The organism is Sphingobacterium sp. UBA865, assembly GCF_002295765.1.
Classification (GTDB): Bacteria; Bacteroidota; Bacteroidia; order Sphingobacteriales; family Sphingobacteriaceae; genus Sphingobacterium; species Sphingobacterium multivorum.
In genome coordinates, this window is record NZ_DBGB01000009.1 from 173,015 (window position 1) to 230,685 (window position 57,671).

The 57,671-nt window shown below is 41.2% G+C and carries 53 protein-coding genes, 1 other RNA gene and 1 pseudogene (2 of these 55 running past the window's edge); 23 read left to right on the forward strand and 32 right to left on the reverse strand.

Annotation, left to right across the window (positions count from 1 at the left end; all coding sequences use genetic code 11):
* Window positions 1-992, forward strand: the 3' portion of a protein-coding gene (locus B2O97_RS03570) for a UbiD family decarboxylase (protein WP_201638571.1). Its footprint begins 847 nt before the window's first position; only the last 992 of its 1,839 coding nucleotides appear in the window; the start codon falls outside the window, past its left edge; its stop codon occupies window positions 990-992.
* A gap of 78 nt (window positions 993-1,070) precedes the next feature.
* A complete protein-coding gene (locus B2O97_RS03575) occupies window positions 1,071-1,406 on the forward strand; it encodes a HopJ type III effector protein (protein ID WP_070562923.1) in 336 nt (111 codons plus the stop codon).
* 203 nt (window positions 1,407-1,609) lie between these two features.
* Here B2O97_RS03575 and B2O97_RS03580 read toward each other — a convergent pair whose 3' ends face one another.
* The gene (locus B2O97_RS03580) at window positions 1,610-2,071 is read right to left on the reverse strand and encodes a VOC family protein (RefSeq protein WP_070562920.1); all 462 of its coding nucleotides are present in this window, start codon (window positions 2,069-2,071) and stop codon (window positions 1,610-1,612) included.
* 178 nt (window positions 2,072-2,249) lie between these two features.
* Complete coding sequence (locus B2O97_RS03585; RefSeq protein WP_070562917.1) at window positions 2,250-2,825, reverse strand: Crp/Fnr family transcriptional regulator; 576 nt, start codon at window positions 2,823-2,825, stop codon at window positions 2,250-2,252.
* Between the two features lie 235 nt (window positions 2,826-3,060).
* Here B2O97_RS03585 and asnB point away from each other — a divergent pair, with 235 nt between their 5' ends.
* The 3 genes from asnB to B2O97_RS03600 all read left to right on the forward strand — a co-directional run bounded on the left by asnB (window position 3,061) and on the right by B2O97_RS03600 (window position 7,596).
* A complete protein-coding gene (gene asnB / locus B2O97_RS03590) occupies window positions 3,061-4,749 on the forward strand; it encodes an asparagine synthase B (protein WP_286766942.1) in 1,689 nt (562 codons plus the stop codon).
* A gap of 313 nt (window positions 4,750-5,062) precedes the next feature.
* Window positions 5,063-6,631: a M20/M25/M40 family metallo-hydrolase gene (locus tag B2O97_RS03595; RefSeq protein ID WP_112375533.1), complete on the forward strand. Its 1,569-nt coding sequence runs from the start codon at window positions 5,063-5,065 to the stop codon at window positions 6,629-6,631.
* Window positions 6,631-7,596: a polysaccharide deacetylase family protein gene (locus B2O97_RS03600; protein WP_286766943.1), complete on the forward strand. Its 966-nt coding sequence runs from the start codon at window positions 6,631-6,633 to the stop codon at window positions 7,594-7,596. The genes B2O97_RS03595 and B2O97_RS03600 overlap by 1 nt, the downstream gene beginning before the upstream one ends.
* Before the next feature lie 84 nt (window positions 7,597-7,680).
* Here the strand turns inward: B2O97_RS03600 and B2O97_RS03605 are convergent, their stop codons facing one another.
* Both B2O97_RS03605 and B2O97_RS03610 read right to left on the reverse strand, forming a co-directional pair.
* Window positions 7,681-9,864 (reverse strand): S9 family peptidase, encoded by a 2,184-nt coding sequence (locus tag B2O97_RS03605; protein ID WP_286766944.1) that lies wholly within the window; start codon window positions 9,862-9,864, stop codon window positions 7,681-7,683.
* Window positions 9,865-10,126: 262 nt separating this feature from the next.
* A complete protein-coding gene (locus tag B2O97_RS03610) occupies window positions 10,127-10,855 on the reverse strand; it encodes a 3-keto-disaccharide hydrolase (protein ID WP_286766945.1) in 729 nt (242 codons plus the stop codon).
* A gap of 72 nt (window positions 10,856-10,927) precedes the next feature.
* Here B2O97_RS03610 and B2O97_RS03615 point away from each other — a divergent pair, with 72 nt between their 5' ends.
* The 3 genes from B2O97_RS03615 to B2O97_RS03625 all read left to right on the forward strand — a co-directional run bounded on the left by B2O97_RS03615 (window position 10,928) and on the right by B2O97_RS03625 (window position 12,910).
* Window positions 10,928-11,296, forward strand: a complete 369-nt coding sequence (locus B2O97_RS03615) for a dihydroneopterin aldolase (protein ID WP_286766946.1) — start codon at window positions 10,928-10,930, stop codon at window positions 11,294-11,296.
* Between the two features lie 78 nt (window positions 11,297-11,374).
* Window positions 11,375-12,085, forward strand: coding sequence for an AAA family ATPase (locus B2O97_RS03620; RefSeq protein ID WP_286766947.1), 711 nt, complete (start codon window positions 11,375-11,377; stop codon window positions 12,083-12,085).
* 381 nt (window positions 12,086-12,466) lie between these two features.
* Window positions 12,467-12,910 carry an Hsp20/alpha crystallin family protein gene (locus tag B2O97_RS03625; protein ID WP_075994089.1) on the forward strand — a complete coding sequence of 148 codons (444 nt, stop codon included), beginning with the start codon at window positions 12,467-12,469 and terminating at the stop codon, window positions 12,908-12,910.
* Between the two features lie 158 nt (window positions 12,911-13,068).
* Here the strand turns inward: B2O97_RS03625 and B2O97_RS03630 are convergent, their stop codons facing one another.
* On the reverse strand, window positions 13,069-13,506 hold the full coding sequence (locus B2O97_RS03630) for an acyl-CoA thioesterase (RefSeq protein ID WP_145328322.1): 438 nt from the start codon (window positions 13,504-13,506) through the stop codon (window positions 13,069-13,071).
* A 117-nt stretch (window positions 13,507-13,623) separates the two neighbouring features.
* Between B2O97_RS03630 and B2O97_RS03635 the strand changes: the two genes are divergently transcribed.
* The 4 genes from B2O97_RS03635 (at window position 13,624) to B2O97_RS03650 (ending at window position 17,368) form a co-directional block, all read left to right on the forward strand.
* A complete protein-coding gene (locus tag B2O97_RS03635; RefSeq protein ID WP_075994087.1) occupies window positions 13,624-14,127 on the forward strand; it encodes an RNA polymerase sigma factor in 504 nt (167 codons plus the stop codon).
* Window positions 14,117-14,758 (forward strand): hypothetical protein, encoded by a 642-nt coding sequence (locus B2O97_RS03640; protein WP_088162869.1) that lies wholly within the window; start codon window positions 14,117-14,119, stop codon window positions 14,756-14,758. The genes B2O97_RS03635 and B2O97_RS03640 overlap by 11 nt, the downstream gene beginning before the upstream one ends.
* Window positions 14,759-14,852: 94 nt before the next feature.
* A complete protein-coding gene (locus B2O97_RS03645) occupies window positions 14,853-16,505 on the forward strand; it encodes an ABC1 kinase family protein (RefSeq protein ID WP_286766948.1) in 1,653 nt (550 codons plus the stop codon).
* A gap of 77 nt (window positions 16,506-16,582) precedes the next feature.
* Window positions 16,583-17,368 carry an SDR family oxidoreductase gene (locus tag B2O97_RS03650; RefSeq protein ID WP_286766949.1) on the forward strand — a complete coding sequence of 262 codons (786 nt, stop codon included), beginning with the start codon at window positions 16,583-16,585 and terminating at the stop codon, window positions 17,366-17,368.
* Between the two features lie 153 nt (window positions 17,369-17,521).
* Here the strand turns inward: B2O97_RS03650 and B2O97_RS03655 are convergent, their stop codons facing one another.
* Window positions 17,522-18,115, reverse strand: a complete 594-nt coding sequence (locus tag B2O97_RS03655; RefSeq protein WP_070562880.1) for a YceI family protein — start codon at window positions 18,113-18,115, stop codon at window positions 17,522-17,524.
* Window positions 18,116-18,220: 105 nt separating this feature from the next.
* Window positions 18,221-18,808 carry a Crp/Fnr family transcriptional regulator gene (locus B2O97_RS03660; RefSeq protein WP_070562877.1) on the reverse strand — a complete coding sequence of 196 codons (588 nt, stop codon included), beginning with the start codon at window positions 18,806-18,808 and terminating at the stop codon, window positions 18,221-18,223.
* Between the two features lie 246 nt (window positions 18,809-19,054).
* Between B2O97_RS03660 and B2O97_RS03665 the strand changes: the two genes are divergently transcribed.
* Complete coding sequence (locus tag B2O97_RS03665) at window positions 19,055-19,594, forward strand: GNAT family N-acetyltransferase (protein ID WP_286766950.1); 540 nt, start codon at window positions 19,055-19,057, stop codon at window positions 19,592-19,594.
* 7 nt (window positions 19,595-19,601) lie between these two features.
* Here the strand turns inward: B2O97_RS03665 and B2O97_RS03670 are convergent, their stop codons facing one another.
* The 7 genes from B2O97_RS03670 to B2O97_RS03700 all read right to left on the reverse strand — a co-directional run bounded on the left by B2O97_RS03670 (window position 19,602) and on the right by B2O97_RS03700 (window position 28,929).
* Complete coding sequence (locus B2O97_RS03670; RefSeq protein WP_070562870.1) at window positions 19,602-20,003, reverse strand: DUF1634 domain-containing protein; 402 nt, start codon at window positions 20,001-20,003, stop codon at window positions 19,602-19,604.
* A 78-nt stretch (window positions 20,004-20,081) separates the two neighbouring features.
* Window positions 20,082-20,915: a sulfite exporter TauE/SafE family protein gene (locus tag B2O97_RS03675; RefSeq protein ID WP_070562867.1), complete on the reverse strand. Its 834-nt coding sequence runs from the start codon at window positions 20,913-20,915 to the stop codon at window positions 20,082-20,084.
* 230 nt (window positions 20,916-21,145) lie between these two features.
* Window positions 21,146-24,253 (reverse strand): efflux RND transporter permease subunit, encoded by a 3,108-nt coding sequence (locus tag B2O97_RS03680; protein ID WP_286766951.1) that lies wholly within the window; start codon window positions 24,251-24,253, stop codon window positions 21,146-21,148.
* 21 nt (window positions 24,254-24,274) lie between these two features.
* Window positions 24,275-25,366 (reverse strand): efflux RND transporter periplasmic adaptor subunit, encoded by a 1,092-nt coding sequence (locus B2O97_RS03685; protein WP_286766952.1) that lies wholly within the window; start codon window positions 25,364-25,366, stop codon window positions 24,275-24,277.
* Complete coding sequence (locus B2O97_RS03690; protein ID WP_286766953.1) at window positions 25,356-26,690, reverse strand: TolC family protein; 1,335 nt, start codon at window positions 26,688-26,690, stop codon at window positions 25,356-25,358. The genes B2O97_RS03685 and B2O97_RS03690 overlap by 11 nt, the downstream gene beginning before the upstream one ends.
* Window positions 26,691-26,866: 176 nt before the next feature.
* Window positions 26,867-28,246, reverse strand: coding sequence for a HAMP domain-containing sensor histidine kinase (locus B2O97_RS03695; RefSeq protein ID WP_286766954.1), 1,380 nt, complete (start codon window positions 28,244-28,246; stop codon window positions 26,867-26,869).
* Window positions 28,243-28,929 carry a response regulator transcription factor gene (locus B2O97_RS03700; RefSeq protein WP_201667286.1) on the reverse strand — a complete coding sequence of 229 codons (687 nt, stop codon included), beginning with the start codon at window positions 28,927-28,929 and terminating at the stop codon, window positions 28,243-28,245. The genes B2O97_RS03695 and B2O97_RS03700 overlap by 4 nt, the downstream gene beginning before the upstream one ends.
* 160 nt (window positions 28,930-29,089) lie before the next feature.
* Between B2O97_RS03700 and B2O97_RS03705 the strand changes: the two genes are divergently transcribed.
* The gene (locus B2O97_RS03705) at window positions 29,090-31,603 is read left to right on the forward strand and encodes a phosphocholine-specific phospholipase C (protein ID WP_286766955.1); all 2,514 of its coding nucleotides are present in this window, start codon (window positions 29,090-29,092) and stop codon (window positions 31,601-31,603) included.
* A gap of 94 nt (window positions 31,604-31,697) precedes the next feature.
* On the opposite strand, the gene bioD is transcribed toward B2O97_RS03705, so the two are convergent.
* Genes bioD through bioB form a run of 6 tightly spaced genes read right to left on the reverse strand, consistent with a single transcriptional unit; the run spans window position 31,698 to window position 37,396 of the window.
* Window positions 31,698-32,330: a dethiobiotin synthase gene (gene bioD / locus B2O97_RS03710; protein ID WP_286766956.1), complete on the reverse strand. Its 633-nt coding sequence runs from the start codon at window positions 32,328-32,330 to the stop codon at window positions 31,698-31,700.
* 54 nt (window positions 32,331-32,384) lie between these two features.
* The gene (gene bioC, locus B2O97_RS03715; RefSeq protein ID WP_286766957.1) at window positions 32,385-33,134 is read right to left on the reverse strand and encodes a malonyl-ACP O-methyltransferase BioC; all 750 of its coding nucleotides are present in this window, start codon (window positions 33,132-33,134) and stop codon (window positions 32,385-32,387) included.
* 5 nt (window positions 33,135-33,139) lie between these two features.
* Window positions 33,140-33,838: a DUF452 family protein gene (locus B2O97_RS03720; protein ID WP_286766958.1), complete on the reverse strand. Its 699-nt coding sequence runs from the start codon at window positions 33,836-33,838 to the stop codon at window positions 33,140-33,142.
* The gene (locus B2O97_RS03725; RefSeq protein WP_286766959.1) at window positions 33,835-34,995 is read right to left on the reverse strand and encodes an 8-amino-7-oxononanoate synthase; all 1,161 of its coding nucleotides are present in this window, start codon (window positions 34,993-34,995) and stop codon (window positions 33,835-33,837) included. The genes B2O97_RS03720 and B2O97_RS03725 overlap by 4 nt, the downstream gene beginning before the upstream one ends.
* Window positions 34,992-36,308: an adenosylmethionine--8-amino-7-oxononanoate transaminase gene (gene bioA, locus B2O97_RS03730; RefSeq protein ID WP_286766960.1), complete on the reverse strand. Its 1,317-nt coding sequence runs from the start codon at window positions 36,306-36,308 to the stop codon at window positions 34,992-34,994. Before bioA ends, B2O97_RS03725 begins: the two co-directional genes overlap by 4 nt.
* Window positions 36,309-36,316: 8 nt before the next feature.
* Complete coding sequence (bioB, locus tag B2O97_RS03735; RefSeq protein ID WP_286766961.1) at window positions 36,317-37,396, reverse strand: biotin synthase BioB; 1,080 nt, start codon at window positions 37,394-37,396, stop codon at window positions 36,317-36,319.
* A 141-nt stretch (window positions 37,397-37,537) separates the two neighbouring features.
* Here bioB and B2O97_RS03740 point away from each other — a divergent pair, with 141 nt between their 5' ends.
* Complete coding sequence (locus tag B2O97_RS03740; RefSeq protein ID WP_286766962.1) at window positions 37,538-39,022, forward strand: PLP-dependent aminotransferase family protein; 1,485 nt, start codon at window positions 37,538-37,540, stop codon at window positions 39,020-39,022.
* Here B2O97_RS03740 and B2O97_RS25225 read toward each other — a convergent pair.
* The 5 genes and pseudogenes from B2O97_RS25225 to B2O97_RS03765 form a co-directional block, all read right to left on the reverse strand.
* Window positions 39,019-39,551 (reverse strand): annotated as a pseudogene (locus B2O97_RS25225) (MepB family protein). The gene B2O97_RS03740 and the pseudogene B2O97_RS25225 overlap by 4 nt on opposite strands.
* A complete protein-coding gene (locus B2O97_RS03750) occupies window positions 39,541-40,092 on the reverse strand; it encodes a dihydrofolate reductase family protein (RefSeq protein ID WP_112375548.1) in 552 nt (183 codons plus the stop codon). Before B2O97_RS03750 ends, B2O97_RS25225 begins: the two are co-directional and overlap by 11 nt.
* Window positions 40,093-40,483: 391 nt before the next feature.
* Window positions 40,484-42,454 (reverse strand): hypothetical protein, encoded by a 1,971-nt coding sequence (locus tag B2O97_RS03755; RefSeq protein ID WP_286766964.1) that lies wholly within the window; start codon window positions 42,452-42,454, stop codon window positions 40,484-40,486.
* 180 nt (window positions 42,455-42,634) lie between these two features.
* Window positions 42,635-43,906, reverse strand: a complete 1,272-nt coding sequence (locus B2O97_RS03760) for a TonB family protein (RefSeq protein ID WP_201638585.1) — start codon at window positions 43,904-43,906, stop codon at window positions 42,635-42,637.
* A complete protein-coding gene (locus B2O97_RS03765) occupies window positions 43,893-44,471 on the reverse strand; it encodes an RNA polymerase sigma factor (protein ID WP_070565798.1) in 579 nt (192 codons plus the stop codon). The genes B2O97_RS03760 and B2O97_RS03765 overlap by 14 nt, the downstream gene beginning before the upstream one ends.
* An 80-nt stretch (window positions 44,472-44,551) precedes the next feature.
* Between B2O97_RS03765 and B2O97_RS03770 the strand changes: the two genes are divergently transcribed.
* The 3 genes from B2O97_RS03770 to B2O97_RS03780 are packed head-to-tail and all read left to right on the forward strand — an operon-like array spanning window position 44,552 to window position 47,058.
* Window positions 44,552-46,414, forward strand: a complete 1,863-nt coding sequence (locus B2O97_RS03770) for a vWA domain-containing protein (RefSeq protein ID WP_286766965.1) — start codon at window positions 44,552-44,554, stop codon at window positions 46,412-46,414.
* Between the two features lie 16 nt (window positions 46,415-46,430).
* Window positions 46,431-46,592: a hypothetical protein gene (locus tag B2O97_RS03775; RefSeq protein ID WP_159333293.1), complete on the forward strand. Its 162-nt coding sequence runs from the start codon at window positions 46,431-46,433 to the stop codon at window positions 46,590-46,592.
* A 55-nt stretch (window positions 46,593-46,647) separates the two neighbouring features.
* The gene (locus B2O97_RS03780) at window positions 46,648-47,058 is read left to right on the forward strand and encodes a hypothetical protein (protein ID WP_070565800.1); all 411 of its coding nucleotides are present in this window, start codon (window positions 46,648-46,650) and stop codon (window positions 47,056-47,058) included.
* A 294-nt stretch (window positions 47,059-47,352) separates the two neighbouring features.
* Here B2O97_RS03780 and B2O97_RS03785 read toward each other — a convergent pair whose 3' ends face one another.
* Entirely contained in the window at window positions 47,353-48,060 is a 708-nt protein-coding gene (locus B2O97_RS03785) for a DUF6266 family protein (RefSeq protein ID WP_070565802.1), read from the reverse strand.
* Between the two features lie 279 nt (window positions 48,061-48,339).
* Between B2O97_RS03785 and B2O97_RS03790 the strand changes: the two genes are divergently transcribed.
* Complete coding sequence (locus tag B2O97_RS03790) at window positions 48,340-49,395, forward strand: fatty acid desaturase (RefSeq protein WP_083295925.1); 1,056 nt, start codon at window positions 48,340-48,342, stop codon at window positions 49,393-49,395.
* On the opposite strand, the gene B2O97_RS03795 is transcribed toward B2O97_RS03790, so the two are convergent.
* Complete coding sequence (locus B2O97_RS03795) at window positions 49,392-49,880, reverse strand: helix-turn-helix domain-containing protein (protein ID WP_070565806.1); 489 nt, start codon at window positions 49,878-49,880, stop codon at window positions 49,392-49,394. The genes B2O97_RS03790 and B2O97_RS03795 overlap by 4 nt on opposite strands.
* 439 nt (window positions 49,881-50,319) lie before the next feature.
* Complete coding sequence (locus B2O97_RS03800) at window positions 50,320-50,502, reverse strand: hypothetical protein (protein WP_070565808.1); 183 nt, start codon at window positions 50,500-50,502, stop codon at window positions 50,320-50,322.
* A gap of 263 nt (window positions 50,503-50,765) precedes the next feature.
* Here B2O97_RS03800 and B2O97_RS03805 point away from each other — a divergent pair, with 263 nt between their 5' ends.
* Window positions 50,766-51,653 (forward strand): sugar phosphate isomerase/epimerase family protein, encoded by an 888-nt coding sequence (locus B2O97_RS03805; protein WP_070565810.1) that lies wholly within the window; start codon window positions 50,766-50,768, stop codon window positions 51,651-51,653.
* Between the two features lie 117 nt (window positions 51,654-51,770).
* Window positions 51,771-52,589 carry a universal stress protein gene (locus tag B2O97_RS03810; RefSeq protein WP_070565812.1) on the forward strand — a complete coding sequence of 273 codons (819 nt, stop codon included), beginning with the start codon at window positions 51,771-51,773 and terminating at the stop codon, window positions 52,587-52,589.
* Window positions 52,590-52,649: 60 nt separating this feature from the next.
* Here B2O97_RS03810 and B2O97_RS03815 read toward each other — a convergent pair whose 3' ends face one another.
* Together B2O97_RS03815 and B2O97_RS03820 are read right to left on the reverse strand one after the other, a co-directional pair.
* A complete protein-coding gene (locus B2O97_RS03815; RefSeq protein ID WP_070565814.1) occupies window positions 52,650-53,093 on the reverse strand; it encodes a hypothetical protein in 444 nt (147 codons plus the stop codon).
* A gap of 84 nt (window positions 53,094-53,177) precedes the next feature.
* Window positions 53,178-53,681, reverse strand: coding sequence for a GNAT family N-acetyltransferase (locus B2O97_RS03820; protein ID WP_070565816.1), 504 nt, complete (start codon window positions 53,679-53,681; stop codon window positions 53,178-53,180).
* Window positions 53,682-54,246: 565 nt separating this feature from the next.
* Here B2O97_RS03820 and B2O97_RS03825 point away from each other — a divergent pair.
* Together B2O97_RS03825 and B2O97_RS03830 are read left to right on the forward strand one after the other, a co-directional pair.
* Entirely contained in the window at window positions 54,247-55,440 is a 1,194-nt protein-coding gene (locus B2O97_RS03825; RefSeq protein ID WP_070565818.1) for a DUF5009 domain-containing protein, read from the forward strand.
* 86 nt (window positions 55,441-55,526) lie between these two features.
* Window positions 55,527-56,558 carry a glycoside hydrolase family 18 protein gene (locus tag B2O97_RS03830; protein ID WP_070565820.1) on the forward strand — a complete coding sequence of 344 codons (1,032 nt, stop codon included), beginning with the start codon at window positions 55,527-55,529 and terminating at the stop codon, window positions 56,556-56,558.
* A 35-nt stretch (window positions 56,559-56,593) separates the two neighbouring features.
* On the opposite strand, the gene ssrA is transcribed toward B2O97_RS03830, so the two are convergent.
* Window positions 56,594-56,961, reverse strand: a transfer-messenger RNA (tmRNA) gene (ssrA, locus tag B2O97_RS03835).
* A 324-nt stretch (window positions 56,962-57,285) separates the two neighbouring features.
* A protein-coding gene (locus B2O97_RS03840) for a M3 family metallopeptidase (protein WP_046672395.1) crosses the window boundary here: on the reverse strand, window positions 57,286-57,671 show its end. 1,645 nt of this gene lie beyond the right edge of the window; 386 of the gene's 2,031 nt are visible here — the last part of the coding sequence; its start codon lies beyond the right edge, outside the window; the stop codon is at window positions 57,286-57,288.

Genomic DNA, 57,671 nt, shown 5'->3' on the forward strand with positions numbered 1-57,671 from the left:
ATATCGGATACTATAGTTTAACTCACCCGTTTCCCTTGATGAAGGTGCATAATGTGTACCACAAGAAAAATCCAATTTGGTCTTTTACGGTTGTGGGGCGACCCCCGCAGGAAGATACTAGCTTTGGTGCTTTAATCCATGAAATTACGGGTGCGGCTATTCCAAAGGAGATTTCGGGTCTCCATGCCGTTAATGCTGTTGATGCGGCTGGTGTACATCCCTTGCTTTTTGCAATAGGGTCTGAACGGTATACGCCTTATCAGCGTGTCGATCGACCGCAGGAAATTTTAACAATAGCCAATCAGATACTGGGTAAAAATCAGCTCAGCCTTGCTAAATATTTGTTTATTTCAGCACATGAAGATAATCCGCAATTGGATATTTATGATATTCCGGCTTTTTTGGGGCATATCCTTGAACGCATAGACCTTACTCGAGATGTTCATTTTCAGACCAATACGACTATTGATACCTTAGATTATTCCGGCGATGGATTAAATGCCGGTTCAAAGGTGGTTTTTGCTGCCGCTGGTACAAAGAAAAGAACATTGGGCCGTGAATTGCCAGCCAATTTTGAGCTGCCACGACCTTTTAATCAGGCAAAATTTGTCATACCTGGTGTTATTGCGATAGATGGACAGGCATTCTCCACATACGAGCATGAATCGAAAATTATGGCGGAATGGTGTCGCGCTGCCGCTGCAAGCTCCTGGGAAGGTTTTCCATTGATCGTTTTATGCGATGATGCTAACTTTACCGCTGCTACTGTCAATAACTTTGTTTGGACAACGTTTACCCGGAGTAATCCTGCGTATGATATTTATGGAATAAATAGTTTTACAGCATTTAAACATTGGGGTTGTGAAGGTCCTCTGATTATTGATGCGCGAACAAAACCCCACCATGCCCCGGCTTTGATTAAAGATGAAGCGGTGGAAAGACGTGTGGATCAGCTTGCTGCAAAGGGAGGCTCGCTGCATGGAGTTATTTAAGAGCGCTTAATGCCTGTTCATTCAGGTTTATGGTTGAGAAATTAAATTAGAATAGATTTTAAAAGGTATAACATCAAGATGAATACAGCAGAATTATTGATTAAATCAAAAGGAAGCGAATTACAGTTTCAGGAAGTATTGGCTCATATTGCCGATCATTACAGCTATAGTCCCAGTGCATTTCAGAATGGGACGTTGAAAAATTCGAAAGAAGAAAATCAAGGCAGCGCAAAAGTTTTCTATTTTGCACAGTTGAATGGTCTTTCGCAGGAGGATACCTTGCGCCTTTTTGCCGAGCATTATCAGAATGTACTCGATAATCCTGAGGGAGAGGGACATCAGAACATTCGTCAATTTAGGACAAATGGCTGGGATGGGATCCTGTTTGAGGAAGAAGTACTGGTGAAAAAATAATAAATTTAACCTAGTAGCGGTAAAAACCTGAGATGCACAGGAAAACATCTTGTTGTGGCAGTTTTGAAAAGACAAAATTGAAATGGCCATTCCACAGGGTAGCATAGGTGCTACACGATAACGAAACCACGGGAATAGAGAGGGCAGTAACAATAGATTACTGCCCTCTCTTTTTCAACTATTTTGTCAGCTAAGCGGTTGGCTTAAGCATTACTTTCGCAATCCTGGTCTTTGTTCCCACCAAAATAAACCATCCAGCAGATACCGAATTGATCCTGAAAAGCGCTGTATAGTTCGGCAAAAAATGTTTCGCCAAGTGGCATTTCAACGACCTTTGCATTGGTGCTCAGTGCATCGTACAAAGCTTTCGCTTCGGTGGTGCTTTCGCACATCAGCATGACATAGCTGTTGTTTCCTTGGATATATTGTTGTCCAAAAGCAGGAACAACATCAGCTCCCATCAGCATACTATCGCCGTTGATCGAAATTGCTGTATGACAGATTTTGTTTTTTGCTTCGTCTGGAACAGGTGGCATCTGTGGGTCGGCAGGGATATCTCCATAACGCATGAAGCCAGGATTTTTTGTATTGAAGACTTTTTCATAAAAGTTGAATGCTTCTTCACAGTTTCCGTCGAAATTTAGATAAGCGTGTAATTTTGCCATGATTTCTAATTTTTGAATATAATGATTACTTCTTTTAACTCTTTTCTCAATTTTTCCTTCCTATAAGACTATAAATAAATAGCTTGGAAGCACATTGGTAAAATTAAGCTGAAGTTTTCTTAAAAATCTTGCCTTAAGGCAAGATTTAAAAAAGTAGTCCTTTGGGCGTTACCACGGTTTAATTTCCGTGGACAATTTCTTTCCGGATGCGGCTTAGGGAAGTGTCGGTGATGCCCAGGTAGGAAGCAATATGCTTGAGTGGTGCCTGCTGTATCAATATTGGTTTTTCTTTTATCAAGCGCAAATAGCGGGTAGTAGCAGGCTCGGTAATCATGGCAATAGCCCTATTTTTACTGTGAACAAGTTCCTTGGCCATCCAAGAACGCCCCCATTCCCTAAATTCAGGAATCTGATGAAAAAGTTCCTGAAAATCTTCAAACTTTATTTTCCAGAGACGGGTTTCCATGAGTGCCTGGATATTTTCCACCGTTGGATGGCGTTGAAAAAAAGAGGCGACTTCAATGACAACATCATTGTCCGTACAGAAGCTTATGGTAACTTCATTGCCTTCATAATCGTGTAAAAAGGAGCGTGTAAGTCCATACTCAATCAAGTAATAAGCATTTGAAACCTGTCCTTTGGTCAATATAAAATCGCCCTTTTTGACGGTTATGGCTTCATGTTTTTCTGTAATTGCAGTTAATTCCTGAGGAGTTAGTGCAAGCTCACTATAGAAGGTTCTAATTAGATCCATGTCCTGGTTATTTGATTACGAAGTTAATTTAACGATTAATCTGCAGATCAATTGTTAATAGATTGTGTGATTATTGTAAACAAATAAGTGTTTCGTTGATAATTTTGTTTGTTTTGAAAAGTATTTTTGATAAAAATATAATAAATATTAAAAATTATTATGAATTTAGTTTTTAATTGTTTTACTTTGTATCAATAACATAATGTAAAAACGAAATATTTAAAATTTTCATAATATGTGTGGAATTATTGGCGCTTTTGAATTAAAGCAACCTGCAAGCTCATTGAGATCTCAAGTATTAGAAATGTCAAAACGTATTCGCCACCGTGGTCCGGATTGGTCGGGTATATTCACCGGTGAGAAAGCTTTATTGGCACACGAGCGGTTAGCTATTGTTGACCCTAAATCTGGAAGTCAACCATTGTACAGTCCGGACGGTAAAGTTGTACTAGCAGTTAATGGCGAGATCTATAACCACCATGAATTAAGAAATAGCCTTCCTGATTATGAGTTCTCGACACAAAGTGACTCTGAAGTTGTGTTGGCATTATATTTAGCGAAAGGTCCCTCATTTGTGGATGAATTAAATGGTATTTTTGGTTTTGCACTCTATGATTCACGTGATGATTCCTTTTTTGTCGCACGTGACCATATGGGAATTATCCCTCTATATTATGGTGAAGATGAGCAGGGGCAATTGTTCGTTGCATCCGAATTAAAATCACTGGAAGGTTTCTGTACGACGATTGAACAATTTCCTCCGGGGCATTACTTGTATAGCAAAACGGGGAAAGCTCCGCAGCGCTGGTATCAACGTGATTGGGAAAGTTACGATGTTGTAAAAGACAACGAGACCGATATCGCTGTTTTGCGCAAAGGTTTGGAAGATGCGGTGCATCGTCAATTGATGTCAGATGTACCTTACGGTGTACTGCTGTCTGGTGGATTGGATTCATCGGTTATTGCTGCGGTAACGAAGAAGTTTGCATCCAAACGTATCGAAAGTGACGACAAAGAAGATGCCTGGTATCCTCAACTGCATTCATTTGCGGTGGGATTGAAGGGAGCACCGGATTTAATTGCGGCACAGAAAGCAGCAGATCATATCGGAACAATACACCACGAGATCAACTTTACCATCCAAGAAGGATTGGATGCGATCCGTGACGTGATCTACCACTTGGAGACTTATGACGTCACGACGGTACGCGCTTCTACACCGATGTATTTATTAGCTCGTGTAATCAAATCAATGGGCATTAAAATGGTATTGTCGGGTGAAGGGTCAGACGAACTCTTTGGTGGGTATCTTTATTTTCATAAAGCGCCAAATGCACAGGAATTTCACGAGGAAACTGTACGCAAGCTGAAAAAGCTTTACCTGTACGACTGTCTGCGGGCAAATAAATCACTTGCAGCATGGGGTGTTGAAGGGCGTGTACCTTTCCTAGATAAAGAATTTATGGACATTGCGATGCGTATCAATCCTTCCGATAAAATGATTCGCGAAGGAAGGATGGAGAAATGGGTTGTACGTAAGGCATTTGAAGACTATCTGCCAGAAAGCATCGCATGGCGCCAGAAAGAGCAATTTTCTGACGGTGTAGGCTATAGCTGGATCGATACCTTGAAAGAGCAGGCTGAAAGTAAAGTTTCTGATCAGGAGTTTGCCGAGGCTTCAACGCGCTTCCCGATAAACACACCGAAAAATAAGGAAGAGTTTTTATATCGGACAATTTTCGAGTCCCATTTTCCTTCAACAGCGGCGGCACAAACTGTTCCTTCGGTAAAATCTGTCGCATGCAGTACACCAGAGGCCTTGGCTTGGGATGCTTCTTTCCAGCATCTGAATGATCCATCGGGTCGGGCTGTGGCCTCGGTTCACCAAGAGAGCTACGAAAAATCCAAAGTGGAAGCCGTGTAACTAATCAACCCTCATATCTATATTTGGTAAAGCCTGGAAAGTTTCTTTTCAGGCTTTTTATGTTTTTTTTTCAACTAAATAAGGGTATATTATTTAATTGATTAAAAATGAATGTGTGTTTTTAAATATTGTTTAGTAATTTTCGGAAAAGCCAATCACAGGAAACTTTGGGTTTCTAAATTAACTAAGGTTGACCGGAGCACTGTCTTTTTCTGGAGCTTCTTTGAGAGCTAGTGGAATATAGTAACATGTAGTTTGCGCTCGTAGCGTTAGCGTATTAACGGAGAATTATACAATAAATAAAGATATATACATGAAGGTAGATTTAATGAAACAGCGTGGAATGAAATCTTTAGGGCTGGCACTTCTATTGCTGAGCACTCCAGCTATTTTTGCTCAAAATAAAGAAGCGATGGTTTCGTCAATTGTGCAGGAGGCAAATGCAAATTCACAATTGGAGAAGTATGCGTTTGAGCTTGTCGATATGATTGGCCCCCGTCTTGTCGGGAGTCCACAAATGCAACAGGCGCATGATTGGGTTGTCAAAAATTATAATGCGCTTGGCGCACAGGCCCGCAATGAGCCCTATGGTGAATGGCGTTCGTGGGAACGAGGAACTTCTCAGGTGACGATGACCTATCCCCGCATAAAATCTTTGGAAGGTACACAGTTGGCGTTCAGTCCCGTGACCAAGGAGAAAGGGGTTGAAGCCGAGGTTGTGGTAATGCCTTTATTTAGTTCCCCGTCTGATTTTCAGTCTTGGCTTAAGACAGTCAAAGGCAAGATCGTATTGATTGGAATGAATCCGCTTTCAGGACGGTCAGATGCCAACTGGAAGGAGTCAGCTTCCCCGAAAGGTTATGAAAAATATCAAGCCTTAAAAAATGATCAGTTGAAAAAATGGGAGAGTAGTATGTCCTATACGGGAAGCACGCGTCGGACATTGCCCTTGGCTTTGGAGAATGCTGGCGCCGTTGGTGCCATTGATTCCTATTGGACAGAGTTGCCTGGTATTACACGGATTTTTGATGCGAAGTCCAAACAGATTCCGGTATTTAACGTAGGGCTGGAAGATTACGGTCTGTTATACCGCATGGCAGAACATGGGGTCAAACCTCGGGTTTCGCTGCAGGGAAATTCAAAAGAGCTTGGAATATCAAAGACCTATAATAGTATCGCAGAGATCAAGGGAAAGGAAAAACCGGGCGAGTATGTTGTGCTTTCGGCGCATCTAGATTCGTGGGACGGCGCTTCGGGAGCGACAGACAATGCGACAGGAGTAATTACCATGATGGAGGCTGTCCGCATTTTAAGGAAGGTTTACCCGGATAATAAAAGAACGATTTTGGTCGGTAACTGGGGAAGTGAGGAGCAGGGGCTGAATGGCTCTTCAGCTTTTGTCGAAGATCATCCCGAGATCGCTAAAAATATACAGGTGGTATGGAATCAGGATAACGGCACAGGGCGAATTGTCCGGATAGGGGGCAGTGGTTTTGAAAAATCTTACGAATATATAAGCCGCTGGGTGCAATATTTGCCTGAAGAGTTCCGTAATGAAATCCAAACCAGTTTTCCAGGTATGCCGGGGACGGGGGGAAGCGACCATTCTTCTTTCGTTCAAAAAGGAATTCCGGCCTTTGGGCTCTCTTCCACATCCTGGGACTATGGTAAGGTGACCTGGCACACCAATCGGGATACCTATGATAAGATTGTGTTTGATGAAGTAAAACAAAACGCCATTATCGTTGCGATTTTGACTTACCTTGCCTGTGAAGAGCCTGCTTTGGTCTCCCGCGATAAGATCACATTGCCAATTGATAAAGATGGCAAGCCGACGGTATGGCCAACTAATCTACAGTCTAAAAGAACGAGTGGCAACTGATGATGAAACAGCTCATTTTTGTTGGTCTATTTTTGGTGTGCGCCCTACTCTCTAATGGACAGGTTTCATTTGCCAATTTAGAAAACTACAGAACCGAGTGGTTGATCCTCCGTGAAAATAATAATTCTCTGGTGGGGATCCGTAGTTTCGCGACAAATACTGTAAAATATTATTTAACGGTAGATCCTACTACACTGCAAACGCGTGTAGTAGGAGATCGATCGGTCAGCGTTCTGTACAACGATGCGGCTCAGGTTACAAAAAGTCTAAGTGGTTCGGTATACGAAAGCTGCTTCTCTTTAGTCAGAAAAACTGAAAACAACTTACAGGATGCGGGGCTGAATTTTAGGCTTCCCAAAGAGGCTGGTATTAATTTGACGATTGATCTATGTCCTTCACATAAACCTTTGGACAGGGCTATTTTTGAAGATCTTCTCGCTGCATTTAAGGGGATAGATCGCAGCCTGCCACTGGCCGTTTCTGTTTCGGGTAAATGGATGCTAAATCACGCCGCAGATCTAGCATGGCTAAAGTCATTGGATGCAAAGGGAGTAAAGATTACCTGGGTAAATCATACGTATGACCATGTTTTTACTAGTAATCCTTTAACATCCAATTTTTTGCTTTCCAAAAATACGAATCTAGGTTATGAAGTGTTGGAGAATGAAAAATTGATGCTGAAAAACGGTCTTCTGCCTTCGGTATTTTTTCGTTGTCCGGGCTTAGTTTCCGATCGGCGCATCATTGAGCAGCTATTGTCCTATGGTCTTATTGCGGTAGGCTCGGATGCCTGGTTGGCTAAAGGACAGCAGGCCAAAAACGGAAGTATTGTCCTGATTCATGGTAATGGGAATGAGGAAGTTGGGGTGCAGGATTTTATCCGATTGCTTCGGACAGAATCTCAGGCCATAAAAACAAAACACTGGACATTGTATAGTTTATCCGAAGGCCTGGATCAGGAGTAACATTAACCTGTACTAAATTGCATAAAAAAGGGCAGTCCAAATCTTTTTGGATAGCCCTTTTTGTGTTGTCTTGTTTTCCTGAGTTTATGACGGATTTTTGAGGTGCTGATTGAAGTAGTCCGCAATTTTTTCGTACATATGAATACGGTCTTTTCCCATTACATTGTGTTCATGAGTCGGGTATAGAAAATAATCTACTTGCTTTCCGGCTTTAATACAGGCTTCTAAAAACTCCATGCTGTTTTGTTGTACAACGACAGGGTCTTGTGCGCCGTGAATAATCAATAGTCTTCCTTTCAGTTGATCGGCTTTATTGAGGAGCGATGTCAATTTATAACCTTCCGGATTTTCTTGCGGCGTGTCCATGTAGCGTTCGCCGTACATCACCTCATAAAATTTCCAGTCGATTACAGGACCTCCAGCTACTGCAGCCTTGAAGATATCGTTATGATGGAGCATGAAGGAAGTTGTCATAAAACCACCGAAACTCCACCCGAAAATACCCATGCGTTGTTGGTCAACAAAAGATTTTGATTTTAGGAACTCAATTCCTTTCATCTGGTCGGCCATTTCATTTTGACCGAGGTTGCGATGCGTAGCAGTATAGAAATCACGGCCTCTGTAATTTGTGCCACGATTGTCCATGGTAAACACAATATATCCTTGTTGGGCCATATACATGTCAAAATAACCAGCGCCTCCTAGCCATTTGTTGGAAACCAGCTGCGAATGTGATCCGCCGTACAAATAGTACATGACGGGGTATTTTTTCGCAGGATCAAAATCGTTGGGATAAATGATGCGTCCTGTCAATGGGTATTTTCCATCTGCAGATGTCAACTGTACAAATTCTATTTTAGGATTATTTATTTTTCCGGCAAAAGGATTTTCTGCATTGACTAAGGTTGTTTCTTTAGCAGATTTTACTTCTTTGATCTGAACTTTATTTGGTGTTTTTAAATTGCTATATTGATCGTAGATGTACTTGCCATCGCCACTTAGCGCAGCATGGTGTATGCCGGATTCATTCGTTAATTGAACCGTTTTCCCTGATTTTAGATCGACTTCAAATAATTGGCGATCTAAACCGTTGTTGGTGACTCCGGTGTAACTTACTTTGTTGCCATCAGCCGAAAAGTCAAGCAATGACTCCATAACAATGTCTTTATAGCCTAATTTTTTGATCAAATTACCTTCCGTGTTATAGAGGTAAAGTTGATTATAGCCATCTTTATCGGATTGATAAAGGAATTGATCCGGTTTGTTTGGTAAAAATGTCAATGGGTTTTCTGGCTCAACCCAAGTTGTCGCAGTTTCTTCGAACAGGGTTTTGACGAAGGAACCGTTTTCTGCATTGTATTTGTTGACTTTAAGATCATTTTGCCCACGGTTAAGTACTCCGACGTAGATGTATTTACCAGAAGGATCCCAAGTAACCATGGTTAAATATTGCTCTGAATGCTCGCCGGTTTGAAGGGTTACCTTTTGACCAGTGGTGGTATTGTAAACGATCAAAGAAACTTCTTCTGATTTTTGGCCTGTCATGGGGTATTTGATCCATTTGATATCCGCAATTTTCGGACTCCATTGCGGTAACGGATAATTGGCAACCATCGTCTCGTCTTTGTGGTAGTACAGCAGTTTGTCATTTTGATTGTTCCACCACATTCCTTTCTTGATGCCAAATTCTTGACGGTGTGTATAATCGCTTCCATTGACAATTCCTTTGTCTGTATCGTTGGTTACAGCGGTAATTTTGCCGTTTTTGTCAACAATTGCGATGTTGTTGTCTACTAAATAGGCGATTTTTGAAAAATCCGAACTGATCTCGCGATTCGCTCCCTTGTTGTCATTACCGATAAAACTTTCAATATTTTTTGATTTAATATTGTAAGCTACTGTATAGGTTTTATCTTTTCCTTCAACTTGCAGTAATAGTGTATTTCCGTCGCGCCATTTGTAGTCGTAAGGAAATACGCGCAAATTAAATGTTTCGTTCGGAATAGCCGTTTTTAGTGCTTTTTCGAGGTCTGTTTTAGAAGCGAGATTTGTTTCGCTCCAGTTGCTGGAAGCGCTTTTGGATAATAGGTTCTGGTACGATTTATCGAGATAAGACAGGTTGTTTGATTTTGGGACCCAGGATGCTCCGGCAATCGATGTTGGAGCATAGGTTCGGGGTCCAAATACTGTTTCTTCTAAATTGAGGTTACGTTGTGCATAGCTGCTGATGGAGCTTGCCAACAAGAAGAATAGCGCAATTCTTTTCATTAAACTGTAATATTGTGTGAATATTAAACTCAACGGCATAAGTAAACCCATTTCAAGGGATATTTGCGCTTGATTGATCTACTCAGCTAGGCTTTGTAAGCTGCTGCGGTAGGAATTCGTAACACAAAGAACACATTACATTCCGTTTGTTTTTAAATTTTATAGGGCTAAATTAGGGAAATAGCCCTATAAAACCTAGTACAGAATTGTTGCTTTTCTAACTTAAATTGTTTGCTGTAGTCTTCTACTTCTTGCTGTTTAGCTATAGTTTACGTAACCAGATGTTTCTGAACTGGACTAAATCACCATGATCCTGTAGTATAATTGGGCCTGGGCCATGGCTTATCTGCTTCGGTAGTCCTATATATTCTGTCGTACCGTCGATTTGGGTGTTATTTTGCACAACGACTCCATTATGTAAAACCGTTACTGTTCCTTTAGCGGTCAATATTCCATCTTTACTGAATTGAGGAGCCTTATAAATAATATCATATACATGCCATTTGTCTGGTGCAATTACTTGCGCCAATGGCGGCCGTTGTTTATAAAGACTACCCGCTCCGCCATTGACATAAGTGGGGTTATTATCGTTGTCCAATACCTGGATTTCATAGTACCCCTGTAAGAAAATTCCACTGTTTCCTCTTCCTTGGCCTTCACCTTTGATCACTTCGGGGCTTTTCCATTCAACATGCAGTTGAAAATCGCTAAAGTGTTCGTTCGTCTCAATGGCTCCAGCTCCCGGTTTTACTTCGAGTACGTTGTTGGCTACAGTCCAATTGGCTTTTCCTTTTTCACTTTTCCACTTACTGAGATCCTTCCCGTCAAAAAGGACAATTGCATCGCTTGGAATACCATGATCGATCGTTAATGTAGGAGGGACAGGACTATAATATTCCGTGTCACTGGCTTTCATATTGGTTTGGGCCTGCAGTGCTGTGGCACCAAATAAGAGCGTTGTTGCTAGTGCTGATGATAAAAAAAAGTTCATCTGTTGGGTTTTTGGTATGGCTAAATATACAAATAATCCCATTTGTATGGAACAATTTCCTTAGGTTTGTACATGGCAACCATTTTACAAACAGTATCGCTGAAAGAAGCCCGATTCTATGCACCAATAGGTTACTATGAAGAAGAACAGGTGCTTGGCAATGAGTTTTTTGTTTCTATTGATGTATGTTTTCCCTTTTTGAATACGGAGACAGAGAACTTAAAAAATACGCTCAATTACGAAGAGCTCTATCAGATTACCGCTAGCGTTATGAAGCCTAAACGAAAATTGCTCGAATCTGCAGCTTCAGAAATACTAGATCAGATTAGGCTGCGGGTGGCCGATGCTGTGACGATCGAAGTGGTGATACGTAAATCGAACCCTCCCTTTGGTGGAGATCTTTCTTGCTCCCAAGTTGGCCTTAAATATTTCAAGGATTAAATTGAAACTGGATCAGCGATATGCTGGCTGAAAGATTTAGTTTTGCCAACTGTTATCTGATAGTCTTAAATTAATAGTATGAATATTTACGATCTTGTAATTGCCGATAAGGAAAGGATAGCTTTAGAAGATGTCTTCTTGGAAGAGGAGAGCCGTCAGAAGCTCCATCAGCTGATTAAAGAGCATCGTTATATTAAAGAGCTTTCACAATATGGTCTGCCGGTTAGCAATAAGATTTTACTGCACGGTTATTCTGGTTGCGGAAAAACAACAACGGCGAAAGCCTTGGCCACAGCGCTCGAAAAACCAATTTATGTGTTGAATCTGAGCAACCTCATTTCTTCTCGTATTGGTGAAACCTCGCAGCACATTAAACAGGTCTTCGATAAAGCTGGGCGTAAAAAAGCAGTTCTGTTTTTAGATGAATTCGATCAGATCGGAAAGGCGCGGATTAGTGAAGAAAAGGATGTGGGTGAAATGCGTCGTCTCGTGAATACCATTATACAGCTGATCGATTATTTTCCTGCTGAAGCGGTATTGATTGCAGCAACCAACCATCCCGAAATATTGGATACAGCCATTATCCGTCGGTTTCAGCTTCGTTTGGCGTTTGAGTTGCCGACAATGCTGCAGTTGGATGCATATTATGATAAATTATTTACGCCATTTCCACATTATGCTGATGTCGTACCTCGACGCTATGGGATCTCCTATGCAGAGGCTAAGGACTATATTTACGATGCTGTCAAATTCTTATTGATTGCTGCATTGGAACAGAATCAATCTTAATGATTTTTTTGAACGCTCCGCTTGAGATACTTAATAAAAATAGCGATTTCTGATAAACTGTTTTTCTCTTCTACGTGAGTCTGTTAGTTGAACGCTCCGCTTCAGATGTCTAATAAAAAATAACACCTTCTGATAAACTGTTTTGTCTCCTATACGTTAGTCTGTATATGGGGACAATTTATGATAGGGCGGGGCGTCGATGACAGATTGATCGCTAAGTCGCTAACAATAGTTTGTGAATGAGTCAAAATGGCATTTATTTTTATTTTAAAATGACATTTTGTCTTTTAAAAACTGCTGGTACGTAAATTGAATAATTCTCTTCAAATAGTTAGAACAAAAAAAGCTTAACAATAAAACAAAAAATTAGGAGGACAAAAAATGGCATTAATTAAATTCCCTACAAAAAGTTTAAACACTGATGCAGTAAATCCATTTGTAAACACTGTATTTGACAATTTATTCAATGATAACTTCATCTCAGATCGTTTGGTATCCCGTGTGCCGGCGGTCAATATATCGGAATCCGAAAAATCATTTAAAGTTGAAATGGCAGCGCCCGGATTGGATAAATCTGACTTTAAGATCAATGTAGATAAAAATCTAATTACGATTTCAGCTGAGAAAAAAGAGGAAAGTGTTAGTGAAGAAAAATTATACAGCAAAAAAGAATTCAATTACTCTTCGTTCTCAAGATCATTTACATTGCCAGAGACCGTAGATTACAGCAATATCGAGGCTGCCTATGAAGGTGGGATATTAATTTTGACTGTTGGCAAGAAAGAAGATGCAATCATTGCAAAACGTTTGATTGAAGTTAAATAATTCAGCAATACACAGGAAATAGTTCATTTTGGGAATGACCAAAAGATGAATAAAAGACAATAGTTTTTAGGTTTAGTTTATGTTTTAATCCCTCGGAGTTCCGTTTGTGTTCCGAGGGATTTTTCTTTTATAAGGATGGTCTTGACATGATGAAAAGACTATTCCGTTTCCGTATAGTTTTCAGATCGGGGAATTTTGGCGAGATAAGGCTCCATCTCTTCTGGTAATTTGGTTAATTTCCGCTTTTGAAGGTCCAGCCAGGCTCCATCGACGTTAACGGTACAGCACAAAACTCCGTCATTACGAAAAACCTGATGTATAAATGAAAAACGACTATTTGTTTTGTTGTATTTCGTCAGTTCTACTTTTACCTGTACATATTCATCCAAATGTACTTCTTTAAAATAGATAAGTTCTTCCCTGAACAAAATCGGACCGATATGAAATTCGGCAAATTTATCCAGTGAAAAGCCCATTTTGTTCAACATATTACTACGGGCCTGAGCGCATATGTCTGCGTAAGCAGAATGCCGCATATGTCTATTTGCGTCGATCTGCGCCCATATAATTTGACCTTGATAAAATATATTCTCCATATTCTTCAGCGATTAGTCTCTATTTTAATAACAATTTACATATTTTTAAATAAAGCTGTAACACTTTGTTTGTTTGCTATACTTATTACCTAAATATATTTAAAGAAAAATCGCTAGGTGAACCCATCGGAAATAGAATTTCTTCGACTGATTGACGAGAATAAAGGTATTCTCGTTAAGGTGAGCCGTATGTATATGGATGATCATGAGGGGCGGCAAGATCTGTATCAGGAAATCGTGTATCAGCTGTGGAAATCCTATGCGACATTTAAGCAACAGAGTAAATTTTCAACGTGGATGTACCGTGTTGCCCTCAATACCGCAATGGTATTCTTAAAAAAAGAAAAGAAGCATCAGATTTATGATGCGTTAGAGGAGCGACATGATTTTGCAGAAGAAGCTTACGATACCGATAAAGATGAGCAACTGAAAGTCTTTTACCAGGCCGTTCAAGAGCTCAATGCAATTGAAAAAGCCCTGATATTTTTGTTTTTGGAAGGTCAAAGTCATCGCGAGATTGCAGAGAATCTGGGTATATCGGAAGTCAACGCCCGCGTAAAATTAAACCGCACGAAGGAGCGAATTCAACAAATCATTAAAAAATACAAGTATGAATTTTGATGAGTTAAAGAAATCTTGGCAGGAACAGCCTACAGATGAGGATTTACAGAATCCAAATCTCAAATACTATAAGGAAGTTGGCAATATCATGGGCAAGTTGCGCAAGAATATCAAACGCGAGTTTATCTCCTGGGTCGTTTGTATGGGCTTTTTGTTTTTGGTGCCTATCTTGCCAATGTATAAGATTGAAGGTTATGCGGCATTTGCCTATTACTTTTTTATCGTACAGATATCATTATCAAGTCTTTTATATTACCGGAGGTTCTTTTATTTGGTAAAGAGCACGAAAAAGATCGAGTTGTTGGCTTCTAAAGAACACTTGCTCAAGTTGTATTACGATTTGAAGTATGCCGTAGAGACTTATCGTATTGCGGCCTATGTGATGATTCCACAAGCTTTGTTTCTATATCTTATTATGATAGCACAGAATAAGACAACGGTGTGGTTTGATCGGTTGTACCATTTCAAGGAAACTTTCCAAGAGGAACCGAACTTTATTGTATGGATGATTCTTTCGGCAATTGTGTCTATCGTCCTTGTTGTTGGCCTGACAGAAATTATGATTCGTTGCTACTACAGTAGGTATATCACGGAGATCAAGGAGAAATTGGATCAAATGGAAACGGAATAGAGCGACCATATGAAATATCTACTTTGTTTTACAGGAGTTCGTGTTTATAGCGCGAGGATATTTCGTATATTGTTATCGAAAATCATTGTCCATTATGTATAATCCGACAAAGAAGTTACAGCGCAGTTCTCAGATCTTAAGTATATTGGCCAAATATGGTTTTAAAGATGCAATCGCTCGATTGCCGTGGAAAGGACCCAGATCAGCCGTAGAACATCCTATTGATGTCGATGAGATCAGTGTTTATGCCCGTATTCGCATGGCTCTTGAGGAGCTCGGTCCGGCTTTTATCAAGCTTGGACAATCGGCTTCGACGCGAGAGGGGTTGTTGCCCAAAGATCTCGTAGATGAACTTAAGCGCCTTGAGGATAATGTTCCCCCTTTTGAAGTGGATATTAAATCTTATCTCAAAGAAGAACTTGAGCTGGATATTGATGGGCATTTCCAGGAGATTGCTGCGGAACCTTTTGCTGCGGCTTCTATTGCACAGGTATATCGTGCAACCTTAAAAGATGGAACCCAAACGGTTTTAAAAGTCAGGCGTCCCGGCATCGATGAGGTTATGCGCTGTGATCTGGCGCTCATGCGTGATATTGCCAAAATCCTAACCATGTACAATGACGTACTGGAAAACCTTAATCTGCTGCTGATTGTTGAATCTTTCGCTACGACCATGCAGGAAGAAATGTCTCTGGTGATTGAGCGGCATAACATCGAACGCTTCACAAAGAACTTTAAAGGAAATAAACTGATCAAGGTACCCCGTGTTTATCCTGAACTCTCGTCGGACCATGTTCTTTGCATGGAATATCTCGATGGTTTCAAGGTAACTGATGCCGATGAAATTAAGCGCCGGGGAATGGATGTCCAAACGCTGGTAAAAAATGGGATCAATTTATACCTTGAGCAAGTGATTATTCATGGTTTCTTTCATGGTGATCCGCATCCCGGCAATATGATGGTGATGCCGGATGGACGGATTGCTTTTTTGGATTTTGGAAATATGGGTAAATTATTGGGAATAGACCGTAGGCAGCTTGAAGAGTTTATTCAATCGGCTATTTCCGAAGATGCTGTCCGTTTGGCCGATGTGATTGAAGACGTTGCCGTAGTGAGCCATATTCCGGATCGTAACCGGCTTGAAAGATCCCTATATGAGATTTTCGATATGATTGATAATGTGTCTCTCGGGGATCTGAGTTTAGATTTATTGTTCAATAAACTGTGGAACATTATTGGCGACAACCGCTTGTATTTTCCGGAATATATCTATCAGTTAATGCGGGGTATTTCGTTGATGGAAGGTATTGGACGGCAGTTATATCCCGATCTCAATATTATGGAAAGTATCAAGCCTTTTGCACGAAGGATTATGATGGAGCGGCTCTCTCCAGAGGCAATCTTCAAAAAAGGAAAACATAAAGTTGAATCTTTTGCACGTGATGTCGAAAAACTCCCCGAAGATATGCGCGCCCTTGTGCGTTTATTTCGAACAGGAAATTTTACACTCAACCATCGTCTAATCAGTGCGCGATCTTTTAATGCCATTTTACGCAAAGGGGTCAATCGTATTGTCATCGGTATTATGTTTATGTCACTCAATTTACTGGGCGGAATGATTATCGTTGCAAGGGTAGAACCGCAGTGGTGGGGAATTCCCATTTTTGCCTGGATATGCCTAGGCTCAGCATGGGTCTTTGCGGTATATTTATTTATCGCGATGATTCGGGCAAAAGACAACGATTAGCGAGATCTAGCACACATTTTCAGCGACGATGATGGGCTATGGATATATACACACTATAAAATAGAAAACAAAAAAATATGGAAATCAATCTAAATGGGAAAAGGGCGTTGATCGGGGCGAGTTCTGCGGGTATAGGTGCAGGTATTGCCCAAGTGCTTGCCTCATGTGGCGTATCTGTAACATTGGCTTCCCGACAGGAGGAAAAGCTACAACGTACCTGTGAAGGTCTTGATACCTCCAAAGGACAGGTACACCAATATATCGTGGTGGACTACAATGATCACGAAGCATACAAAAAGCAGATAACACATTATTTTGAGTCGAATAAGGTTGATATTTTAATCAACAATTCGAATGGGCCGCAAGCAGGAACCATAGACAAAAAAAATTTGGCGGATTACCAGCATGCTTTTGAACTCTTATTTCAAAATCACTGTTACACGACCTCATGTGCGCTGCCTTATATGTTGGCAAATCGATACGGACGTATTATTAATGTGTCTTCTTCAACTGTGAAAGAACCGGTATCTAATTTAGTGTTGTCTAATACGATCCGTACAGCATTGCTTAGCTGGAGTAAATCGCTGGCAACGGATGTCGCTAAAGAAGGGGTGACGGTCAATAGCATCTTGACAGGCCTATTTGATACGGACCGTATCCAGTCGCTAACCAACCTTGACGCTCAACGTATGGGTATATCCTACGAGGAAGCGCTACAATTGCGGTTAAAACAGGTTCCTGCGCAGCGTCTGGGTAAACCTGAAGAATACGGTTATCTCGTCGCTTTCCTTTGCTCCGAATATGCAAGTTATCTGACTGGAGCCAATATTCCTCTGGACGGCGGGATGTTAAAAGGCTTATAAAAAATGAGCTGCTCAATTACGTCAGGTCAAAGCCCTTGATTTGAGCATTCCATAGCTGATTGCTGTAGCCAGAACTCGGTGTAAAATTGCATAAAAAGGGGTGTCCAATCCGTTTGGACACCCCTTAATGTTAGTGTGATTTATTATTTTCAATTAGTTCAACACCAATTCGGTGTTGACAATGATGTCGACATCAGAAGCAACCGCTTCTACACCTGAAGGTAATTTATCATTGTATTTCATGCCGAAATCCTGACGGTTAATTTTTGTTTTAGCTGTAAATCCAGCACGTGTTTTTCCCCAAGGATCCGTAATGATTCCACCGTTTTGTGTTACCTCGAAAGTTACTTTTTTCGTTACATCACGGATCGTCAGATCCGCTATCATCACATATTTTCCTTTTACTTTCGCATTTTTAAAACTGATAGACTTTAATGTCATTTTAGGGAATTTTTCCGCAGCAAAAAAATCATCGGTCTTCAAGTGGTTGTCACGTGCAGCAATGCGCGTATCGATACTGTTGACGTCGATAGCGAAATTAACTTTGGCATTATTGAAACTTGTTCCTGTTGGGGTTTCAACTGTTCCTTCTACCTTAGTAAATTCACCATCAACAAAGCTGATACCAAGGTGTTTTACATCAAATCTTGCGTTGGTATGTGCAGGGTCTGCAGACCATTTTACTTGTGCCACAGCAACATTAACCATTAATACTGCTACTGCCAGAATTTGGAAAAATTTATTCATCTTATTTTCTTTTTTTATTTATCTAACCTTCAAAAGTTCAAATTGTTTGTTTGAACAAGCTTCTGCAAAGGTGGGATAAACAGACAAAGAAAAAATTGATGTAGGTCAAGAATTTCGATTCGGCTTTAAGATCTGCCTTTTTAGGCGGCTAAGAAACTCCTGCGTAACACCAAGATAGGAGGCTAATTGCATATTGGAGATCCTCGGATAGATTTTAGGGTACCTTTTGATGAAATCCAGATAGCGTTCCTGTGCAGTGAAACCTATGCTCGAGATAATACGGTGCTGCGATGCGATTTGCGCACGTTGTGCCATAATCCTGGAGAGTTTCTCGAAGATGGGATGATCTTCGTAAAGTTTGTCCTTAGCCTTTTTTGAAAGGGTCAGGACGACGGAGTTTTCCAGGGCCTGAATGTTTTGGAGGGCCGGCTCCTGATAATTGAAGCTGGCAATATCACCGATCCACCAATCTTCAATTGCAAACTGTAGGATATGTTCAATCCCATCGGCGGTGACATAGAATGATTTAAATAAACCGCTGATTACGTATGCTTCATGGTGGCATACCTCGCCTGCCCGGAGAAAGTATTCTTTTTTCTTTATTTTCCGTACCTGATAACGTGAGACGATGTCATTTAGTTCTTCCTCAGTGACATCAATACGCTGTTTTACAAATTCCCTGAATTGTTCCATTTGGCTGTAAAATACGAATTTTTTGCCATGCTAATTGAATAAGTTGTCCAATTCCTATCAATTCTAAGGTAAAATAATTCAGTTGCAGGGGATTTCTTGCATTCAATTTTGTCAACACGGTGATAAAATCTACATCTTGGTGTAATATTTGATCGGATATTCGCAAAATTCAGATAGTTTGATCAATAATTGGTATCTTTTGTCAGATTTAAAATATTTGAATTGCTATAACTATAAAAGTGTCTCATGAAGTTTGTCGCCCCCAACACCCTTGAAAATGATAAGGTCGTATTACGCATCATCGAACCAACGGATTTTGATACGCTGTATCAGGTTGCCAAAGATCCCCTGATCTGGGAACAGCATCCCAATAAGGATCGCTGGAAGGAAGAGGTTTTTCAGGGATTTTTTGAAGGGGCCTTGGAAAGTAAGGCTGCTTATTTGATCCTGGATAAGGAAAGTGGAGCCTGCATTGGGAGCACCCGGTACTATGGACTTGATGAGGCGGAAAAATCTATTTTTGCTGGATATACGTTTTATGCCCGTGCGTATTGGGGGGCAGGAATTAATCCCTTGGTCAAAGAGATGATGTTTGACTTTGCCTTCAACTTTGTGGATCGAATCTATCTGCATGTGGGGGCAGAAAACTATCGTTCTCAGAAGGCCGTGGAACGTTTGGGCGCTATTAAAGTGGCCGAAAAGATGGTCAGCTATGTAAATGAGCCAGAACGTAAAAATTTTGAATACGCATTGGAAAAATCCGCTTGGCGGCGGATCAAGAGATAAAGCCTTATTATCCCTTGATGCCGCTAAGTATACTGCCGATAATGACGGTTAATACAATCAATGTAATGATGATATAAAGTCTGTCCTTTTCGATTACAAAACCAAACAGTGAACCAATCACCCGTACAATAGGTGTACAAATCAATAAAAGAACACCCAGCTGTATAACTTGGGGAATATTTCGGCTAAATGCCCCCGAAATAATTCCAGTAATTGTTGTATTGGAATTCCCTTCACCGACAAAATCTCGATAATTCGGTACGGTGTCCTGTCCATGAACAATCAGGTAGAAGATACCGCCGAGAATAAGAATAGAGGAAGCCAATATAACGCCTATTCTTAAAATTTGTCCTACCAACAGTGAGATGTCTTTGTCTCCCCAATAGTGTTTCGAAAATACTTGTTTCATTTTGAGTAATTAGGTCCTTCATTGTCTAGCGGAAGGACGTTACAAACTTAAAATCCTAAATCGGGTAAGCTACCGTTTTTAGAATTTATGCTGGAATCCGTTGAAGATCATTTCCAAGGCCACCAAAGTAATAGCGACGGCGAAAATGATACGTAAAGTCTTTGGGTTCATGCGCTTTAAGAGTTTGGATCCTGTAATGGCACCGCATAATACACCCAGGATAACCGGAAAAGCAATACCTGGATCCATATATCCTCTTTGTAAATAGACCACTGCAGAAGCAGCTGCGGTGACACCGATCATAAAGTTGCTCGTTGTCGTACTGACTTTAAATGGAATTTTCATCATGCTGTCCATCGCGAGTACTTTAAGGGAGCCCGAACCAATGCCTAATAATCCGGAAAGTATTCCTGCAACCCCCATCAAAGAGAAGCCGCCGACGACGTTGGTCAGCTTATACGGGATCAATTTTCCATCAGCAGGGTAGGTGCTATTCAGTTTCAATTTTTCAGCCAAAGCAGAACCGCCGGATAGCGCATGTTCGTTTTTCTTCCGTATAGTCATTGCTGCGGAGAAGATCAGTACAATACCAAAAATGATTGCAATGGTATTCGTCGGCATGTAAATGGCGATGACAGCCCCGATAACAGCACCAATCGTGGTCGCTATTTCTAAAAACATGCCAAGCCGGATGTTGGTGATGCCTTCTTTGACATAGGCTGTGGCTGCACCGGATGATGTCGCTATGGAAGCCAACAAGGCCGCTCCGATGGCATAACGGATATCGACATGAAACAGAAGAGTCAATAAAGGGATGACAACGACCCCTCCGCCTAAGCCTGTCAGGGATCCTAAGAGCCCTGCTACAAAAGCACCCAGGAGAAGGATGATTGTAAAGGTGAGAATAGTCATAAATATGTGTTTGTTTGTGTGATCCAAAAAACAGCAGCTGTTTAATGGAAGGTAATTTGTTGTAAACTTAAGGGCTTTTTATTGCTTTTGAAACTTTAAACCTGGAATAGATACAAATGTTACATCAAAAGTATTATTAAAAAAATGGTACTGCCTGTCGCTTCACAGCCTGAGGCAGTACCGATGACCTTTATTGGTCTAAGTATATAGTGTATAAAATATGGACAATATTATTCAGCTATTGTTTGTTGTACCTTTTCTTTTCTGTTGAAGATATCGTAGATGATTGGGAATACCAACAATGTCAATATCGTCGCTGAGATTAATCCGCCAATGATGACGATCGCCAAAGGTTTCTGTGATTCCGAACCTATACCGGTCGATAATGCAGCCGGCAACAGCCCGATGGAAGCCATGAGTGCCGTCATGACCACAGGTCGTGTTCGCGATTTTACACCTTTATAAATCGATTGGTCATTGGGTAGGCCATCCTTCTTATTCTGGTGGAATTCTGAGATCAGGATAACACCATTCTGGATACAGATCCCGAATAATGCGATCATACCTACCCCTGCCGAGATTCCAAAATTCATACCCGTCACGTGCAAGGCGATAATTCCACCGATCAGTGCAAAAGGAACGTTGGCCAACACGAGCAGCGAATCCTTGATATTTCCGAATAGAATAAACAATAGAAAGAAGATGACGATCAAACTGATCGGTACAACCTGTGCTAGGCGGTGTGTCGCACGCTGCTGATTTTCAAATTGTCCAGTCCAGCCAATAGAATATCCTTCCGGAAGCTTAATTTTACTTACTTTTTGTTGTGCTTCAGCTATGGTGCTTCCTAAGTCACGGTCACGGATGGAAAATTTGATGCCGATATAACGTTTGATGTTGTCGCGATAGATAAAAGCAGCACCATTATCTTTTTCAATGGTCGCGATACTTTTCAACGGAATTAATGTGCCATCACCACATGGAACCATCAGCTGTGCAATATCCTTTTCTGTTTTCCGATATTCGGGCGCATAACGCAGTCGAATGTTGAATTTGCGCTCACCATCGTATAAAATGGAAGCGGTCTTTCCGCCAAAGGCCATTTCCAGTACCGCCTGTGCATCTGCTGGCAGGACATTGAATGCCGCCATACGGGTCCGATCCAATACCACACTAACTTCAGGTTGGCCGATATTTAAGATGATACCAGGTTCTTTAATACCTTGAATACCTTTGACCTGTGCATAAACTTCTTTCGCCAGGCGGTCTAAGGTCGCGAGGTTATCGCCAAAGATCTTGATGCCGTTTTCGGCCTTGAAACCAGCAACGGCTTCGGCAACATTATCCGAGATAGGCTGCGAATAGTTATAGGTGATCCCCTGGAATTGTTTGAGTTTATGGTCCATCTCTTCAATCAGCTGATCCATGGTGATTTTACGTGTCCATTCCTCTTTAGGTTTTAGGGCCACAGCAAACTGAACAAAGCCAAACCCATTGGGGTCGGTACCGTCGTTGCTTCGTCCAGTTTGGGAAAGTACGCCGGTGACCTCAGGAAAGGTTTCCAAAGTACTCTTTAACAGTTTGGTTGTTTTAACCGATTCACGTAAAGAAGTGCTCATAGGCATCTCGGCAGTAACCCAAAGAGACCCTTCATTTAATGTCGGTAAAAATTCTGTTCCTAAAAATTTTGCAGAAAACAAGACTGCAGCTAGTAAAGTAATCGCAACGATCATACTCAGACGCTTGTTTCGGAATGTAAATCCAAAACCCTTGGCGACAATTCTATTCCAGAATTCAACAAATGGATTGTGGCGTTCTTTCACATTTTTATTGAGCAGAATATGCGATAAAGCCGGAACGAGTGTCAAGGTAAACAGTAATGCACCCAGCAAAGCAAAACCCAGGGTAAAGGCTAGTGGCGAAAACATCTTTCCTTCTACTTTTTGGAAGGAGAATATGGGCATCAAGGAGGTGATGATAATCAGCTTGGAGAAAAAGATTGCTTTTCCCAAACCTGTTCCTGTCTGTTTGATCCAGCCGGCTTTGGCCATTTTGTTGAATTTCTCCATACCCAGCTTATGAGCCTGGTGATCCAACATGACAAATATCCCTTCCACCATGACCACGGCACCGTCGATGATAATACCAAAGTCTACTGCACCCAAAGACAACAGGTTGGCGCTCATGCCAGCTAGTTTAAGACATAGAAAAGCAAAAAGTAAGGCGAGGGGTATAATGATAGAAACGATGACCGTCGTGCGCCAGTCTGCCATAAAGAGCAATACCATCAAGGTGACGAGGACAATACCTTCAATCAAGTTGTGCATAACGGTATGGGTCGTGAAATCCATGAGATTGTCACGGTCATAGAAGGTTTGCATTTTGACATCTTTGGGAAGGATTTTGTTGTTGAGCTCGTCTATTTTCGCTTTTACAGCGGTCAAGACCTCTCTTGGATTTTCGCCTTTCCGCATCACGATGGTTCCTGCTACCACATCATCATTCTTACCAAAACCAGCTTGGCCCACCCGAGGCATTGCGCTTTCTCTTACCTCGGCTACATTTTTAACAAAGACCGGATTTCCCTTTTGGTTGATTACCGTGATGTTTTCGATATCATTGATTGAGTTGACCAAACCAATACCGCGTACGACGTAGGACTGGCCACTTTTTTCGATGACATCTCCACCGACGTTCAGGTTACTTTTGCTGACAGCATCAAATACCTGCAAAGGGGTCAGATTAAATTTGTCGAGTTTGATGGGGTCGGTACTTATTTCGTAAACCAAATCCTGTCCACCAAAAACGTTGATATCTGCTACACCAGGGACACCACGCAAAGCGCGGTCAATGACCCAGGTCTGCAAAGTAAGGAGGTCGCGTGAATTACGTTGATCGCTATGTAATGTATAACGGAAGATTTCGCCTGTAGGGCCGTAGGGGGGCTGTACTTCAGGGTCGATATTGTCTGGCAGGCTCACAGACCGCATGAGGTTGTTGACCTGATTGCGGGCAAAAGTGTCGTCGACACCATCATCAAAGATGATTTTAACAATAGAAAGGCCAAACATGGTGGTGCTCCGTATACTTGTTCTCTTTTGAACTGGACTCATGCCTAGTTCGATTGGTGTCGTTACAAAACGTTCGACTTCCTCCGCACTCCTTCCGTTCCACTGGGTAATGATGGTTATTTGTGTATTGGTCACATCGGGAAATGCCTCAATGGGCATGCTTTTAAAGCTAATGAAACCAGCAATAGCCAAAATACCGACCCAAATAAAGGTAAACGCTTTATTTTTAATGGAAAAGGCGATGATATTTTTAATGAATTTGTTCATTCGTGTAAATGCTAAGACCGATTAATTATTCAATGCTCTATAGATCAAAAGTTTATTGTTGACAACAACTTTTTCACCTTCCTGTAGCCCCGTAGCCATGTAAGTTGTTCCTTCGTTTTGTTTGATCGGCAGTATTTCGCGAATCTTAATATCATTTTGGGATTTATAGATCAATACGAAATATTTGTTTTGATCGAAAATGACCGCATCAGAAGGAACTGCAAGCGCTTCCGTATTGGAGCGATGCAATACTTTAATGGTCGCTTTACTATCCGGAATAAGTAAACCATCCTTATTGTCTAGTACCACCCGTGCCTGCATTGAATTCGTCTGCGGATCGATGATCTTAAAGATTTTATCGATACTGCCCTGGAATTTTTTGTCCGGGTAGCTCAGGGTAGACACCATAGCGGGCATGCCCATACTGATCTTGTCGATATCCGTTTCGTTGACATTAAGAATTGCCCATACATCTTTTGTATTGGCCACATCAAAGATGTTGTCGCTGCGGTCACTACGCAACTGCATGTCCTTATTGATGTTCTTTTGGACGATGTAACCATCGATTGGAGATACGACCGAATAAATATTGCCTGTACGGACATTGTAAATCTGACTGACAGCCTCTGAACGGCGTAGCTGCTCTTTGGCTTTGGTTAATTGTCCTTTTGCCTCCAGCATGTCTTTATCTGTGCTCAATTTTCCGTTATACATATCTTCAGCTACACGGTAGTTTTTCTCGGCGAGTAATACATCGGTTTTGGCATCCGAAAGATCCTTTTGTATACCGGCAACTTCCGTACTTCTGATTGTTGCCAATACCTGACCTTTATGGACATAATCACCCAGAGAAACATTAACGGAGACCACATTCCCCCCAACGAGCGGGAAAATATCAATGTAATTGTTTTGATCGGCCGATATCTTTCCAAAGAAGTTGAGTTCTTCGGTCACATTTTCTTTTTTTACCGTAGCAAAACTTGTCGATTTAAGCATCGTCTCACTAATTTCGAAACCTTTGACAATGGCTGCATTATCTGTTTCTTTATGATTTTGGCAAGAGTAAAGTAGTACTACTGCCACAGCGGCTATAAGAAGTTTTTTAGTTGACATGAGTTGAATTAAATATAGAAGTTTGAGCCAGGTAGTTTAATTGTTCGGCGTTGAGAATGATTTCCTTTTTCATATCGTATAGCTTAAGAATGGATATGCGATAGCTGTCCATAAAATCCGTGAACTCCACTAGAGAAATATTCCCTTTTTTAAAATTATTGAATATGCCATCATAGACCACAGCGATGTTATGCAGGTCGTCTGGTGTGATAGTAAAATATTGGGTATATTGATTTTCCCAGGACTGATAGTTGGAACGGATCTGTGATTCCAGCAGCTGCCGTTGGACTTCAATATTTTTCTTTGCCTCTTCTTCGGCGTATTTCGCTTTGATCACATTTCCTTTATTTTGTTTCCACAACGGGATCGGAATGGCGGCTGTGACATTGAGCTCATTGCGGAATACACCTCCATTTTGGCTGTAGGAAAGGCCAAGGTTGATATCCGGTGTGTTTAAAGACTGTTGCCATCTGGTAAATAACTGTGCGCTTTCCGAGGTCTTCAAGGCAAATTGATAATCAGCATTGTTTTCCAAGGCCAATTGGTAGATGTTTTCCAAAGGCATTGTTGGCTTTACGGCAAGTTCCTGATCTGCTTCTTGATCTGTTAACTTTGGTAATACATCTTCCTGACTGGAAATAAGCACACGTAATTGCTGCTGTAGATTGATACTATTATTAATTGCTGTCGTTTTTTCGTTGTTGAGATCAATGGCCATTGTTTGAAGGCGAACCTGATCTTTTAAAGAAACGTTTCCTTTTTTCCCTTGCTCTTTATAAGCGGCGAGCAGATTATTGAGGTAATCCAGCTGAATTTTAATATCGGCCAACTTATGTTGCTCAAAGTAAAGGGAGTAGAAAGTTGTACGCAGCTGGGCGCGAAGGCTTGCCAGCAATTGGCTAAATTGTAGCTTAGCAAGTTCAACATTTGATTTGGCAAATTCAACTTCATTCTTCTTTTTTCCACCGAGATAAATCAATTGGGATACGCTTGCTTCCTTGGATTGACCAATATGAAATGTTTTTTTGTTCTGTGGGTCGTAGGCATTGGCAGACAGTTCCAACTGTGGCAGATCCCATATTTTGGCCTGTATAACGTCAGCCTCTGCTTGGCTGATGTCATATTGTTGCGCGAGCAAGGAGAGGTTACTTTTGATAAAGGTTTCTTCGCATTCCTGCAGGGTCATCTGTTGTCCCAAGATCTCACTTTGCTTAGTCCCAAATGTACTTTCATGAATGCTCGTATAAACAGCTTGTGGTGGTTTTTGTTGAGCAAAAGTCATGCTATTGAAAAGCAATAAAAATATAAGGGGTGTCTTTGTCATATGTTTCAAATCTTATGTAACAAAATAACTGGTCTAAGATTAAAGACCCCTTAATAAATGCTTAAAAAAAGCTTAAAAAAGCATGTTTGTCAGATGGGTGGATAGGTATTAATGGGTATAGTAAATAGATGTTCTTGTTGCTAAGAGACTTGACATAGTCTGTCTAAATCAGGTAACTATACTTCGCGGTTAGGAAACAATTTAAATAATAATACAAAAGTATGCGTAGATTGTTTTAGATCTGCCTGATATGCTATCGTTGCTTGATGCGATTGCATGATACGCTGAACGATACGTAGCCCTAAGCCTGATCCTGTTGTTTCACTTGCGTTTTCACCGCGGCTGAACGCATCGAAAATCCGCTTTTGGTCGATTGTGCTTAAGGCCGGGCCAGTATTACTGACAAGTACCTTGAGTTCGAAGGTTGATTCTAGAATCATCACTTTTACCTCCCTGGTATCGGAGTAGAGCGCAGCATTTTTAAATAAATTCACAAAAGCAATTTCAATCAATTGTGCGGAACAGAAAATACTAAGTTTTGGATCTTCGATCCCACCAATTGAAAAATCCAGTTGCAGGTCGGGGAATACCTTGGCTACTTTTTCATAGGCCATAAAGATAATTTCATCGATCCGCTCTTCCTTATAGGTCATTTTCAAACGCTCGGAGTCGAACTTTGAAAGTAACATCAGCGAATCGGTTACCTCCGAAAGATGTAAGGTTTCCTTGGATATGTTACGTAAAACCTGCTTTACGTCTTCACTCAGCTGATTTTGATGATAAAGGTTCTCCAGCTGAAAGGACATTCGGGCAAGCGGTGTTCGCAGCTCGTGGGAGGCGCTGGAATTAAATTCTTTCTGCGATTCGAAAGCAGCCGAAAGTCGCAGCAGCATGGTATTAAATGCTCGGGTTAGTACAGCAATCTCATCGGTATGACCGGTATACTCGACAGGTTTGGTAAGTTTACTGGCATTAATCTGCGTGATATTATCTTTTAATTTATCGAGTGGGATCAATAGGCGCTGGATGAGTTTATAACTAAATATCCAGACCAGAACAGCGCTCAGGACAAATAATATCGTTAGGACGAGCGCTAGATGGTCCATTTTTTCATTTCCGGAGTAATCCTGTGCTTTTACGATAATATAATAGGGTAAACCGTTGATGCGATAATATTTGGCCAGTGTTTCATATTGGTCCTGATAGTAGAAGATCTGTTTTTCCTGATTTAGCCGATTGACAATTGAGGCATTCCAGGTAATGGTCTGATCCTTTACGGTACTGAAGACGAGCTGTTTGTTTTTGTCAAGGATGATAACATCTTCATAGAAAAGGCCATCTTCGTCATCGTGAAAATAGTTTTTGTAAGACTGGCGGTTGAAATAGGGGTTACTGGCGATATAATGGGAAATATTGTCCAATTTATCAATCAGTCGCTGGCGAAATTGATCTTTCCGAAAATCGAAACTAGCATAGTAGATAATCAACATCGCCATACCGAAAAGGACGGAGAATGCAATGCTAAAGCTAATCGCTATTTTCTTCTTTAAATTCATTTTTCTGCCGATAGGTAATAACCAAAGCCAGGTCTTGTATGGATCAGTTTATTCTCAAAGTTTTTATCAATCTTCTTACGCAAAAAGTTGATATAAACTTCAATTGTATTCTGTGTTGTCTGAAATTGATTTTGCCATACTTCCTCCGAAATATGTTGCTTGGACAGGGTGCGGCCCTTTGCCTGTGCTAAGATAAGCAGCAGCTGAAATTCCTTTTGAGTAAGATTAATTTCTTCATTTGCACGTAATACACGGGCCTCATCAGGATAAATGATCAGATCATCGACTACCAGTGTTTTTGTTTCATTGCTTTCGCTATGCTGTTGCCGACGCAATAGGGAATAGATGCGCATCAGCAATTCATCTAAGACGAAAGGTTTAACCAAATAGTCATCAGCAGCCCGTAGAAATGCCTCCTTTTTATCATCTATATCATCGTATGCCGAGAGAATAATAATTGGTGTAAAGGCGTCATGGCTTCTTATCTTTTTACAGATTTCCAATCCATTGATTTTGGGGACATTGATGTCCAATAGATAAAAACCATATTTTTTCTGGTGTGTTTTGGCCAAAAAATCGATTCCATCAAAGGCTTGATCACAGGTAAAGCCCTGGCTTAATAGAAAAGATCGGATCTCTTTAGAGAGTACCTTGTCGTCTTCGAGCAGCAAAATGTCCACCATATTTATATCTGTTGTCTTTTCGTAAAAATAAACAAATTTTTGTCATCCAATCAAGGCGATGTTTTCTTCGTTCTTAATTTGGTAACATAAGATTTACACGAAGAAATGTGAAACAAAAAGAAATCTAAGTAGATTCAAATCGAAATTATAAATAAGTGTTATGGAAACCAGAAGAGAATTCTTACGAAAGACCCTACTATTTTCAGGAGCAGCAGGTATTGCCAGCTTCATGCCCGCATCGATCCAGAAAGCCTTTGCCATAGACCCTGACCCAGGAAGTAGTTTTTTAGATGCCGAACATATCGTCATCCTGATGCAGGAGAACCGATCCTTTGATCATACGCTAGGTAGTCTTTCGGGAGTTCGGGGTTTCAATGATCCACGTTCGATACGTTTACCGAACGGTTTACCCGTATGGTATCAAACGGATAAAGAGGGAAAAACGTATGCTCCTTTCCGATTAAACCTGAAGGAAAGTAAAGTGACCTGGATGGGTTCTCTTCCACATAGTCGTGCAAGCCAGGTGGATGCCTTTAACCAAGGTCGTTATGATCATTGGCTGTTATCGAAGCAATCAGGGAATAAACAATATGCGGCTATGCCCTTAACATTGGGGTATTTTACACGTGAAGATTTGCCCTTTCATTATGCCTTAGCGGATGCTTTTACAGTATGTGATCAGAATTTTTGCTCGGGCATGACCAGCACTACGCCTAACCGTTCCTTTTTCTGGACGGGTAAGATTACAGAGATGAAAGATGGTCTGCAAAAAGCGAATATTCGGAATGATGACTTTGGCTATGGTAAAATGACCTGGGAAACTTTTCCGGAATTGCTTGAAAAGAACGGCATTAACTGGCGTTTCTATCAAAATGAGACCAGCTGTGGCGGAGGTTTTTCTGGACAGGAAAGAGCATGGTTATCCAATTTTGGGTGTAATCTACTGGAGTTTTTTCAGGCTTATCAAGTTAAATTTAAGGAGAACTATATCAGAAGCCTGGAAACACAGGTTCGGGATTTGCCCATGCAGATTTCCAAGTTGGAAGAGAAGTCTCCTTCTTCCGAAGAACAAGCCGAAAAGATACGCGCTGATATTCGCAAAAAAAGTGAGGCACTTGAGCGAGCGGAGACCGAACTAAAGGAATTCAATCCAAACAATTATAAAAAGCTAAGTGATTTTACGAAATCATTAAATGATCGGGCGTTTACGGTAAACAAAGGGGACAACAATTACAGGTCGCTTGATACGTTACATTTTAAGGCACAGGGGAAAAAAGCTGCGCTGGAAGTCCCAAAAGGCGATATTCTTTATCAATTTCGCAAAGACGTTGATACTGGTAAATTGCCTGCGGTATCCTGGTTGGCCGGCCCACAGAATTTCTCGGACCACCCGAGTGCGCCCTGGTATGGAGCTTGGTATGTATCTGAAGTTTTAGATATCTTAACAAAGAACCCTGAGGTTTGGAAAAAAACTATTTTTATCATTACCTATGATGAAAACGATGGTTACTATGATCATGTTAAACCTTTCCTTGTACCTGATTTAAAGAAGAAAGATACAGGGGCATGTTCTCCTGGGATCGATACGGAGGTGGAGATGGTTCGTTTAGAAAATGAGCTAAAACAGGGGATTCCTAAAAAGCAAGCACGCGAAGGGGCTGTGGGCCTAGGTTTTCGTGTTCCCATGTATATTGCGTCGCCTTGGTCACGAGGTGGTAAGGTCTGCTCTCAGGTATTTGATCATACGTCTACTTTGCAATTTTTGGAATCTTTCTTTAACAAAAAGCTGAACAAGAATATGCATTTGGAAAACATCAGTGCATGGCGTAGAACAATCTGTGGTGATTTGACAACCGCTTTTACACCTTTTACTCAGCAAAAGGAACAACTCCCTTTTCTTGATAGGAATCAGTATATCGAAACGATATACAATGCGCAGTTCAAAGATGATCCGCGAGGCTTTGTTGAGGTCAAAGATCCTGATCTCGCGACTAAAAACGGATGGATTCCGGGATTTGACCGAATACAGGAGCGGGGGATTCGTAAATCTTTGCCATTGCCTTATGCGCATGATGCGGTGGGCTTTGTGAAAGACGGAGTGTTTCATCTAACGATGACTGTAGACAGCAAGTTTTTCGGAAAAAGGACCGCAGGTACAGCCTTCAACGTTTATAGTCCGTTGGAATATCGTGATGAACAGGGGCAAAGTGAAACTTACCGTAATTGGAATTTTGCGGTGAAGGCCGGTGATCGTTTGGCATATCAGTGGGACCTGGCACGATTTGAAGGAGATCGCTATGCGTTTGAATTGCACGGTCCAAATGGTTTTTATCGAAAATTTTCTGGACAAAAAGGAACAGCAGCACTAGAGGCTACCGTTTCTCCGGAACTGAAAGCGCTAACTCAGGCAGCGACAGGGAAATTGCAGCTGAGACTCAGGAACAAGAGTGACCAGCGGGTAACGGTAGTTGTCGAGAGCCTTAGCTATGGAAAATATGCCATAACGAAAGAAATAGCTCCCGCCGAAGAAGTTCCATTGATCCTGGATGTTGAAAGTCAAGGAAATTGGTATGATATTGCTGTACGAATCAAGGGAGACAGCAGCTTCGTCATTCAGCTCGCAGGGCGATTGGAAACAGGTGTTGAGTGTACAACTGATCCATTATTAGCATAATCTGTACTGTTTCAGCAGGGATGGCGGTCAATTCTTATTGAATGGGTTCCCTGCTGTTACTATATATCTATCAATAGTATCCGCTTGACCTTATTTACAAGCAAACAAATAAGGTCTCCGGATAGTTTGTTTCTATATAACGACGAAGATACAACTCGGTATCAGTACTTATCGTGCGGTCTTTATGAACAGGGAATGTATTGTAAACAACGGTATGTAGATTGATCCTGCGCTTGGTGATCGCTTCCAGACTAAGTAAGGTATGATTGATACTCCCTAATTTTCCAGAGGTGACAAAAATAAGCGGATACTGCATTTCTTGGATGTAATCGATAATCAGATAATCTTCTCTTAGTGGAACCATCAACCCACCTGCACCCTCAATAAGAACAGCGTCGTAGCGTTGGCTTAATGTTAAGCTAGCTTGTCTGATCTTTTTAAAGTCAATTTCACGATTATCCAGGCGTGCTGCTAGATGGGGGGAGGCGGGGTAGGTGAAAATCTCTGGCATCGTGATTTTCTGATGATCTTCTGCCGTTAATGGGATTTCCATGAGTTGGCGATGGAGGACGATGTCTTCGGAAATAGTTGTATTTCCAGTTTGTACAAGCTTTTGGGTAGTGGTGCGTATACCGCTTGTATTCCATTTTTTCGCGAGGAGGCCAGTCGCATAACTTTTTCCGATCCCGGTATCTATGCCGGAAACAAAATAGATATTTTCATTCATCGCTGTATTTCTTTTGTAGGTTGTTCGATTGTTTGTAATTCGAGTGCTCAGCTGTTATTTTTTTGCAATAATATAGATGGGATGGTAGGTTAGGGATACGCCCTCTTCTGTCCCATAGTGAGATGTATATTTATCACAGAAAGCCCGAAGTTTGCCTTTTGTCCACCGGTGATTTTTTATTCCCGTTACCCCCGTTTGTTTCAGGTGAACAAGAACTTGTAGTGGGCTTTCAAAGTGCAGTTTCAAATGTTCTTCTTGTGCAATGAGGATCTTATAATTCAACGCTAAAAGTTCTGCGATAAGTTCCGATTTGGATCGATATGTTAGTCCAACATGTGCCGTTGCATTGACCTCGTGCATATTGTCATGTCCAAAAGTGCTGAAGGCAAGGATACCGGAATCCGGAAGGGATCCATAACAGCTTTCAAAGAAAGCGCGAGGATTGTTGAACCACTGAATCGTAGAACAGGACGCGATTAGATTGATGTCTTTGGGAAAAGCATAAGTTTCTGCATCAGCACAGATGAACGTGTGCGACGATGTCAAAATATCCATTACTTCGGGCATCATTTCTGGACAGATATCATTTAAAACCATTTTCTTTGGTTTGATATGCTGTAAGATTAACCGCGAAAAAAGCCCTGTTCCGCAGCCAATTTCCAATACTTTTTGTGGTCTTATCTGTATGTTCTCCTGCATCAACCTGATCATTTTTTTTGCTATTTCATATTGGGCGATCGCTGCCGACTGATAGTTAGATGCCGCTTTAGCGAAACGGGATCTAATCCTTTGTTTGTCCATCATGATGATCATCTTAAAAGGTGCTTAAATAATTGTTCGGGATAATGAGTAGCATCGATTATCGTATATGCAGTACCGGGCCAGGCGCGTTTTTGATTCTCTAAGTTGAAGATTCGATCTTCTTTGCCTATATATATCTGATGCCATTGGAATGCTGCTGCTGATTTTGCACCAGCTGTTTTTTCAATCGCGATGAGCTCTGAACGGAGGTCTTCGATGTCGCGTTGGGGGGCTCTTTCAAGAAAGTAGTTAAAAAGGGTCTTGGAACCACACATGCGTAATCTGAATTTTTCCAACGTTTTATTGCTCAGTGTATCCAATGTTCCTTTAAATAACTGGCTAGGAATTCCTTTTTCGTCATCTATTGGAAATGGTGTTCCATTGATTGCAGTACATGTGGTGATGGGGTAATTGCTGTTTTGAAGTTCGGGCAGTACCATTGATGCCGCCCATACCCCCATAGACCATGCGAAAATCTCAATTTCCTGGTAGCCTGCCAGTAGACTTTTGTCCAACAGTAAATCCGTATAACTATGGGCAACAATAAGATCTTTGCCGACTGGGGAATAGTGCAAAAAAGGATGTTCATCCATGCCCCAGCCTGCAAAGAATAACAGTAGTTTTTCGTTGGATTTTGCCTGAAGATGCTGCCTTGGCAAATTATCGACGGGAGTGACCCTTTTAGGAGTGATTCTTTTAAGTATCATAAGCTTGCTGCGAGTTGTTTGATCATGGACGATGTCATTGTTGCTGTCAATGAAATTCGGATTCTTGACGTTCCTTCTGGTACTGTGGGCGGGCGTATGGGAAGCACGTAAAATCCCTTTCGCTGCAGGTCTTCTGCTTTCAGTACCGTTTCCTTGTTATTACCGATAATGACCGGTAGAATATGACTCTCTGACGGACAATTAAAGCCTTTGGCAATTATGTGCTGTTTGAGCAATAGGCTATTTTTGTGCAGCTGTTGGCGCCGGTCTGTAAAGTCACTTAAGCGTTCCAAAATAAACACAGTCCATAATAGATTGATTGGAGGCAACGCTGTTGTAAAAAGTAGTGTACGTGCCTTATTGATCAAATAATTTCGGATTGGTTCCTTACATAGCAGGTAGCCACCAACCGATGCTAAAGCTTTTCCGAAAGTGCCTGTCAGGAAATCAATGTCGGTAATGCAGTGCTGTTCTTCTGCGCAGCCAAGCCCCCGTATTCCGCGTACCCCTACGGCGTGCGCTTCATCGACATAGAGTAAGGTGTTGGGGTAACGCTGTTTTAGACTGACCAGATAGTGGAGGTCAGTGCAATCACCATCCATACTAAAAATACTTTCTGTGACGATGATGATGCGTGTGAAGCGATGGGCATATTTTGCCAATAATTGCGTTAAGTGGGTGTAATCGGAATGGCGGTACCTGTAGCAGGCCGCATTGGACAGTCGGATGCCATCAATTAGGCTTGCGTGGATACCCTTATCGGCGAGAATTAGTGTCTGTGTATCACACACTGCAGGAAGTATGCCTACATTCATATGATAGCCGCTGTTAAAGACCAATGCACTCTCCGTACCGAACATTTGGCACAACATTGTTTCCAATTGTGTATAGCGTGCATGGTTTCCTGTGAGTAGACGCGAAGAGGAAGCGCTGAATACAGCATCGTCTTTTGTTACCGAGTTTAGGAATTCTTGACGAAGTATCTGATCTGTCGCAAGTCCAAGATAATCGTTCGACGAAAGGTTGTAACGCTCTGTAACATGCTCCTGTGCTGTGTTATCCTGTTGTGTGATAAGGGGAAGTTTTCGTTTATTCCCTTGTTTTTCAAGGGCAAATAATTCATCTTCAATGCGCTGGATTAGGCTGTTTTCAATCATTGGACTGTGCTGATTACGGCTAGCAATGCCTGTGTTAACTTGTGAAGCTCACCTTCATTTATGATAAAAGGGGGCATGATATAAATCAGTTTTCCGAATGGCCTTACCCAAATTCCCTCTTCGATAAACCGCTGTTGTATGCTGGATAGATCGACGGAGTTTTTCATCTCGATGACTGCAATTGCACCTAGAATTCTGAGCTCCTCGACTTGGGGCAGTGTTGTTGCAGTACTAAGTTCCCGTCTCAATTGTTCTTCGATTAACGTTACTTTCGCTTTCCAGTCCGTTGCCAATAGTAGTTTGATGGAAGCGTGGGCTACAGCGCAAGCCAAAGGGTTGGCCATAAAAGTTGGCCCGTGCATAAACGTACCTGGTGTACCGTTGGAGATTGTATTCGCAACATGATCTGAAGTGATCACGGCGGATAGCGTCATATAGCCACCAGTCAAGGCTTTGCCGATACACATGATATCGGGCACTATTCCGGCATGCTCCCAGGCAAAGAGCTTACCCGTGCGCCCAAATCCGGTAGCAATTTCATCAAAGATTAATAGCAGTTGATTTTCTTTGCAAAGATGTGCTGCCTGACGCAAGTACTCCGGATGATAAAAACGCATACCACCGGCTCCCTGAACGATAGGTTCGAGGATGAGAGCGGCCAGTTCGTCCTTATGCGAGCAGATCAGGTCTGCTAAGGGTTGAATATCATTGGCATCCCATTCCTGATCAAATCCTATTTTTGGGGCAGGGGCAAAATAGCGTTTGGGTAAAGCATGGTCAAAGATGCGGTGCATGCCAGTAATGGGATCACAGACCGACATCGCGTTCCAGGTATCGCCATGGTATCCCGAACGAATCGTGACAAAGTTTGTTTTATTGGTCTTTTTTTGTGATACCCAGTATTGAGTAGCCATTTTAAGCGCAACTTCCACTGCAACAGAACCCGAATCGGCATAAAATATTTTGTTGAGTGAAGCAGGGGTGATATCAAGCAGTATTTTACCGAGGGCAATTGCTGGTTCGTGTGTAAGTCCGCCAAACATCATGTGTGACATGCTGCTGAGCTGTGCTGTGACCGCAGCGTTCAGGACGGGATGATTGTAGCCATGGATGGCGCACCACCAAGAGGACATACCATCGATAAGTTGCTGCCCATTTTCCAACTCGATTATACAGCCATCTGCCCGTTTAACCTTGTAGGCAGGTAAGGGATTAGTCATGGTTGTATACGGATGCCATAAATGCGCTCTGTCAAAATCATCGATAAGGTCGTGTTGGTTGATTTCTTTTGCTTCCATTAGGGTTTGCTGCATAGGGTTTGTTATTTGTCTTGCTGTTTAGCGATGTTACGCTGGATTTTATGTTCTGGTCTTGACCATCTTGGTCTTTCACCAAGATCATGGTAATGCGCCATCTCCGTTGCGATGGTTTCGGGTTGATTTTTTTTCTCGAAAGGCTGCTGTGCCACTAACCCCAGTGTTTTAAACATATCCATATCTTCGTTGATAGCGGGATTGGGCGTGGTGAGGAGTTTGTCGCCCGAGAAAATCGAATTGGCTCCTGCGAAAAAGCATAAAGCTTGTCCCTCTGTACTCATGTTGGTACGCCCTGCAGAAAGGCGAACCTGTGTGGTGGGTAATAAAATTCGGGCTGTAGCGACCATGCGTACCATTTCCCATATCGAAACTGCTTCCATGACCTCCATTGGAGTACCGGGTACAGGAACGAGTGCATTGATCGGTACCGATTCGGGTTGTGGAATGAGCGAAGCAAGCGTGACCAACATCGCTGCACGGTCGGCGATACTTTCTCCCATCCCAATAATACCACCGCTACATACCGTTATGTTGGTTTTACGTACATTTTCGATCGTTTGCAGGCGATCATCATAGCTTCTGGTCGAGATAATTTCCTTATAGTAGTCGGCAGAGGAGTCGAGGTTGTGGTTGTAGGCGTATAGTCCAGCTTCTGAAAGGCGTTGTGCTTGGTTTTCGGTCAGCATTCCTAGTGTGCAGCAGACTTCCATGTCAAGTCTATTCAATGTGCGGACCATCTCCAGTACATGATCAAACTCAGGGCCATCTTTAACATTACGCCAGGCGGCCCCCATACAGATTCGTGAGCTACCGCCAGCTTTGGCCGCCAGTGCCTGCTCCTTTACCTGCTCTAGGCTCATTAGGCCTTCCGCTTTTACATTCGTATGGTAACGTGCGGCCTGTGGACAATAGGCACAGTCTTCGGGACAGCCACCTGTTTTTATTGAGATCAATGTGGACACTTGTACTTTGTTGGGGTCGTGATATTTCCGATGTATCGATGCCGCTTCATAAAGAAGATCCATTATTGGTTTGTTGTATAAAGCAACAACTTCTTCCTGCGTCCATTGTGGTTTTGTTTCCATATTATTGCTAATTTTTATGCTAAAGTCAGGTCTATTTTGCTTAATGACCATTGGGATTGAGTATTCAACGCGATTATTTTTTCTTGATGATTGCAAAGATTATAGTTTAAATGATAACTTTGGTAGTCCGAAATAAACATAATGAGTAGTCCGGTTAGTATAGGTTTTCATTCCATTATTAAGATAGATCGCCGTAAGGAAGATGCCATCTATCTGCAGATTGTTTATCAATTCATCAATGCCGTCAAACGTAATCTATTGGAAGATGGCGATCTGTTGCCGGGAAGTCGGAAGATTGCTGATGAACTAAATGTGCACCGAAAAACCATTGTAGCTGCTTTAGCGGAATTGCAGGAACAGGGCTGGGTGAAAATTTTACCTAATCGCGGAACTTTTGTGAAAAATCCCGAGCGTATCGGTACCTCCAGGTCTGCAGTTAAGGCATTTAGACAGCCGCCTGATTTTGCACCTTACTTTTTTAGAAAGGAACTCATCTTAGATATGCCTATTTCAGAGGTTCCCGAAAGGTACTATTTTACGGATGGAACACCGGATTATAATGTCATTGGAACGGAGGAACTGGTGCGTTTTTATGCATCCATGGTGAAACGGAAAAAGAAAAGTGATGATTTTCCGACGACGACTGAAGGGAATTTGTTTTTTAGGGACCAGTTAAGCTATTATCTGAATTTAACAAGAGGGTTTCATATTTCCCGGAATTTCTTGTTGCCTATTGCCAGCCGCGAGCAGATTTTTTCAATTTTATCCCGATTATTGATCCGACCAGGTGATATTGTGCTGGTGGAAAATTTAAGTTATTTTTTACCTAACATGATCTTTAGTCAAGCTGGGGCCAAGCTAAAAACCATTCCAGTAGATGCGGAGGGGATGAATGTAGATAAAATCGGAGATCAATTTAAACCCGGAGAAATCAGGTGTGTTTACCTCAATACCAGATGTCAGTATCCAACGACGGTTAACCTTTCCGAGCGGAGGAAAATTCAATTATTAGCGTTGGCCGAGCAGTATAACTTTATCATTATTGAGGATGATGTGGATTTTGAGTCTTCTTTTTTTAAGGAGAAAGGCGAATCACTTTTTCGGAAAAATGGCGGTAACCGCGTGATTTATACAGGTGCTTTCGGTAGTTTCTTTGATCCTGGTTTCCAAATGAACTTTTTGATCGCACCACAGGATCTGTTGGATGAAGGTAAAAAGTATTTGAATATCTTCGGAAAACCGAATTTTATGATCGAGAAAACCTTGGGTGAAATTATCCATCAGGGTGATATCTTTCGGTATCAGCGTAAATTTCAGAAAACAATTGCTGAGCGAAAAGAATTGTTTGCCCAATTGCTGTTACGGCATTTTGAAGATCAGATCCGGTTTGAAATCCCGTCCTCGGGACTGGCTTTTTGGATACAGTTTAATCGGGTTGTTTCGCTGGCAGCCTTGCAAGAAAAAGTGCGGTTGCTAGGACTCTTGTTGCCGAGTAATTGCCTTTATCAAAATAAAACCGTTACAGCATTGCGGTTGGGGTTTGCCCATCTTGACGAACAAAGTATGGTGACGGCAATTTCTTTGTTGCGTGCTGCTTATGCCGATTTGGTCGGAAATATCGACTAGTTGCTTTGCAGTATATGGGTCAATTTGTTTTTGGCTTCTTGAGGAGACCCACAGCAATCCACAAAGTATGTGTGCTGCCATTGTTTACTTTTGGTAGCCTGTTTGTTTGTTGGGATGCTCCAATCTGGATAAATACGGAATCCGCGTTTGCCCATTTGAGAACCCGCTGTGAGGATTGTATGTTCAACTAACGCCTGTTTTGGAAAGACAAATAGGCCGCAATGCTGTTCCTGTTCAACCGAAATAAGATAATAATCGAAATGATCATCTGCAGTAAAGGGGATGGTCGACCATCGCTGTCACGTTTCCAAAGAGCAACGAATAACCCCACTTTTCTTGGTGTTATCTTAGCCTTCCTAAATTTGAAGTTTTTGTTGCCCAGTTGAAAATTAAAACCATAATAGGCTCTACCTGGTTGATCTTCCGATAGGTGCGAGCAATGGGGCATAAATATACTTTCGAGTTGATCTAGCACTTTCCTAATCATCTGGTCAGCGATCTGTGGGGCAGCCTGACGGTTAAGATTCATGTTGAGGGATATAGATTAACTGAACAACACCCGATTTGAATGTGACGCTTTGAACAAGTTTTAGAGATAGTCGTTCAGGTAAGTTTTCAAATAAAGGCTTGCCACTTCCCAGGGCAATGGGGTGAACGGAAATGCGATAGACGTCAACAAGGTTGGCTTGGATGAATGTTGTGATTAGACGTGCTCCCCCATATAGCCAAATATCTTTTCCGGGCTGTGCTTTTATTTCCTGAACATGTTCAGTGATATCAGTTTGGATGAAAGTAGCGTTTTCATCTTGTCTTGCTTGACTGGAAAAAACATATTTTTTCTTCGCATGGACATTTTTCCAAAGATTTATTTCCGTTTCATCGGCCGTAGCACCCGGTTGGAAATTACCCCAGGCATCATAGCTCACCCGGCCATAAAAGATGGTATCGACCGAAGCCAAAAAGCCATCGAAATCCATGTCATCATCCATAATGCACCAGTCAACCTCTCCCTGTGAGCCTTCAATAAAGCCATCTAAGGTCATGGCCAGATCCAATATTATTTTTCTCATGTGTGTTATTTGCTTTAAACCTATTACTTGCGTTCCCGTAATAATAGAAGCTGGGTTAGCTCAACGGCGGATTGTCAGGATGACATAAAGATAGAGAAATAATAAGGTTTGGCCAAATTGCCGAACAACGGAGCAAAGAAAAAGCCCAGCAAAGAATGTCTGGGCTTTGAGATTATATAAGGGGAATAATACTTGCTAAAAAAGTGAAGACCTAGTCTTCATCGGTGATAATATCATCACCATCTAATTCGAAACCTTCACCAAGGAAGGTATTCTCTAGTTCGAATAAATCTGAATCTTTAATCATTTTACTATTTTTTGATATTCAAAGTTATCACCCTTATTTAAGCTAATCGTCAATATAAAATGAAGTTTGTGTTAAGTGATATCGTTATATTTTTTTGAGTACAACATCTAATTTTTCTGCCTGGATGATCCGACTGAAAAACTCTTTTAAATCAAAATACTCTTCCGGCATAAACAAGGGTTTGTTTAATTGTGTTGCAGATTCGATGATCAGAACATCCGGTGTTGTATTATTGATTTTGAAAATATATCGGGCCGCACGTTCAGGAAGAGCCATACTGATGTTTTTTAACTTTCCTTCCGTTGGATATGCATAGCCTTTTGGCAGTTTGATTTCAATGTAGCACTCTTCTTGGACTAAAGAACCAAAGTCGATCGGATAATTCCGCTCCGTAAGGTTGAAGGGATTCTTGGACATTTTTGTGTCAATATAAGGATTGAATAGAAGTTGCTCATTTTGCAGGGTTGCAAAATTCTTAATCTCAATTTCAAACTCCTCCGTTAGCGGTTTATCAAGGGATTCCCGATTCGATACTTTAAAACTATTGATTTTGATGCGATTGTTTTCTTCATCTATTTTTTCGTAGAATTCTTCTTCAGAATTACTTCCTTGAAGGCGTTCACGCATTTTGGAAGCACCGTAACCGTTACGTGAGGTAATCCATTTTCCTTTTAATGCACCATCTTCCGACAGTTCACCGTAGAAGAAGTTACTGTAAGTAGATGCAAGATTTGCCTCGAGCTTTACCCAGTCAGATTCGCCTTCCAGGGGAATTGATCTTCCCTGAAAGTTGACACATTTCATTGGGATATTTCCAAACATCTCATAGGGAGAGGTCGCATCCAGCAGGTAGTAGTTTTCACCTATTTTTACCTGGGCAATGACATGGTTGAACTCTGATATCGCTGGTGCATAGAGCCCTGCATAGCCATTCTCACGTGTCGATAAAATAACAGGGATGGCATCTAGTTTCGCATAACGTAAGGCATTGACCAGTCCAAGGTTAATATCGGCGCTATTGCCTGTTCTTTTTTCGATGGCTTCTTTGATATTTTTTGCGTAGATCGAATGGCGGTTATTCCATTTTATTTGTTTCTGGAAGTAGGTATACAGTCGTACCGCTTTCTCCAGGTCATCTTTTGAATCCTGCAATACCGGTTCAATGAACTCTTTCAATGCCGTTTTTCGCTTTACCTGTCCACCAAAACTTTCGTCCTGTACGAGTTTATCTCTGACATTTTCCCACGTGAGCGAAAAGTCTTTTGTCGGTCCCATTGGAATGCTATACCGACCAAGCTCAAAGAAAATGATTGACCTAAAATTTTTGGAAGAGGTCATGTAATCTTCGGTATGGAAAGCCGGAATATTTTCCATGGTATAGGTGGTTTTATTGCCTAAGACTTCTCCAACTTGAGAATCCAGGCCTGTGTTGTAATTTTCTACCTTCCGGTCACTGACGGCTAATCCCCCCTTTAAATTGGCTTTGTAATGAAAAACTTCGGGAATACGCGTGACGTATTGGCTATAAATTTTTGGGAGATCTTCCTGAAATTCCCAGGCATTTAAGTTAAAAATAAATGGCGATTCTGTGCGGTAGCGGTATTCAATAATTGTACCTTCTTGGACCTGCGGAATGGCCGCTTTCGTTACCGCATAGTTTTCTGAGGCGTTTTCGTTAAAAATATTCGCTTTCGTCATCTCTGTTTCTACAACCTTATCTCCGACGAGGTGATAGGACGCTCCCTTGATGTCCATAAGGACTTCCCGGTCGTTGCCGATTTTATATAAAGGGATACTGAAATTAGCGTAATTATAAGCTTCCTTATTTAATATTTTAATGCGGACGTGTCTGAAAAATTGAACAACCGGACCTTTGTTTTTATCATAATTTACTTCGGCTGATCCATATTCGCGTAAGACAAAGGCATTTGCTGCTGTATCTATTTTGTCAACAGTAATGGCAAAATCTTCCTTTTTTATTTTACCGAACGAAAAATCTTGCGCTTGTAGGTATACACCACTAAGCAGGAGGAGGCCAGTGAAAAAACTTTTCATAAAAAATGACTGTATGGTTAAGAATTATAACACTAAAGTATGAAATAATTTTAAATCCAAACCCTTATAAATTAAATTGGTTGAAAAGATAAATGGATCGATCAATTGCGATTGCTTATTTGTCCCGATAGCGAGATAAACTTGTGTTGTAATTAGATAGGATGTGCTCAGATCGCATCCTTACAAGGTGAATTCGAAGCTTAACGTGACATAGCGGTAGTCTTCCCCTTTCCATTTTGGTCCCGAAAGTAGAATCTCTTTGGCTTTGGCATCGAGGTAATCATTTGCACTTTGGAGAACGCTGATATTTGTTGGGAGTCCATCTTTATCGATATAGAAGCTTAAACGGACAGTGCCCTCATAACGGCTTTTAGCTGTTTTTTTCTTGATATAATTGTTGAACGATCTCCAGCCCCAGATAGGTTCGGCACTTTTTGACTTGCGTGAAGACATCGTTGTAACGACGACTTCATCAAGTGAGGCGCCGGAAGGTTGCATTTTGATCGTCGTATTTTTGCTGCGACGCATATTCAATGCGACAGAATTGTAGCCCAGAGCCATGATGTCGACGAGTGAATCCATTGTGCTGGGTTGGATGGTCGCTTGTCCCTGTGCGTCGGTATTCGTCGCAAACTTGCTATTGGGTTGAATGATTGTCACTCCCGAAATAGGTAAGCCTGTCTCTTTGTCCCGAATTGTAAGTTGTAGCGGGGTACCTTGTTGTTGTGGCATAGCAATACCCGGAGCTCTGCCTGCAAGGGTATTGTTTAAACTTGATGTTCCACGAATCATAATGGTTTGGGAAGCATCTTTTTTCTTTGCCATTGGTGCATAACCGATAACAATTGTACTGTCTGCAGGCCTTAATCCAAATACAGGGCGATCATTATTGAGACCTTCCTTCATTTCTTCCAATGATTTTACACGCAGGGATGGTTCCCGGGATAAAACGGTCACCTCTTCGAGTGGATGCTGTTCATGAAGCCGCGTTCGGTTATTATCGGCTAATTGTGGCAAATGATCTTGAGATCCTATTTTTGATGCAATATCATCTGAAGGAATGATAGAATCTGCTGCTGTAACCTTTGTTTTGGGTTTTTCCTGCGTAATACTTACTTCGGCGGTACGCCTCGCTTCGGATGAATTTTTGTCCTGTCGACGGTAAAGGAGGAGACCAATCCCCAATACGATCACTGCCGCTGCGGCGATGGCAAGTCTCTTCCAATCAAAGACCTTTATTTTAGCGGTATTATTTTTCTGAACACGTTGTGCAATTTGGTTGTTGATTGTTGTAAGTACGGTTTTATTCTGATCCATTTCCATACCCATAAGAATATCGGCCAGCATGGGGTCACGCTGTGCCTCACGTTCAAGCGCGTACATCTCCGTAGGAGATAATTCGCCGTTGACGTATTTCTTTAAGTATGCTATGTCGTAATTACTGTTGCTCATTCCAAGCCTCCATGCAATTTTTTAAATTCCGTTTCCCATTCTGTATATAGCTCTTTACTTCGTTCAAGCTATAACCGGTAGATTCGCTAATCTCTTTGTAACATTTTTCCTCTAAGAAGAAGAGTCTGACCGACTGCTGCTGTTTGTCTGGCAACTTTTCCAGACAGCCTTCCATGGCTGTTAGCTGTTCTTCTTTTTCATCATATTGTTCATACTGATGCACGTCTCCTGGAAATTTCACAAATTCATCCAAAGAAATTTGAGATTTGTTCTTTTGAGACCTTAAATACATCAAACAATGGTTCTTGCTTAGTACATAAAGCCATCTTGGGAAGTCCTTGATTTCTTGCTTGTTGACTTTATATATTAATTCTTCAAAGATATTCATGACAGCATCTTTGCTCAATTCGGAATCTTGGAGATACCGTAAACAAACATAGTATACCATCTCGGTATGTCGCTGGTATAGATCCCCCAATACCTGGAGCTCCATGGATTCCTGGTAGTGCAGCAAGAGCTCGTGGTCTTGTGCTGTATCTATTTTTGACGACTTGAATGCGAACATTTTATTGGCTAAAAATATTTTTTTTTTCTGGTTTATGGAAATTTAATATTTGTGGCATCCCTTGGCAAAAATGTAAAGATATGAGAGCAATACTTTTTGTAATAGGCTTGTTGCTATCCTTAGGTGGACATGCCAATCAGGGATATGAGGTCAGCGGTAAGGTTGTCGATGCGAATACAGGGACTGCCCTTGCGGGCGTACAGGTTAGCAATGTTGCTACAAAAGCGCTGGTGCGGACCGACGATAAGGGAAACTATCGTATTCAAGTCCTTGACGGTAAAAATACCTTGATTTTTAGTTATATCGGATATCTTGAGCAACGGATAGCGGTCAACCATCGGACAACGATTGATGTGGCCTTGGCGCAACAAAACACCACACTGGATGAAGTTGTGGTGACCGGATCTGAGCGCAGGGCGAAGCGTCAGACGGCGTCGGTGATGAATGTTAATGCAGCTTTGTCAGGGCAAGTATCGGGTCTGTATATTCGAGGGACGGGTTATGTGCCTAATCAGAACCAAGAATCTTATCAAAAAATAAAGGAAAACAAGTTTATCAATCCACGAAAAGAACCTTTATCAACGTTGGCGGCCGATGTTGATGCTGCTTCCTATAGTAACGTACGTCGTTTTATCAATTCAGGAACACTACCTGAAAAAGATTCGGTACGGGTTGAAGAGATGATCAATTACTTTCAGTATCAAGTGGCCGGACCTAAGAATGGCGAACCTGTAAATATCGTCACCGAATTGACCAAGGCACCCTGGAATACTACACATCAGCTCATGCGCGTAACATTAAAGGCGAAAGATATACCGACGGCGAATCTTAAAGCTTCCAATCTGGTGTTTTTGATCGATGTGTCGGGATCAATGATGGGACCGGGGCGTCTGCCTTTGGTGAAAGCTTCGCTGAAGATGTTGGTTGATCAACTACGTGCTGTAGACCATGTTGCCATTGTGACCTATGCTGGATCGGCAGGGGTAAAACTGGAGAGTACGCCCGGTGATGAAAAGATGAAAATTAAATCGGCTATTGAGGAGCTGGAAGCCGGTGGAAGTACGGCTGGAGCTGCAGGAATTAAGAAGGCTTACGAAATTGCGAAGCAACAATTTATCAAAGGTGGAAACAACCGGATTATTTTGGCTAGTGACGGCGATTTCAATGTTGGGGAAAGCAGTGACGAATCGATGGAAGAGCTGATTGCCAAAGAAAGTAAATCGGGGGTTTTCCTCACAGTATTGGGGTATGGCATGGGGAATCTGAAGGACAGTAAGATGGAAATCCTTGCAGACAAAGGGCATGGGAATTATGCGTATATCGACAACATTTCTGAAGCACGAAAAGCGATGGTGACCGAATTCGGGGGAACCTTGTTTACCGTTGCGAAAGATGTCAAGATCCAGGTCGAATTTAATCCCAGTTATGTGCAGGCATACCGTTTAGTGGGGTACGAAAACCGCTTGTTGGAAGCTGAAGATTTCAATGACGATCAAAAGATGGGTGGTGATATGGGGGTAGGTCATGTGGTGACAGCCCTATATGAAATTGTACCGGTCGGTGTGGAGTCTGGGATGGTCGGAACGGTAGACCCCTTAAAATATCAACAACAAGCGGATCCGGTAGCTGAGCGGAGAAATGCTGAACTGGCAACCGTGAAATTTCGGTATAAGGAGCCCGAAGGGGAGAAAAGCAAGTTGCAACAAAAGGTGATAGGAACTACTGTTACGGAATTGAATCGCGTGAGTGAAGATTTACAGTTCGCCACTGCGGTAGCGGAACTTGGTCTATTACTTCGTGATTCTGATTTTAAGCAAAAGGCCAGTTTTGATCAGCTCATCGCGCGCGCAAAAGCTTCCAAAGGCAAAGATGAGGAAGGTTATCGTGCTGAATTTATCCGTATGGCAGAGAATGCACGGGATTTATCGAGATCGAAAGAATAACTAAAAATGGCTAAAGATGAATTTTTCAGTAGCAGCAATCGAAATGCGGCTACTGGAAATAAGTTTAGTTTGTGGGGCAATAAGTAAAAAAGTAAATAAAATCTATATTTTTAGTTCATCAATAAAAGGAACGTATTTTGCTTCTGCTGATTTGCGCTATGTGATATTTGGTGAGTAAGTGCAATCTGAGCGATGTGTTGTTATAGTATATGGAAATAAAAAATGTTAGATAAATGAAGAATTTTTTCTTGTGCTTTCTTTTGGCTATTGGTATTACAGTGCCATCAGTAGCCCAAAATGCGAGCTTGAATAAACAACAGACCATGGCTTATATTAATAAGCTATATAAGGTAGCTTACCGTTATAAGGATACGAAAATTGACACGGTAACGGTAGATGGGAAGGTGTTAACAGTCTTTCTTTCCAGTGGCCAGCATTTTAGAAGTGATATTGCCAAATCAGATGTACTTGTCATTGCAAGAGTAAAATCCGGTTATCAAATTCGATTTAAGTCTTCGCCAAGCACGGATGAAATTTTATGGGCGATCCAAACGGAAGAAGATGCTAAGCGTCTGAAAAATGCATTGGAGCATTTGGTTAAAATCGTAAAGACCGAAAAAAAGACAGATCCTTTTGGAAGTTAAATCGTAATCGGGGATCCGTTGGGTAATAGAATGTTCGGCAAGGTATGAGCTTGCCGAACTGAATAGAGAAAGTAGTAGGACTTGCACATGGATATGTGTTGAGGATTGCTGAGGGGGTAACCAAATGCCTACTAGATATAAAGACGATTGGCTTCATGGCCGAAATTGATGTGGCTGTTGAAACCATCGATTGTAAATCATATCGCTTATACGAAGTAAGCATATTAACATGAATTCGGTGTTAAAATGTTGTTATCTTATTGTGATTAAGTGTGTTGTGTGTTTGTTTTTGAATTATTTTATTTCTCCTGTTGATGAATTTAATTCCCGGAAGGAACTTAATCCTCTTTCTAGGTTTATATTTCCGAGATAGCTGCTATTCATGCTCCGATTAGTTCCGTCAGCTGCAACAAAACCTAGATATAGATGATATGTATCACTTTGGGTTAGTTTCGGTATTTGAATAGATTCTCGCAAATCCATAATGTAATTTTGAAGTAAAACACCTTGTGAAGCGTTTATTGGATTTTCAGGAATGAGGAGTACCAAGGTTCGGAAATCTGTCAGATCCTCGTACAAGAGTTTTTCGGTGTTTTTTAGTTCCCAAGTGATATGGATAGTTTCGTTCAACAATTGAAATGTTGCCCCTGTAATCTCTTCGTCCAAACCTCGGCTTATGGCAATCTTTTCATAATCGATATGAAAACCTTCATCGTCTTGTTGCATGACATGGTGAAGGTTATAGGACATCGCCGCATTAAATGCTGTCATATTTTTGGCGTAGAGGGAAAAACCGAGCCGTATGACTCTCGTGTAAGGACTTAAGAATTGTTGCATAAGTCCAAATTTGTTTCGGTTGTTCACTTCCTTTTCAGAAAGTGCTCTTTTTTTATTCACCCTCGGAAGAGACCTGACATAATTGATCTCTTTCCATTTACAAAAAACAACTGCCCCCACTTTGCCCGAGGGAGGACCATTTACACCCTGTGTTACATTTGCCATAGTATTAAATTAAATGTGTAGGGGTACTAACACACAACGAATAGATAAGTTTAGTTTAATCTATTAAATAATTGTAAATAAGGTGTTACGTAATAGGGAGTTAATAGGTAGTTAAGACGGCTTCATCCGAATGAGGTCCCTATAAGGTCCCTATAAAGTCCCTACCAAATCCCTTTAAGTGCATTATTTTTTTTGGGTGAAATCGCTTATTGATGAGGTGTTGGTAAATTGGTGTTTGCGAAAAAAAAACTTATTTTTACCAATTAAATCACATCGAATTTGACACATCAGGAAAAGTCGAGCCAGATTAGGAGGGAAATAAATCTTTCCTACCAGCAGCTTAAAGGAATGTATCCCATCTTAAAAAGTCAGAACAGTATCGGAATGGCTCTATTCGCACTGGCGATCCTGGCAATTGTCGTTGTATCGATAGCTTGGTTTCGCGCTGTTGTTCCAACTTGGCTTATGATTGTCAGTAATGCGTTTTTTATGGGCGTGTTGCATGAAATAGAACATGATCTGATTCATTGGCTTTATTTTAAAAGACAAAAGGCAATTCATCATTTTATGCTTTTTAGTGTATGGATATTACGTCCATTGACGGTAAATCCTTGGATACGCAGGACCTTGCATCATCATCATCATAAGTTTTCGGGTACATTACATGATGTTGAGGAACGCAGTGTTACGAATGGCGAGCAGTGGTCGATCAAACGTCTGTTAACAACTCCCGATGTTGTGTTGGGTGGGCTCTTTCGACTGCATCGCATGTTTAACGATATGGACAGCGAGGTGAAAAATGGAAATCTAAAGTTGGAGACTTCTTCAAAACTAAAACGGATTATGTTTTTGAGCATTGTTCCAGTGACGATTTTTGCACATGTGATTTTATATTTCTTTTTTGCAGACCTGTTATTTGGTTGGTTAAGTGAGGTTTTTGAGTTAGATTTGAGTTTTCCACACTATGTTAATAACATGTTGATAAGTCTGCATGGGATCATTTATGTTATTCTATTGCCAAACTTATTACGTCAGTTTTGTTTGCATTTTATTACATCAAACATGCATTATTTTGGTGATGTTGAAGCTGGAAATGTTATTGAGCAGACACAAGTATTGACAGTTTGGTGGACTTTTCCGATGCAATTGTTTTGTTTCTTTTTCGGTTGGACACATAGCATCCATCATTTTGTCGTCAATGAGACATTTTACGTACGTCATATTGGGCGCAAGAAGGCACAAGAAATTTTGCGCAAGTATGGGGTTCGTTTTAATGATTTGGGAACGTTTAGAAGGGCAAACCGTTTTCGTGAACTTTCCAACAAAGAAGTTTAGTCCTTTTTATTTACCTTTTTTTTACGATAGGTTTTATAGTTACCATGCTGCTGATAGACGAGGGCTCCCTCTTCACAATAGTTGGTTAGATAAACAGAGAATTTGTTGCTTTGGCTCTTGTCAATACCCAATTGGACCAACACTTCCGAAACACGTCGTGCTGCGTGGAAAAAATCCGAATGATAGACGAGATCATCCAGTTTTTTGCTTAGCGTGATTCTTTCCTGCGCATCAGGAGGTAGGGAATAGGGCGAATTAAAAACAATATCATGCTGAAAAAATACCGTCGGTTGGATTTCCAGGCTGCGGCATAAAGTTAAAAAGTTTGTGAGCGTTAAGTCTTTTCCCTTTTCTATACCATTGAGTGTTCCTGTTGAAATGCCTGTTAGATGGGATAGATCCCGTAGTGAATAATAAAGATCATTTCGTTTCGCGCGAAAGCGTAAACCAATTGTTTCCAGTAATGCTTTGTCTTCATCCGTCATACAACGAATTGAATGACAATTTGCGCAAAATATAGTTCATTATTTTGTTTAAAAATTTGTATTTATTATTTTTTCTTTTATATTTGTTATAACAGATGATTTAATCGGTACTGAGATTTGCTTAGTAAATAGACCCTACGTCACCGTCCTGTGTAAACCAATATAAAAAGTTATTATCTAGTAGCACACAGGCGAATGAAAAACGAAATTATTTAAGCAGATATTGTCAATTTACCTGGCTTCGGTTTCCAAGAATCCGTCAAGTTCCACCGGAGCCGTGGTAAATTGTCGAGTACGTCGGCACAATGACCGAAATTTTGGTCAGATTCTACCAGATTGTGTATGACGACAAAAGTCGACTTGCCCGGCTTCGGTTTCCAAGAATCCGTCAAGTTCCGCCGGAGCTGTGGTGAGTTGCATGGTTGCGGCTATTCGCCTGTTATTGTCCACTCATAAAATAATAAATCAGATAAAACACAATCAACACACATACTGCAATAATAAGTGTACGTTTGAGATTTCGACCGGCAGGTTCATCATCTTTTTCCTCAACGGCAACATCAGGTAGTTTCTCTTCCTGTTTTTGATCGCTATGTTCGGGGGTTTCATATTTATTTTCCATCACTCAACTTGTTTGTTATTGTAAATAGAACAGTTGCAAATTGTAAATCGTTGAGTTGGGTATATTTTTATTCCTATAAAAAAGCATGTTATGGAGCGCTGAGCACGCGACGTGAATAAATAAAACGGTAAAGCATTGTGTTTTTTCGAGTATTTGCATACATTGCGGCTATAATTAACGCGACAAACCTAAACAACCTGTAAACCTGCGTTTACAAATAATTTTGCGTTAAACGAAGTCTGTAATAAATAATTGAGCACTAAATGAAAAGAAGAACTCTTATCGGAACATTGGTAGCTGGATGTATGATGTTGGCTGTTAGTCCAACATTTGCACAACAGAAAGCTGCAAAAAAGGAAATTGGTCTACAGTTATATTCTGTACGTGAAGAAATCGGTAAAAACGCCAATTTCGACCAGATTCTGCAAAAGATCTCAGCATTGGGTTATACAGGAGTGGAAGCTGCTGGATACAAAGATGGTAAATTATATAACTTGAGCCCACAAGAGTTTAAGGCAAAAGTTGAAAAAGCTGGAATGAAGGTGATTTCATCACATGCAACGAAAACGCTATCAGAGAAAGAGTTAAGCTCTGGAGATTTTACAGAATCCCTAAAATGGTGGGACGAATGTATTGCTACGCACAAAGCAGCGGGAATGAAATACATCGTCACGCCTTGGATGGATGTACCTAAAACACTTAAGGATCTGGAAACGCAATGTCGCTACCTGGATGCTGTGGGTGCGAAATGCCGTCAGCAAGGAATCATTTACGGATACCACAACCACTCGCATGAGTTTAGAAAAGTGGAAGATAAAGTGATGTACGATTATATGTTAGAGCATACAAATCCTGAACATGTATTCTTCGAGATGGACGTCTATTGGGCGGTCATGGGGCAAGTTAGTCCGGTTGATTACTTCAATAAATATGCGGGCAGATTCAAGGCTTTGCACATTAAGGACCACCGCGAAATTGGCCAAAGTGGTATGGTCGGTTTCGATGCAATTTTTAACAATTCAAAAGTTGCTGGCCTGCAATATATTTTTGTTGAGCTGGAAGAAACACGTAACGATATTTATACCGGTTTACAACAAAGTATCGATTATCTGAAAAAAGCATCTTTTGTAAAGGCTAGCTACTTAAAATAGCCAAAAATCGGGAGAAAATTGACCCAGTTGAGACAATTCTCCGTTTGATAGATTTATTATTTTTCGTTAACTTGAATGTAATAAAAAGGGATTTTTTATTGAATTAAATTAGACCATATGAAACGGATTATTGTTGCCACAGACTATGCTGAAGAGGCCGAACATGCCTTAAAGTTTATTATGGAAGTTTTTGCAGGAAAAGAATACGAGCTCGTTTTATTTTCTCTTCAAAATCCTTCCATTCATGCAATGAACGCACGACTTTCTCCCGATTCTATGTTCAAGATTTTTGAACATCAAAGTAAGGTTTTACGACGTAAAGCCGAGGCGATTACGGCCGAAAGTGGTGTTTTGACTATTCCTTATCTTGCGGCAGGTTTGTTTTATGACCAGATGACAAAATGCATCCAGGAGACGAATGCGGATTTGTTGGTGATGGGAATGGCCAAACGTTCCTTTGATCAGGACATGCTGGGGAATACCACCACGGCAGCAATCAGTAAGTTAAAAATACCTATCCTTTCCGTTCCGCTGGGCGCAAAATTTACGGGTCTGGAGCATATTCTTTTTGCCTGTGATATTGTTCGTGGTGTACAAAAGGAAATTCTTGAAAAAGTCAAGGATTTTGCCGCTGAATTTGGTGCGGTACTGGAGGTTCTCAATATTCGAAAAACTGTTGAGCAGCTGAATGAGGAAAAAGGAAAAGAAACACGTGAAACCATCAACGATGTGATGGGAATCGTAAGTTATTACTACAAAAATGTAACCTCCAATGAGGTTGTAAAAGCGATCCGGGACGAAGTAAAAGAGAGCAGTACGGATCTGCTGGTCATGATCCCCTATAAGTACGGTTTTTGGAGCTCATTGACCCACCGGAGTAAAACACGGATGATGGCATCGGGTCTGGATGTTCCTTTACTGACCATCTCGATCTAATTTTTTTTATTATAAAAGCCCAGGTGAACTGAGATCAGCTGGGCTTTATCTTGATTGTACTTATTGAAATAGGGGGAGTATCCTATCCCAAATTTGCTGGTAGGCTTTATTGTCCCGGACGATCCCCTTATCTTCATCATAATAATTAGGTGCATCAAAGCTCCCGCCTTTACGCCTCTCTATTGAAAATATATTTAAAACTATTTTTGCTCTTTTAGCTTGTAAAGGGCTGATCAGGAAGTTGAAAATTAATTTTTCTCCTTCTTTATTGCTTAGGAGATTATTGTTTTCGAGATACGTACTAGTTTGAATAAATCCCGAAGGCCGATCGAGCTGTGCAATAAAATAACCGCTATCCTGAAGCACTTGAATTATCTTGCTGTATGCTGAATCACTTGTGATCGGGATAGTTTTGGTGCGCTCTGGATTTTGTGCCAACAGGGGGCTGGAAAAGAAGAATACATAAGCAATCAGCATCAAGGAGAATTGGATAAAATGTTTCATATTGCCGAATTAAAGATCTTATCTAATGAATACTGTAATTTAACAATTTTATTTTTGATGACGGGTAATTAGATTGTCACGCTGTTATTTAATTCGTATACCTAATATTTTTAGACTACGTTCTTCCTGATCCAAGGTTGCTATATTGGGTAAGTTGGCCCATTCCTTGAAACCCATCTTTTCAAATAATGCGATACTAGGCAAGTTGTGTGCAAAGATAAATCCCAATAAGGTATGTACGCCTAAACCTGGGGCTTTATCAATGCAGTACTGGAGAATCTGTTTACCCAGGCCCCGGCCGCGTTGCTGTTCGTCCAAATAGATACTAATTTCTACTGTTGCATCATAAGCTGGACGACCATAGAAAGATTGAAAACTTACCCAGCCAAGTACCTGGCTATTTACATCTTCTATCATCCACAGGGGTCTTTTCGAAGCGTTGTGTTCGTCAAACCATTTTTGTCTACTGGCGACAGATACGGGACTAGTGTCTGCTGTGACCATGCGAGAGGCTATGGTAGAATTGTATATTTCTACGATGCGTGGTAAATCTTGTTGCGTGGCGTCACGAAATTTTAATTGATTCATGGTTTGTACTGTTTATTTGTTGTTTGGACGACGCTGATATTCTGTCCGAAGATAGCTTGTGTTGCGAAGAACAAGCAGATAAAAAGAATTAATTTCATGTAGATCGGCTGTATCGTAAATTTGTTTTTGTCAAACTTAGATAAATTGCTTTTTATATGCAATACAATACAGATCATAAAAGTAACAATTCGAGCATGTATGACATTTCTTTTTGTGCGTTGACTGGCTTGTAAGTTGTCGTTTATAAGGATCACTGCAGTAAAGCACACGATTTCTGTGTTTTATGAGTAAAATTTACACTAATTTGAACAAATATTTCACTATATAGTGTTATTTTTTTCTCATCTTAGATTATTCAAAGATATCTCATTAGCGTTACTGATGATAAATCTTAGCGAAATAGCCTGTCTTTTCGTTTCGTTATACAGGAATTTTTCTATGCGGGAATTTTTCACCAGGTTCCGGTCGCCATAAAATCACTAAAAAATTATCAAAGAAGGATCCAGGAAAGAGATGGGCTAAGCAGCTACGCTGATAGCTACTTTTTGAACACAACGAATCAATTATGAACGAATTGCAAGCTGTACCTACAATCCGAATCCGTTCAATGGATGTTATGCGTGGTCTTACGCTATTCCTGATGTTATTTGTTAATGACCTGTTTATTCCAGCTGTGCCTAAATGGTTGGTTCATACAGAAGCAGATGAGGACGGAATGGGGTTGGCGGACTGGGTTTTCCCGGGATTTCTTTTTATGGTTGGAGTGGCTGTTCCTTATGCTGTGGCAGCCCGGGAAAAGTTAGGATCGTCGACAACGGTTATTTTTGTTCATATGCTGATCAGAACATTAAGTTTATTGCTTATTGGGGTATTGATATTGAATGGTTCGCGAGTTGATCCACAGCTGACGGGAATGTCGCATTTGTTGTGGTTGGGACTGCTGTATGTATTCGTTTTTCTGATTTGGAATCATTATCCGAAAGATTCTACCTATCCGCTCTTTTTTAAGGGGATGCGTCTTGTTGGTGTAGTGGGTATTATTTATCTCGTATACATGTTTAAAGCCTCTGATGGAAAGGGGCTGGAAGTAGGATGGTGGGGGATTTTAGGGCTGATTGGATGGGGATATTTTGCCGCGGCTTCTATTTTCTTGTTGAGTCGGGGTAGGATAATCGTTGTTGTATGTGGCTGGCTGATATTTTTTCTGCTCAATATTTTGGCTCACACCGAATTAAAAATTGAACTTTCTGGCATTGGACGGTATCTGCATGTCCTATTATCCGGTAATATACCCTGTATTGTGTTAGCCGGAACACTTGTGGGAATGCTTATGAAACGATATGCGGCAACGCCGCGCATCTTGTTGCGTATCTTGTTTCTCCTTGCCACGATCTGGCTGGCTATGGGTTTTGTTTTGCGTTTTTGGTTTATTTTATCCAAAATCCATGGTACGCCGAGTTGGGCATTGGTTTGTTGCGGGATTAGCGTATTGCTTTTGATACCGCTTTATTATTTCATAGACGTGAAAGGCTACCAGCGGGGTATGCGGGTTTTTGAGGAGGCTGGAAAGAACTCATTAACGACCTATCTTGCTCCCGATCTAATCTACTTTATCTGCTGGGGTTTTCATCTTCCCCTGTTCTTCTATAAACAATCGGAGTATATGGGCTTAGCTATTGCCGGTTCATTGCTTTGGGCTTTTGCGATGTTGTGGTATGCGATCTTGCTGAAGAAGCTACCTATTTATCTGAAACTGTAGGTCGCCCATAAGCATCGAATGCGCATACTTTAACGATCATATTTTAGGACAATCAATATCATCTTGAAACAAAATAAAAAGCTATTATGGAATCTAAATTGAAATCAATACTTAGCCAGACCTTCACTGTTCTGTTATTGACTTTATTATTGTACCCTAGTGTAAGTCGTGCACGAGCAAAAAACAAAAAAGTTGTTATCGCCTATGTCACCTCCTGGTCTAAAGTGATGCCTGATCCGACCTATCTGACGCATATCAATTATGCCTTTGCACATGTCAGCGATAGCTTTGATGGCCTGCGTATAGATAATGAATCTAGATTGAAAGCTATTACGGATCTTAAGAAAGCACATCCACATCTAAAGGTATTGTTGTCCGTTGGCGGCTGGGGAAGCGGCCGGTTTAGCGAAATGGCCGCTGATGAAATGAATCGGCAGAAGTTTGCCAAAGACTGCTTGCGTGTGGTGCGGGAGTTTAATCTTGATGGTATTGACATCGACTGGGAATATCCAACGAATTCTTCTGCCGGGATTTCGTCTTCTTTAGCCGATACGGAAAATTTCACCTTGCTCATGCACGATATTCGCAAGGCTATCGGTAAGAAGAGACTGTTGACTTTAGCTTCTGTGGCGAGCGGTAAGTATATTGCTTTTGACAAGATTGAGAAGGATGTGGATTTTGTGAATATCATGACTTATGATTCGGGACACCCGCCGTACCATCATGCGAGTTTGCATCGTTCCGCTATGTCGGGTGGTACAACCTGTGTGGAGGCTGTAAAGGCGCATGTCGAAGGCGGTATGCCTGTAGAAAAATTGGTGCTGGGAATTCCATTCTATGGCCGGGGCAATAAAACTGATGTCAAAGGTTTTATCGATTATAAAGATCTGCTTGCGTTGCAGGACTTTGAACAGAAATGGGACGATGAAGCGAAAGCACATTATCTTGTCAACGATAAAGGGGAGTTTGTGTTGACCTATGAAACGCCAGAGTCGATTGCATTTAAATGCGATTACGTACATAGGACGGGGCTGCTCGGTGCGATGTATTGGGAATACGCGGGAGATACAGCAGGTGGTGTCTTACGGGATGCGGTCAACAAAGGTATTCTGCAATAAACAACAAAGCCGAACTTAAAGTTCGGCTTTGTTGTTTGTGGAGCTGGAGAGATTCGAACTCTCGTCCAGTCATGGTACTGTATACGCTTTCTACATGTTTAGCTTCTCTTTAATTGTCGGGCGAGGGAAGGTGAGTCGCCTACCTATACCGTACGCCGTAGTTGCTGTTTCTCACAAGTGCTTAGCAACATCACACTTGCCAGTTCTATTGTTCGATGCCCCGAATGTTAAACCAAAGAACAGGATCTAACGGGACAAATAGCTATGTTAAGTCTAACTTAAGCAGCTAAGGCGTAGTTTTCTTCGCCAGTTATAATTCTGAAAGTTCAGATTAAAGTGCTCTACTAACAACGCACTACATGCTTACATAACCGTCTCCATCCTGTCAATTCCGGTCAACCCCAATTATGTCCTACAAAGGTACTATTTTTTTGCTAAATGGGCAAGATATACGCGATTCTTGTTTAATGCCCTGGTTTTGAATGGAAAACAAATGACGCTTTATAAAATTACTTAGGATCAGGTATGGCCAGAATAAAACCTATGGAATTCGTGAAATATTAATGTTGCTTGCAATTATACAGTGCGAAATAAAAGTTATTTGATCGGCTGAATGCTCGGTATTTTCACAGGGACTTTTATAGGCAAGGAAGTTCTTGGTATACCTATGTTTCCAATAAAAAAGCTGGATTTTACATCCAGCTTTTTTATAATTTAATCAATCCAGTTATTTGATCAATCCAGCTCTTTTCAATAGGGGTTCTACCGAAGGTTCCTGTCCGCGGAAGCGTTTGTATAGCACCATTGGATGTTCGGTTCCACCTTTTGAAAGAATATTATCCTTGAATTTAGTCGCGATTTCCTTATTGAAAATACCGTTTTGTTTAAAGTAGTCAAATGCATCGGCATCCAGGACTTCGGCCCATTTATAGCTGTAATAGCCTGAAGAATAACCGCCATTGAAAATATGGGAGAAGGCCGTACTCATGGCATTTTCCTTGACATCGGGATAGAGTTTTGTTGAGGCAAACTGTTCGTCTTCGAATGCTTTCAGATCCGAGATCGAAGTTGGATCCTGTCCATGCCAGCCCATATCCAATAGCCCAAAGCTCA

Coding starts and splice junctions, on each gene's coding strand:
- B2O97_RS03575 (WP_070562923.1), top strand. CDS start 1,071: ATGAATACAGCAGAATTATTGATTAAATCAAAAGGAAGCGAATTACAG.
- B2O97_RS03580 (WP_070562920.1), bottom strand. CDS start 2,071: ATGGCAAAATTACACGCTTATCTAAATTTCGACGGAAACTGTGAAGAA.
- B2O97_RS03585 (WP_070562917.1), bottom strand. CDS start 2,825: ATGGATCTAATTAGAACCTTCTATAGTGAGCTTGCACTAACTCCTCAG.
- asnB (WP_286766942.1), top strand. CDS start 3,061: ATGTGTGGAATTATTGGCGCTTTTGAATTAAAGCAACCTGCAAGCTCA.
- B2O97_RS03595 (WP_112375533.1), top strand. CDS start 5,063: ATGAAGGTAGATTTAATGAAACAGCGTGGAATGAAATCTTTAGGGCTG.
- B2O97_RS03600 (WP_286766943.1), top strand. CDS start 6,631: ATGATGAAACAGCTCATTTTTGTTGGTCTATTTTTGGTGTGCGCCCTA.
- B2O97_RS03605 (WP_286766944.1), bottom strand. CDS start 9,864: ATGAAAAGAATTGCGCTATTCTTCTTGTTGGCAAGCTCCATCAGCAGC.
- B2O97_RS03610 (WP_286766945.1), bottom strand. CDS start 10,855: ATGAACTTTTTTTTATCATCAGCACTAGCAACAACGCTCTTATTTGGT.
- B2O97_RS03615 (WP_286766946.1), top strand. CDS start 10,928: ATGGCAACCATTTTACAAACAGTATCGCTGAAAGAAGCCCGATTCTAT.
- B2O97_RS03620 (WP_286766947.1), top strand. CDS start 11,375: ATGAATATTTACGATCTTGTAATTGCCGATAAGGAAAGGATAGCTTTA.
- B2O97_RS03625 (WP_075994089.1), top strand. CDS start 12,467: ATGGCATTAATTAAATTCCCTACAAAAAGTTTAAACACTGATGCAGTA.
- B2O97_RS03630 (WP_145328322.1), bottom strand. CDS start 13,506: ATGGAGAATATATTTTATCAAGGTCAAATTATATGGGCGCAGATCGAC.
- B2O97_RS03640 (WP_088162869.1), top strand. CDS start 14,117: ATGAATTTTGATGAGTTAAAGAAATCTTGGCAGGAACAGCCTACAGAT.
- B2O97_RS03645 (WP_286766948.1), top strand. CDS start 14,853: ATGTATAATCCGACAAAGAAGTTACAGCGCAGTTCTCAGATCTTAAGT.
- B2O97_RS03650 (WP_286766949.1), top strand. CDS start 16,583: ATGGAAATCAATCTAAATGGGAAAAGGGCGTTGATCGGGGCGAGTTCT.
- B2O97_RS03655 (WP_070562880.1), bottom strand. CDS start 18,115: ATGAATAAATTTTTCCAAATTCTGGCAGTAGCAGTATTAATGGTTAAT.
- B2O97_RS03660 (WP_070562877.1), bottom strand. CDS start 18,808: ATGGAACAATTCAGGGAATTTGTAAAACAGCGTATTGATGTCACTGAG.
- B2O97_RS03665 (WP_286766950.1), top strand. CDS start 19,055: ATGAAGTTTGTCGCCCCCAACACCCTTGAAAATGATAAGGTCGTATTA.
- B2O97_RS03670 (WP_070562870.1), bottom strand. CDS start 20,003: ATGAAACAAGTATTTTCGAAACACTATTGGGGAGACAAAGACATCTCA.
- B2O97_RS03675 (WP_070562867.1), bottom strand. CDS start 20,915: ATGACTATTCTCACCTTTACAATCATCCTTCTCCTGGGTGCTTTTGTA.
- B2O97_RS03680 (WP_286766951.1), bottom strand. CDS start 24,253: ATGAACAAATTCATTAAAAATATCATCGCCTTTTCCATTAAAAATAAA.
- B2O97_RS03685 (WP_286766952.1), bottom strand. CDS start 25,366: ATGTCAACTAAAAAACTTCTTATAGCCGCTGTGGCAGTAGTACTACTT.
- B2O97_RS03690 (WP_286766953.1), bottom strand. CDS start 26,690: ATGACAAAGACACCCCTTATATTTTTATTGCTTTTCAATAGCATGACT.
- B2O97_RS03695 (WP_286766954.1), bottom strand. CDS start 28,246: ATGAATTTAAAGAAGAAAATAGCGATTAGCTTTAGCATTGCATTCTCC.
- B2O97_RS03700 (WP_201667286.1), bottom strand. CDS start 28,929: ATGGTGGACATTTTGCTGCTCGAAGACGACAAGGTACTCTCTAAAGAG.
- B2O97_RS03705 (WP_286766955.1), top strand. CDS start 29,090: ATGGAAACCAGAAGAGAATTCTTACGAAAGACCCTACTATTTTCAGGA.
- bioD (WP_286766956.1), bottom strand. CDS start 32,330: ATGAATGAAAATATCTATTTTGTTTCCGGCATAGATACCGGGATCGGA.
- bioC (WP_286766957.1), bottom strand. CDS start 33,134: ATGATGGACAAACAAAGGATTAGATCCCGTTTCGCTAAAGCGGCATCT.
- B2O97_RS03720 (WP_286766958.1), bottom strand. CDS start 33,838: ATGATACTTAAAAGAATCACTCCTAAAAGGGTCACTCCCGTCGATAAT.
- B2O97_RS03725 (WP_286766959.1), bottom strand. CDS start 34,995: ATGATTGAAAACAGCCTAATCCAGCGCATTGAAGATGAATTATTTGCC.
- bioA (WP_286766960.1), bottom strand. CDS start 36,308: ATGCAGCAAACCCTAATGGAAGCAAAAGAAATCAACCAACACGACCTT.
- bioB (WP_286766961.1), bottom strand. CDS start 37,396: ATGGAAACAAAACCACAATGGACGCAGGAAGAAGTTGTTGCTTTATAC.
- B2O97_RS03740 (WP_286766962.1), top strand. CDS start 37,538: ATGAGTAGTCCGGTTAGTATAGGTTTTCATTCCATTATTAAGATAGAT.
- B2O97_RS03750 (WP_112375548.1), bottom strand. CDS start 40,092: ATGAGAAAAATAATATTGGATCTGGCCATGACCTTAGATGGCTTTATT.
- B2O97_RS03755 (WP_286766964.1), bottom strand. CDS start 42,454: ATGAAAAGTTTTTTCACTGGCCTCCTCCTGCTTAGTGGTGTATACCTA.
- B2O97_RS03760 (WP_201638585.1), bottom strand. CDS start 43,906: ATGAGCAACAGTAATTACGACATAGCATACTTAAAGAAATACGTCAAC.
- B2O97_RS03765 (WP_070565798.1), bottom strand. CDS start 44,471: ATGTTCGCATTCAAGTCGTCAAAAATAGATACAGCACAAGACCACGAG.
- B2O97_RS03770 (WP_286766965.1), top strand. CDS start 44,552: ATGAGAGCAATACTTTTTGTAATAGGCTTGTTGCTATCCTTAGGTGGA.
- B2O97_RS03775 (WP_159333293.1), top strand. CDS start 46,431: ATGAATTTTTCAGTAGCAGCAATCGAAATGCGGCTACTGGAAATAAGT.
- B2O97_RS03780 (WP_070565800.1), top strand. CDS start 46,648: ATGAAGAATTTTTTCTTGTGCTTTCTTTTGGCTATTGGTATTACAGTG.
- B2O97_RS03785 (WP_070565802.1), bottom strand. CDS start 48,060: ATGGCAAATGTAACACAGGGTGTAAATGGTCCTCCCTCGGGCAAAGTG.
- B2O97_RS03795 (WP_070565806.1), bottom strand. CDS start 49,880: ATGACGGATGAAGACAAAGCATTACTGGAAACAATTGGTTTACGCTTT.
- B2O97_RS03800 (WP_070565808.1), bottom strand. CDS start 50,502: ATGGAAAATAAATATGAAACCCCCGAACATAGCGATCAAAAACAGGAA.
- B2O97_RS03805 (WP_070565810.1), top strand. CDS start 50,766: ATGAAAAGAAGAACTCTTATCGGAACATTGGTAGCTGGATGTATGATG.
- B2O97_RS03810 (WP_070565812.1), top strand. CDS start 51,771: ATGAAACGGATTATTGTTGCCACAGACTATGCTGAAGAGGCCGAACAT.
- B2O97_RS03815 (WP_070565814.1), bottom strand. CDS start 53,093: ATGAAACATTTTATCCAATTCTCCTTGATGCTGATTGCTTATGTATTC.
- B2O97_RS03820 (WP_070565816.1), bottom strand. CDS start 53,681: ATGAATCAATTAAAATTTCGTGACGCCACGCAACAAGATTTACCACGC.
- B2O97_RS03825 (WP_070565818.1), top strand. CDS start 54,247: ATGAACGAATTGCAAGCTGTACCTACAATCCGAATCCGTTCAATGGAT.
- B2O97_RS03830 (WP_070565820.1), top strand. CDS start 55,527: ATGGAATCTAAATTGAAATCAATACTTAGCCAGACCTTCACTGTTCTG.